The 55,984-nt window shown below is 64.9% G+C and carries 53 protein-coding genes (2 of these 53 cut by a window edge); 22 read left to right on the forward strand and 31 right to left on the reverse strand.

The genetic code is table 11. The features are described from left to right. The 8 genes from ABMC89_RS09980 to ABMC89_RS10015 form a co-directional block, all read right to left on the reverse strand. Window positions 1-720: the 5' portion of a TRAP transporter substrate-binding protein gene (locus ABMC89_RS09980; RefSeq protein WP_349567716.1), read on the reverse strand. It extends 312 nt beyond the left edge of the window; 720 of the gene's 1,032 nt are visible here — the first part of the coding sequence; its start codon is at window positions 718-720; its stop codon lies off the left edge, out of view. Between the two features lie 34 nt (window positions 721-754). Further along, a complete protein-coding gene (locus ABMC89_RS09985; RefSeq protein ID WP_349567718.1) occupies window positions 755-1,576 on the reverse strand; it encodes a putative hydro-lyase in 822 nt (273 codons plus the stop codon). Between the two features lie 95 nt (window positions 1,577-1,671). Further along, a complete protein-coding gene (locus ABMC89_RS09990) occupies window positions 1,672-2,550 on the reverse strand; it encodes a LysR family transcriptional regulator (protein ID WP_349567720.1) in 879 nt (292 codons plus the stop codon). Further along, a complete protein-coding gene (locus tag ABMC89_RS09995; RefSeq protein ID WP_349567722.1) occupies window positions 2,540-3,814 on the reverse strand; it encodes a glycerate kinase type-2 family protein in 1,275 nt (424 codons plus the stop codon). Before ABMC89_RS09995 ends, ABMC89_RS09990 begins: the two co-directional genes overlap by 11 nt. Beyond that, window positions 3,811-5,304, reverse strand: a complete 1,494-nt coding sequence (locus ABMC89_RS10000; RefSeq protein WP_349567724.1) for a malonate--CoA ligase — start codon at window positions 5,302-5,304, stop codon at window positions 3,811-3,813. The genes ABMC89_RS09995 and ABMC89_RS10000 overlap by 4 nt, the downstream gene beginning before the upstream one ends. A 43-nt stretch (window positions 5,305-5,347) precedes the next feature. After that, window positions 5,348-8,662: an error-prone DNA polymerase gene (locus ABMC89_RS10005; RefSeq protein ID WP_349567726.1), complete on the reverse strand. Its 3,315-nt coding sequence runs from the start codon at window positions 8,660-8,662 to the stop codon at window positions 5,348-5,350. Window positions 8,663-8,953: 291 nt separating this feature from the next. After that, window positions 8,954-10,495, reverse strand: coding sequence for a Y-family DNA polymerase (locus ABMC89_RS10010; RefSeq protein ID WP_349567728.1), 1,542 nt, complete (start codon window positions 10,493-10,495; stop codon window positions 8,954-8,956). A 12-nt stretch (window positions 10,496-10,507) separates the two neighbouring features. Next, on the reverse strand, window positions 10,508-11,332 hold the full coding sequence (locus ABMC89_RS10015; protein ID WP_349567730.1) for a hypothetical protein: 825 nt from the start codon (window positions 11,330-11,332) through the stop codon (window positions 10,508-10,510). A gap of 164 nt (window positions 11,333-11,496) precedes the next feature. Between ABMC89_RS10015 and ABMC89_RS10020 the strand changes: the two genes are divergently transcribed. Then, a complete protein-coding gene (locus tag ABMC89_RS10020; protein ID WP_349567732.1) occupies window positions 11,497-13,683 on the forward strand; it encodes a DEAD/DEAH box helicase in 2,187 nt (728 codons plus the stop codon). Between the two features lie 109 nt (window positions 13,684-13,792). Here the strand turns inward: ABMC89_RS10020 and ABMC89_RS10025 are convergent, their stop codons facing one another. From ABMC89_RS10025 to ABMC89_RS10035, 3 genes are all read right to left on the reverse strand, one after another. Further along, on the reverse strand, window positions 13,793-15,058 hold the full coding sequence (locus ABMC89_RS10025) for an ABC transporter permease (protein WP_349568590.1): 1,266 nt from the start codon (window positions 15,056-15,058) through the stop codon (window positions 13,793-13,795). 5 nt (window positions 15,059-15,063) lie between these two features. Further along, window positions 15,064-15,870, reverse strand: coding sequence for a taurine ABC transporter ATP-binding protein (locus ABMC89_RS10030; protein WP_349567734.1), 807 nt, complete (start codon window positions 15,868-15,870; stop codon window positions 15,064-15,066). Between the two features lie 110 nt (window positions 15,871-15,980). Next, entirely contained in the window at window positions 15,981-16,982 is a 1,002-nt protein-coding gene (locus ABMC89_RS10035) for a taurine ABC transporter substrate-binding protein (protein ID WP_439655646.1), read from the reverse strand. 573 nt (window positions 16,983-17,555) lie between these two features. Here ABMC89_RS10035 and ABMC89_RS10040 point away from each other — a divergent pair. The 9 genes from ABMC89_RS10040 to ABMC89_RS10080 all read left to right on the forward strand — a co-directional run bounded on the left by ABMC89_RS10040 (window position 17,556) and on the right by ABMC89_RS10080 (window position 29,038). Continuing rightward, window positions 17,556-18,950 carry an aminotransferase family protein gene (locus ABMC89_RS10040; RefSeq protein ID WP_349567735.1) on the forward strand — a complete coding sequence of 465 codons (1,395 nt, stop codon included), beginning with the start codon at window positions 17,556-17,558 and terminating at the stop codon, window positions 18,948-18,950. Between the two features lie 260 nt (window positions 18,951-19,210). Next, complete coding sequence (locus ABMC89_RS10045) at window positions 19,211-19,474, forward strand: YMGG-like glycine zipper-containing protein (protein ID WP_349567736.1); 264 nt, start codon at window positions 19,211-19,213, stop codon at window positions 19,472-19,474. 153 nt (window positions 19,475-19,627) lie between these two features. Beyond that, on the forward strand, window positions 19,628-21,115 hold the full coding sequence (gene pdxR, locus ABMC89_RS10050) for a MocR-like pyridoxine biosynthesis transcription factor PdxR (protein ID WP_349567737.1): 1,488 nt from the start codon (window positions 19,628-19,630) through the stop codon (window positions 21,113-21,115). Window positions 21,116-21,197: 82 nt separating this feature from the next. Further along, window positions 21,198-22,976 carry a sulfoacetaldehyde acetyltransferase gene (xsc, locus tag ABMC89_RS10055; protein WP_349567738.1) on the forward strand — a complete coding sequence of 593 codons (1,779 nt, stop codon included), beginning with the start codon at window positions 21,198-21,200 and terminating at the stop codon, window positions 22,974-22,976. After that, window positions 22,973-24,040: an acetate/propionate family kinase gene (locus tag ABMC89_RS10060; protein WP_349567739.1), complete on the forward strand. Its 1,068-nt coding sequence runs from the start codon at window positions 22,973-22,975 to the stop codon at window positions 24,038-24,040. The genes xsc and ABMC89_RS10060 overlap by 4 nt, the downstream gene beginning before the upstream one ends. Beyond that, window positions 24,030-26,855, forward strand: coding sequence for a molybdopterin oxidoreductase family protein (locus ABMC89_RS10065; RefSeq protein WP_349567741.1), 2,826 nt, complete (start codon window positions 24,030-24,032; stop codon window positions 26,853-26,855). Before ABMC89_RS10060 ends, ABMC89_RS10065 begins: the two co-directional genes overlap by 11 nt. Before the next feature lie 85 nt (window positions 26,856-26,940). Continuing rightward, a complete protein-coding gene (locus ABMC89_RS10070; protein WP_349567743.1) occupies window positions 26,941-27,699 on the forward strand; it encodes a 4Fe-4S dicluster domain-containing protein in 759 nt (252 codons plus the stop codon). After that, a complete protein-coding gene (locus tag ABMC89_RS10075) occupies window positions 27,699-28,571 on the forward strand; it encodes a dimethyl sulfoxide reductase anchor subunit family protein (RefSeq protein ID WP_349567745.1) in 873 nt (290 codons plus the stop codon). Before ABMC89_RS10070 ends, ABMC89_RS10075 begins: the two co-directional genes overlap by 1 nt. Then, window positions 28,568-29,038, forward strand: a complete 471-nt coding sequence (locus ABMC89_RS10080) for a GNAT family N-acetyltransferase (RefSeq protein WP_349567747.1) — start codon at window positions 28,568-28,570, stop codon at window positions 29,036-29,038. Before ABMC89_RS10075 ends, ABMC89_RS10080 begins: the two co-directional genes overlap by 4 nt. A 96-nt stretch (window positions 29,039-29,134) precedes the next feature. On the opposite strand, the gene dapA is transcribed toward ABMC89_RS10080, so the two are convergent. Next, entirely contained in the window at window positions 29,135-30,007 is an 873-nt protein-coding gene (gene dapA / locus ABMC89_RS10085; protein ID WP_349567749.1) for a 4-hydroxy-tetrahydrodipicolinate synthase, read from the reverse strand. Window positions 30,008-30,159: 152 nt separating this feature from the next. Between dapA and ABMC89_RS10090 the strand changes: the two genes are divergently transcribed. Beyond that, window positions 30,160-32,136 carry a lytic transglycosylase domain-containing protein gene (locus tag ABMC89_RS10090; protein ID WP_349567751.1) on the forward strand — a complete coding sequence of 659 codons (1,977 nt, stop codon included), beginning with the start codon at window positions 30,160-30,162 and terminating at the stop codon, window positions 32,134-32,136. Here ABMC89_RS10090 and ABMC89_RS10095 read toward each other — a convergent pair. Together ABMC89_RS10095 and mnmC2 are read right to left on the reverse strand one after the other, a co-directional pair. Continuing rightward, window positions 32,101-32,970 carry a DMT family transporter gene (locus ABMC89_RS10095; protein ID WP_349567753.1) on the reverse strand — a complete coding sequence of 290 codons (870 nt, stop codon included), beginning with the start codon at window positions 32,968-32,970 and terminating at the stop codon, window positions 32,101-32,103. The genes ABMC89_RS10090 and ABMC89_RS10095 overlap by 36 nt on opposite strands. Beyond that, complete coding sequence (gene mnmC2 / locus ABMC89_RS10100; RefSeq protein ID WP_349567755.1) at window positions 32,967-33,629, reverse strand: tRNA (5-methylaminomethyl-2-thiouridine)(34)-methyltransferase MnmC2; 663 nt, start codon at window positions 33,627-33,629, stop codon at window positions 32,967-32,969. Before mnmC2 ends, ABMC89_RS10095 begins: the two co-directional genes overlap by 4 nt. A 59-nt stretch (window positions 33,630-33,688) precedes the next feature. Here mnmC2 and ABMC89_RS10105 point away from each other — a divergent pair, with 59 nt between their 5' ends. Beyond that, a complete protein-coding gene (locus ABMC89_RS10105) occupies window positions 33,689-34,717 on the forward strand; it encodes an NAD(P)/FAD-dependent oxidoreductase (protein WP_349567757.1) in 1,029 nt (342 codons plus the stop codon). Then, window positions 34,714-35,112, forward strand: coding sequence for a VOC family protein (locus tag ABMC89_RS10110; protein WP_349567759.1), 399 nt, complete (start codon window positions 34,714-34,716; stop codon window positions 35,110-35,112). The genes ABMC89_RS10105 and ABMC89_RS10110 overlap by 4 nt, the downstream gene beginning before the upstream one ends. On the opposite strand, the gene ABMC89_RS10115 is transcribed toward ABMC89_RS10110, so the two are convergent. The 3 genes from ABMC89_RS10115 to ABMC89_RS10125 all read right to left on the reverse strand — a co-directional run bounded on the left by ABMC89_RS10115 (window position 35,109) and on the right by ABMC89_RS10125 (window position 37,480). Next, complete coding sequence (locus tag ABMC89_RS10115; RefSeq protein ID WP_349567761.1) at window positions 35,109-35,648, reverse strand: NADPH-dependent FMN reductase; 540 nt, start codon at window positions 35,646-35,648, stop codon at window positions 35,109-35,111. The two genes, ABMC89_RS10110 and ABMC89_RS10115, sit on opposite strands and share 4 nt — an antisense overlap. Window positions 35,649-35,799: 151 nt before the next feature. Then, window positions 35,800-36,474, reverse strand: a complete 675-nt coding sequence (locus ABMC89_RS10120) for a YiaD family glycine zipper/OmpA-like lipoprotein (protein WP_349567763.1) — start codon at window positions 36,472-36,474, stop codon at window positions 35,800-35,802. Between the two features lie 133 nt (window positions 36,475-36,607). Continuing rightward, window positions 36,608-37,480 (reverse strand): methylated-DNA--[protein]-cysteine S-methyltransferase, encoded by an 873-nt coding sequence (locus ABMC89_RS10125; protein ID WP_349567765.1) that lies wholly within the window; start codon window positions 37,478-37,480, stop codon window positions 36,608-36,610. A 61-nt stretch (window positions 37,481-37,541) separates the two neighbouring features. Between ABMC89_RS10125 and nth the strand changes: the two genes are divergently transcribed. From nth to ABMC89_RS10140, 3 genes are read left to right on the forward strand one after another with little or no spacing between them, the layout of a single operon-like run. After that, the gene (nth, locus tag ABMC89_RS10130) at window positions 37,542-38,195 is read left to right on the forward strand and encodes an endonuclease III (protein ID WP_349567767.1); all 654 of its coding nucleotides are present in this window, start codon (window positions 37,542-37,544) and stop codon (window positions 38,193-38,195) included. Continuing rightward, window positions 38,192-39,181, forward strand: coding sequence for an adenosine kinase (locus ABMC89_RS10135; RefSeq protein WP_349567769.1), 990 nt, complete (start codon window positions 38,192-38,194; stop codon window positions 39,179-39,181). Before nth ends, ABMC89_RS10135 begins: the two co-directional genes overlap by 4 nt. Next, entirely contained in the window at window positions 39,181-39,774 is a 594-nt protein-coding gene (locus ABMC89_RS10140) for a GNAT family N-acetyltransferase (RefSeq protein ID WP_349567771.1), read from the forward strand. The genes ABMC89_RS10135 and ABMC89_RS10140 overlap by 1 nt, the downstream gene beginning before the upstream one ends. On the opposite strand, the gene ABMC89_RS10145 is transcribed toward ABMC89_RS10140, so the two are convergent. Genes ABMC89_RS10145 through ABMC89_RS10155 form a run of 3 tightly spaced genes read right to left on the reverse strand, consistent with a single transcriptional unit; the run spans window position 39,767 to window position 41,186 of the window. Next, entirely contained in the window at window positions 39,767-40,255 is a 489-nt protein-coding gene (locus ABMC89_RS10145) for a hypothetical protein (RefSeq protein ID WP_349567773.1), read from the reverse strand. The genes ABMC89_RS10140 and ABMC89_RS10145 overlap by 8 nt on opposite strands. Further along, a complete protein-coding gene (locus ABMC89_RS10150; protein ID WP_349567776.1) occupies window positions 40,252-40,734 on the reverse strand; it encodes an RNA pyrophosphohydrolase in 483 nt (160 codons plus the stop codon). Before ABMC89_RS10150 ends, ABMC89_RS10145 begins: the two co-directional genes overlap by 4 nt. Beyond that, entirely contained in the window at window positions 40,731-41,186 is a 456-nt protein-coding gene (locus ABMC89_RS10155) for a GNAT family N-acetyltransferase (protein ID WP_349567778.1), read from the reverse strand. The genes ABMC89_RS10150 and ABMC89_RS10155 overlap by 4 nt, the downstream gene beginning before the upstream one ends. A 122-nt stretch (window positions 41,187-41,308) precedes the next feature. Here ABMC89_RS10155 and ABMC89_RS10160 point away from each other — a divergent pair, with 122 nt between their 5' ends. The 3 genes from ABMC89_RS10160 to ABMC89_RS10170 all read left to right on the forward strand — a co-directional run bounded on the left by ABMC89_RS10160 (window position 41,309) and on the right by ABMC89_RS10170 (window position 45,458). Continuing rightward, window positions 41,309-43,336 (forward strand): FAD-dependent oxidoreductase, encoded by a 2,028-nt coding sequence (locus tag ABMC89_RS10160; protein WP_349567780.1) that lies wholly within the window; start codon window positions 41,309-41,311, stop codon window positions 43,334-43,336. A 133-nt stretch (window positions 43,337-43,469) separates the two neighbouring features. Next, the gene (locus tag ABMC89_RS10165; protein ID WP_349567782.1) at window positions 43,470-44,411 is read left to right on the forward strand and encodes a zinc transporter ZntB; all 942 of its coding nucleotides are present in this window, start codon (window positions 43,470-43,472) and stop codon (window positions 44,409-44,411) included. Window positions 44,412-44,549: 138 nt separating this feature from the next. Continuing rightward, complete coding sequence (locus ABMC89_RS10170; protein ID WP_349567784.1) at window positions 44,550-45,458, forward strand: LysR family transcriptional regulator; 909 nt, start codon at window positions 44,550-44,552, stop codon at window positions 45,456-45,458. Window positions 45,459-45,548: 90 nt separating this feature from the next. Here ABMC89_RS10170 and ABMC89_RS10175 read toward each other — a convergent pair whose 3' ends face one another. Genes ABMC89_RS10175 through ABMC89_RS10190 form a run of 4 tightly spaced genes read right to left on the reverse strand, consistent with a single transcriptional unit; the run spans window position 45,549 to window position 48,500 of the window. Beyond that, window positions 45,549-46,487, reverse strand: a complete 939-nt coding sequence (locus ABMC89_RS10175) for an OmpA family protein (RefSeq protein WP_349567786.1) — start codon at window positions 46,485-46,487, stop codon at window positions 45,549-45,551. Next, entirely contained in the window at window positions 46,484-47,053 is a 570-nt protein-coding gene (locus ABMC89_RS10180; RefSeq protein WP_349567788.1) for a peroxidase-related enzyme, read from the reverse strand. Before ABMC89_RS10180 ends, ABMC89_RS10175 begins: the two co-directional genes overlap by 4 nt. Before the next feature lie 11 nt (window positions 47,054-47,064). After that, window positions 47,065-47,784, reverse strand: a complete 720-nt coding sequence (locus tag ABMC89_RS10185) for a GNAT family N-acetyltransferase (RefSeq protein WP_349567790.1) — start codon at window positions 47,782-47,784, stop codon at window positions 47,065-47,067. Then, window positions 47,781-48,500, reverse strand: coding sequence for a competence/damage-inducible protein A (locus ABMC89_RS10190; protein WP_349567792.1), 720 nt, complete (start codon window positions 48,498-48,500; stop codon window positions 47,781-47,783). The genes ABMC89_RS10185 and ABMC89_RS10190 overlap by 4 nt, the downstream gene beginning before the upstream one ends. A 46-nt stretch (window positions 48,501-48,546) precedes the next feature. Between ABMC89_RS10190 and sfsA the strand changes: the two genes are divergently transcribed. Together sfsA and map are read left to right on the forward strand one after the other, a co-directional pair. Next, a complete protein-coding gene (gene sfsA / locus ABMC89_RS10195) occupies window positions 48,547-49,260 on the forward strand; it encodes a DNA/RNA nuclease SfsA (RefSeq protein WP_349567794.1) in 714 nt (237 codons plus the stop codon). Between the two features lie 29 nt (window positions 49,261-49,289). Beyond that, window positions 49,290-50,102: a type I methionyl aminopeptidase gene (map, locus tag ABMC89_RS10200; protein ID WP_349567796.1), complete on the forward strand. Its 813-nt coding sequence runs from the start codon at window positions 49,290-49,292 to the stop codon at window positions 50,100-50,102. 24 nt (window positions 50,103-50,126) lie between these two features. Here the strand turns inward: map and ABMC89_RS10205 are convergent, their stop codons facing one another. From ABMC89_RS10205 to ABMC89_RS10215, 3 genes are read right to left on the reverse strand one after another with little or no spacing between them, the layout of a single operon-like run. Beyond that, complete coding sequence (locus ABMC89_RS10205) at window positions 50,127-50,327, reverse strand: hypothetical protein (protein ID WP_349567798.1); 201 nt, start codon at window positions 50,325-50,327, stop codon at window positions 50,127-50,129. A 60-nt stretch (window positions 50,328-50,387) separates the two neighbouring features. Then, entirely contained in the window at window positions 50,388-50,939 is a 552-nt protein-coding gene (gene rsmD / locus ABMC89_RS10210) for a 16S rRNA (guanine(966)-N(2))-methyltransferase RsmD (protein ID WP_349567800.1), read from the reverse strand. After that, on the reverse strand, window positions 50,936-52,141 hold the full coding sequence (locus ABMC89_RS10215; protein WP_349567802.1) for an NAD(P)/FAD-dependent oxidoreductase: 1,206 nt from the start codon (window positions 52,139-52,141) through the stop codon (window positions 50,936-50,938). The genes rsmD and ABMC89_RS10215 overlap by 4 nt, the downstream gene beginning before the upstream one ends. Window positions 52,142-52,229: 88 nt before the next feature. Here ABMC89_RS10215 and ABMC89_RS10220 point away from each other — a divergent pair, with 88 nt between their 5' ends. Further along, on the forward strand, window positions 52,230-52,718 hold the full coding sequence (locus ABMC89_RS10220; RefSeq protein ID WP_349567804.1) for a peroxiredoxin: 489 nt from the start codon (window positions 52,230-52,232) through the stop codon (window positions 52,716-52,718). A 41-nt stretch (window positions 52,719-52,759) separates the two neighbouring features. Here the strand turns inward: ABMC89_RS10220 and ABMC89_RS10225 are convergent, their stop codons facing one another. The 4 genes in view from ABMC89_RS10225 to ABMC89_RS10240 are tightly spaced (at most 50 nt apart) and all read right to left on the reverse strand, a layout consistent with a single transcriptional unit that may run on beyond the window. Next, the gene (locus tag ABMC89_RS10225) at window positions 52,760-53,698 is read right to left on the reverse strand and encodes a mechanosensitive ion channel family protein (RefSeq protein WP_349567806.1); all 939 of its coding nucleotides are present in this window, start codon (window positions 53,696-53,698) and stop codon (window positions 52,760-52,762) included. A 9-nt stretch (window positions 53,699-53,707) separates the two neighbouring features. Then, window positions 53,708-54,004, reverse strand: a complete 297-nt coding sequence (locus ABMC89_RS10230) for a 4a-hydroxytetrahydrobiopterin dehydratase (protein WP_349567808.1) — start codon at window positions 54,002-54,004, stop codon at window positions 53,708-53,710. Then, window positions 54,001-55,188, reverse strand: a complete 1,188-nt coding sequence (locus tag ABMC89_RS10235) for a GNAT family N-acetyltransferase (protein ID WP_349567810.1) — start codon at window positions 55,186-55,188, stop codon at window positions 54,001-54,003. Before ABMC89_RS10235 ends, ABMC89_RS10230 begins: the two co-directional genes overlap by 4 nt. A gap of 50 nt (window positions 55,189-55,238) precedes the next feature. Then, window positions 55,239-55,984: the 3' portion of a glycerophosphodiester phosphodiesterase family protein gene (locus tag ABMC89_RS10240; RefSeq protein ID WP_349567812.1), read on the reverse strand. 25 nt of this gene lie beyond the right edge of the window; only the last 746 of its 771 coding nucleotides appear in the window; the start codon falls outside the window, past its right edge; its stop codon occupies window positions 55,239-55,241.

Consider the following 55,984-nt stretch of genomic DNA (forward strand, 5'->3'; position numbering starts at 1 on the left):
CTTGTCGAGGTTCATCGCTGTCACGACGCTGTCCCAGCCGCCCAGAGGGATCGGCATCAGGTGCGTGGACACTTCCCACCAGCCTGCGGAATAGCCCGAACCGGCACCGGTCACAGCGCAGTCGACAACGCCGTTCTGCAACGCGCCCGGCACTTCGGCGAAGCTGACGTTGACGCCCTCGGCGCCCAGCGCTTCGAGCAGTTTCGCGGTCATCCGGCCCGATGCGCGGACCTTGAGACCTTCGAGATCGGCAAGCGTCTCGACCTCGTGATTGCAGAAGACGACCTGCGGCGGATAGGGCGCGATCGCCAGAACGTGGCTGTTGAAACGGTCATGGTAGATGTCGGTGACCATGGGCCGTGCGGCATCGACCATCGCGCGCGCCTCGTCTGCGGTCAGCGCCAGCAGCGGCACGTCCAGCCCTTCGAGTTCGGGCGCATCGGCCACGGCGTAGTCGGCCACGGTCATCGCCACGTCATAGACCCCCTGCCCCAGCAGCGGATAGATATCGCCGAGACCAAGGCTCATCTGGTTGTGGGTCGTCAGTTCGACCTCGATCTTGCCATCCGACGCGGCTGGCAGGGTTTCGGACCAGAAAGGGGCTTCGTACTGGTTATGCAGCGGCAGGCTGGACCAAGAGCCTACGACCGAAAGCGTTTCCGCGCTGATCGGTGTGGCAAGGGCCGTCGTGGCGGCAAGCAGAGAAAGTGTCTTTTTCATTTGGTGTCTCCTTGTTGGATCTTTTTTTGGTGAATTAGGGTCTGTAGATCGTCGTCTCGGCGTCTTCGGCCACGTCGGCGATCAGCATATGTCCGGGGGAATGGGTAATGACCAAGGGCAGTTTCGCCTGCAACAGCACGTTCTGCGGGGTCACGCCGCAGGCCCAGTAGACCGGGCGCTCGCCCTCCCGGATCTCTACGGGCTCGCCCCATTCCGGGGAGTCGATGTCGGATATCCCGATGTCCGCCGGATCGCCCTGCCCGATGGGCGCACCGTGGGCCTGCGGGTACTGCGCGCTGATCCGGTAGGCATCGGCGACCCGCCCTTCGGCGATGGGACGCATGGTGATGACCATCTTGCCGCCGAAGGGGCCGGCGGGCATCAGATCGATATTGGATTTGTACATCGGCACGTTGCGCCCCGCTTCGAGGTGGCGGACGGGGATGCCGTTTCGCACCAGTGCGTTCTCGAAGGTGAAGGAACACCCCAGCGCCACGGTCACCAAATCGTCCGACCAGATGTCGGCGATATCCGTCACCTCATCCGTCATTTCGCCCTCGCGGAAGACGCGGTAGCGCGGCACGTCATGGCGGATGTCGATATCCTCTCCCAATGTGGGAAGCATCGGATCGCCGGTGTCGGACACGCCGACGACAGGACAGGGTTTCGGGTTCCGCTGGCAGAAGCGCAGGAAATCCAGCGCATAGCGTTCGGGCAGGATTGCAAGGTTGCACTGCAACTTGCCCGGTGCCAGCCCGGCGGTATGGCCCGCATAATGACCCGCGCGGATCGCCCTGCGCACGTCGGGCGCGGACAACCCCTTGAGGTCGGCGTAGGGAACGGTCTGGACGGTCATGGCAGCACCTCTCGCAACGTAGCTCAAGCATCACACGGCCATGCAATCCAATCAAATGATCATTTCTGATCAACACTGATAAAATTCAGTAATGCCTATCTGCTGTGCTCGGCGTCCCATGCCTGCGCCACCCGCTGCGCGATGCCCGCGCTGTTCTGAACCAGAAAACTGCGCGGTTCAGACAGGTAGGAGGCGGTAAAGGCCAGCGCTTCGGGGACGAAACCGGGGTCGAACTCGATCAACTCTCCGGCCTTCAGCATCGGCTCGGCGAGGGCGCGCGGGTACGGGCCGACAGCGATGCCCGCCGCGATGACCTTGAGGCTGGCCGAGAGGGAGGCAGAAGTATAGACCCGCACGCCCGGCCCCAGCCTGCGCGCGAGTTCCGACATCAGTTCCTGATAGGGCCGTGTCATGCTGGAGTAGGAGATCACCGGAATCGCGGTCAGATCGGTCTGCGGGTTCTGGGCCGAGCGGTACCAGTGCAGTGCAAACGGCGGCAGCGCCACATTCTCGACCGAGAATTCGGACACCGGCCCCATCAGGAACGCGAGATCCAGCCGCCGCTCCAGCAGGGCCGACCGCAGGTTGAGCGAAATATCCACCGTCAGGTCCACGTTCACCCGTGGATAGATTTCCGCAAAGGCCTTGAGGAAATCGGGCAGCCACGACTGGGCCACCGTCTCGGAGGCGCCCACGCGGAACAGGCCCTCGGTTTCCCTCGGATTGGCGACGCGCTGCTTTATCTCTTCCTCGACGAAGAGCATCTGTTCGGCATAGCCCAGGAGCAGCGTTCCGTGTTTGGTAAGCACCAGCGGCCCCGGTCCGCGTTCGATCAGCGGCACGCGCAATTCGTCCTCCAGCGTGGCGATGCGCGAGGAAACCGCGGGCTGTGACAGGTTCAGACGTTCTGCCGCGCGGCGAAAGCCGCCCAGACGGGCGACCAGAAAGAACGTGCGCAGCTGGTCAAATGTCATCTGGCGCGCCAATGAGAATCGCGCGGAAATCGTTCACATTTGTGCCGGTCGGCCCCGGCACGAACAGCGCGTCCGCCGCATGGAACGCGCCCCATGCATCGTTGTCGGCAAGCATGCGCGCGGGGTCATGCCCCGCGGCACGGATCGCCGCCGCCGTGCCCCCGTGGGCGAAGGCCCCGGCGTTGTCCTGCGATCCGTCTATGCCGTCGGTGTCGGCGGCCATCGCGTAGATGCCCCGCTGCCCTTCGATTCCCAACGCGAACGACAGAAGGAAGGCGGTGTTGCGCCCGCCGCGTCCGTCACGGTTGCGCAGCGTCACCGTCGTCTCGCCCCCCGACAGAATCACCACCGGCGCTGTGAACGGGCGGTTGTGCCGGACGACTTCGCGGGCGATGGCGGCGTGCATTTGGCCGATGACGTCGGCCTCGCCCTCGATCGCGTCGGACAGGATGACGGCGGGCACGCCCATCTGTGCGGCGCGCGCGGCCGCCGCCTCAAGCGACAGGCGCGCGGAGGCAATGATGCGGACCTCGTTGCGGGCAAAAACCGGATCGTCGGGCCGTGGCGCACGCGCGGCATCCGCGCCGAGATGCGCGACCAGCGCGGGCGGCAGAGCGATGCCGCGCGTTTCGATCAGGGCGCGGGCGCCTTCCAGCGTTACGGCATCGGGCACGGTGGGGCCGGAGGCCACCTGCGCGGGATCGTCGCCGGGCACATCGGACACGATCAGGCTGACCACCCGCGCCGGATGCGCCGCCGCCGCCAGGCGCCCGCCCTTTATCATGCTCGCGTGTTTGCGGATCGCGTTCATCACGCCGATGGGCGCCCCCGAAGCCAGCAGCGCGTCGTTCAGCGCGCGTTCATCCGCCAGCGTCAGACCCTCGGGTGGGGCCGGCAAAAGGGCCGAGCCGCCTCCGCAGACCAGCGCCACGACCAGATCGTCGGGGCCGAGGCCCGCAACGGCGTCGAAAAGCGCCTCTGTCGCTGCCAGACCGGCGGCATCGGGGACGGGATGCGCGGCTTCCATCACGCGGATGTGCCGTGTCGGGCAGGCGTAGCCGTAGCGCGTGACAACAACCCCTTCCACCGGCGCGCCCCACAGATCCTCGAACGCGGCGGCCAGTTGCGCCGCGCCCTTGCCCGCGCCCACGACCACGGTGCGCCCAGCCGGTCTGGGCGGCAGGTGCGGGCGCAGGGCGGTGCGTGCATCCGCCGCTGCCACGGCGGCCTCGAACAGCGTGGTCAGGAACGCGCGCTCGGTCATCCGCCGAACACCTCGCGCAGCGCGTTCTTCTGCACCTTGCCCATGGTGTTGCGGGGCAGTTCGGTGACGATCTCGTAGTGGCGGGGCTGTTTGAAGCGGGCGAGCGCACCGGCCACGGCGGCCTGCACGGCCTCAAGATCGATGCGGTCCCCCGGAGCCTGAACCAGCACGGCCAGAGGCACCTCGCCCAGATCCGCGTGGGGCACACCGATCACCGCGCTTTCCAGCACGCCGGGCTGTTCGTCGAGCACCAGTTCGATTTCCTTGGGGTAGACGTTGTAGCCGCCCGAGATGATCAGATCCTTGCCGCGCCCGACGATGGTGACATAGCCGTCCGCGTCCTGCACGCCGAGATCGCCGGTGATGAAGAACCCGTCGGGGCGGATTTCCTCGGCGGTTTTCTCGGGCATGTTCCAGTAGCCGTAAAAGACGTTCGGGCCGCGCACCTCGATCGTGCCGGTTTCGCCTTGGGGCAGTTCGGTGCCCTGCGCATCGCAGACCCTGAGTTCGACATCGGGCAGCGGCAGGCCCACGGTGCCGGCGCGGCGGTCGCCGTCGTATGGGTTGGAGGTGCTCATGTTGGTTTCGGTCATCCCGTAGCGTTCAAGGATGCGGTGGCCCGTGCGCCCCTCGAACTGGCGATGGGTTTCGGCCAGCAGCGGGGCCGAGCCGGAAATGAAGAGCCGCATGTTGGCGGTCAGATCCCGGTCGAAGCGGTCATCGTCCAGAAGACGGGTGTAGAAGGTCGGCACGCCCATCATCGCGGTGGCGCGCGGCATCCAGTCGATCAGCGCATCGATGTCGAGCTTGGGCAGGAAGACCATCGCGCCGCCCGCGATCAGCATCACGTTGCTGGCCACGAACAGCCCGTGGGTGTGAAAGATCGGCAGCGCGTGCAACAGCACATCGTCGGCGGTGAAGCGCCAGAGATCGGTCAGCGTCTGGGCGTTCGAAATCAGGTTGCCCTGGCTCAGCATCGCGCCCTTGGACCGTCCGGTCGTACCGGACGTATAAAGGAAAGCCGCGAGATCATCTGCCCCGCGTTCGACGGTTTCGTAGCTGTCGGATTGATCGTCCGCGATATCGCTGAGGCTGCCACCGGCCCCCGACAGCGTCGCGAAAGCGGCACCGGCTTTCGACGCGACATCCGCCAGATCGGGCCGCGCGGGATCGCCGACCAGAAGGGCGGCGCCGCTGTCCTCGACGAAATAGCTGAGTTCGGCCGCCGTGTAGGCAGTATTGAGCGGCAGAAAGATCGCACCCGATTGCGCACAGGCGGCGTAGAGCGCCAGCATGTCGGGGCATTTTTCGACCTGTACCGCCACCCGGTCGCCCGTCGCCACGCCGAATGCCGCAAGGGCGTGCGCCAGCTGCGCCGCCCGGCGCAGAAAGGCCGCGTGGGTGATTACCTCGCCATCCGGCAGGTGAAGGAACGGCGTCTGCCGGCCCGCGTGCGGGGCAAACAGCGTGTCGTATAGCGGGTTGGTCATGGCGGGACTCCTGAAATTTCCCGCATCTTAGACCAGCCTTTCGTCAGTGAAAATCGCGAGATTTCGGGATAACGCGCACATCGCGCGGATGCTTGCGCCCGCCGCCCACATGATTGGGCAGGGGATGTGTGGGATGGTCGCCGCGCGCGGCGGGTCCCGGCACCCGGTCTGCCGCCAGCGTGTCGAGCCGGTCGGTGCGGTCCTCAAGCCGGTCCGCGACGATGTGGATCACCCGCCCGTCCGTCTGCACCCGTCCGTGCACGACCAGCAGGCGCGCCTGCATGATGGTGGCGCGGCAGGTTTCGAACATCTTCGGCCAGATCACCAGATTGGCGACCCCGGCCTCGTCCTCGAGCGTGATGAAACACACGCCCTTGGCGCTGCCGGGTTTCTGCCGCACCAGCACCAGCCCCGCCAGCGACACCCGCGCCCCGTGCGCAAGATGGATCAGATCGTGCGTGCAGACATAGCCCTGCTTGCGCAGGCTGGGGCGGAAAAACCGCATCGGGTGCGCCTTCAGCGACAACCGCAGCGTCTGGTAATCCGCGACCACATGTTCGGCCTGCGCCATGGCGGGCAGCGTCACCGCGGGCTCCGCCCCCTCGCCCGCCGCTTCGGCGTGCTCGAAAAGCGCCAGCGCGGGCGCATCGCGCAGCCCCTGCGCCTGCCACAGCGCCTGCCGCCGGTCGATCCCGACTGAGCGGAAGGCGTCCGCCGCCGCCAGCTTGCCGATGGTGCCGCGATCGAGCCGCGCGCGCGCCTTGAGGTCGGCCACATCCGCAAAGGGCGCATCGCGCGCCGCCATGATCCGCAGCCCCGCGTCCTGCCGCATCCCGTCGATCTGGCGAAACCCCAGCCGCAGGGCAAAACCGTCCGCGCAGGGTTCGAGCGTGCAATCCCAGTCGGAGTAGTTCACATCGACGCCGCGCACCTCGACCTCGTGCTCGCGTGCGTCGCGCACGATCTGGGCAGGTGCGTAGAACCCCATCGGCTGGCTGTTGAGCAGGCCACAGGCGAAAGCCGCCGGATAGTGGCACTTCATCCAGCTCGAGACATAGACCAGCTTGGCAAAGCTGGCCGCGTGGCTTTCGGGAAAGCCGTATTCACCGAAGCCCTTGATCTGGTTGAAGCACCGCTCGGCGAACTCCTGTGCGTAGCCACGGTCGACCATCCGGCCCACCATCTTTTGCTGGAGCAGCTCGATGGTCCCGCGCGAGCGGAAGGTGGCCATCGCCTTGCGCAGTTCGTTCGCCTCCTTGGGGGAAAACCGTGCTGCGTCGATGGCGATCTTCATCGCCTGTTCCTGAAAGATCGGCACGCCCAGCGTGCGCCCGAGGATCTTCAGCAGCTCATCCTGCGGATGGTCGGGGCCGGGCGCGGGATAGCTGACGCCTTCGATCCCCTGCCGGCGGCGCAGGTAGGGATGGACCATATCGCCCTGGATCGGACCGGGGCGCACGATGGCGACCTCGATCACCAGATCGTAGAACCGGCGCGGGCGCAGCTTCGGCAGCATCGCCATCTGCGCGCGGCTTTCCACCTGGAACACACCCAGACTGTCGCCCGCGCAGAGCATGTCGTAGGTTTCGGTATCGTCGGCGGGGATGCTGGCAAGGTCGTGGTCGATGCCGTAATGGCCCCGCAGAAGGTCGAAGACCTTGGCGATGCAGGTCAGCATTCCCAGCGCGAGGATGTCCACCTTGAAGATGTCCAGCGCGTCGATGTCGTCCTTGTCCCACTCGATGAAACTGCGGTCGGGCATGGCGCCGTTGCCGATGGGCACGATCTCGGTCAGGGGGCGTTCGGTCAGAATGAAACCGCCGACATGCTGGCTGAGGTGGCGCGGCATGCCGGTCATCTGGCGGGCGATGGCAATCACCCGCCGCAGGTAGGGATCGGTCAGGTCCATGCCCGCGTCGCGCACGCGGTCGTCGCCCATCTGTCCTTCGAAGCTGCCCCAGACCGTGCTGGCGAGCTTGCTTGTCACATCCTCGCTCAGCCCCATGGCCTTTCCCACCTCGCGGATCGCGGAGCGCGGGCGGTAGTGGATCACCGTGGCGCACAGGCCCGCCCGGGCGCGGCCGTATTTGGCATACATGTACTGGATGACTTCCTCACGACGCTCGTGTTCGAAATCCACGTCGATATCGGGCGGCTCGTCGCGCTCTTCGCTGAGGAACCGTTCGAACAGAACGTCGTGTTCGGCCGGATCGACAGAGGTTATCCCGAGGCAGAAACACACCACCGAGTTCGCCGCCGATCCCCGTCCCTGGCACAGGATCGGCGGTTCGGCCTCTTCGCGGGCGAAGCGGACGATATCGTGGATGGTCAGGAAGTAGCGTGCGATTTTCTTCGTCCGGATCAGCGCGAATTCCTTTTCGATGATCGCACGGATGCGGTCGGCCACGCCCTCGGGATAGCGCCGCGCCGCGCCCTGCCACGTCAGGCGTTCGAGTTCTTCCATGGCCGTGCGGCCCTCGGGCACGATTTCGTGGGGGTATTCGTATTTCAGATCGTCGAGGCTGAAGGTCACCTCGTCGGCAAGCGCGCGGGTGGCGCGGATGGCGTGGGGCCAGGCCGCGAACAGGCGGCACATCTCGTCGGGGGATTTCAGGTAGCGTTCGGCGTTGGCCTCCAGCAGAAAGCCCGCCGCGTCGATGGTGGTGCCGTGCCGGATGCAGGTCATCACGTCCTGCAGGGGCCGGCGCGACGGATCGTGGTAGAGCACGTCGTTGGTGGCCAGCAGACCCAGCCCGTGATGCTGCGCCAGCGCGTCGAGCCGGTTGATGCGCGCCACATCATCCCCGCGGTAGAGATAGGCCGCCGCGATGTGGCGCAGTCCCGGCAACGCGCGCACCAGCCGTGGCAGCCCCGCCGCGAACACGTCCAGATTTTCGGACGGCAGGACGATCAGGGCGATACCCTCTCCATGCTGCGCGAGCATGTCCAGGGTCAGATGGGTCTCGCCCTTTTGCTGCCAGCCGCCGTCCGCGTCGGCCATCTTGCCCCGCGACAGCAGGGTGGACAGCCGCGCATAGGCGGCGCGGTCGCGCGGATAGGCAAGAAACCGGGTGCCGCACAGCAACTCCAGCCGCGCACCGATCAAGGTGCGCAGGCGGGCGGTCTTCGCCTCGGTATGGATACGCACGACGCCCGACAGCGTGTTGTGGTCGGCGACACCGATGCAATCGTAGCCCAGCAGGTTGGCGGTCGCGGTCAGATCGACAGCGTCGGAAGCCGCGCGCAGGAACGAAAAGCAGGTGGCGAGACCCAGTTCGACGTACTCGGCCGGGGCATTCCAGTGGAACGGGTCATCGCCGTCGATGGTGCGGCGCTTGTGTCCTTCTTGTTGTGGCATCAGGTGGCAGCCCTATGCGGTTGGTGGAACATGTAAGACCGGAGGCTCCTCCCTTGCGGCGCCCTGCGGCCCCCGCCCGAGACGGTCCTCGCACCGGTCTGCAGCACCGGCGGCGGGTCAGAGGGAACGGCCGTGCCGCCTGCGGGACCGGGCGGCGGGAAGGCCGTAGCCGAAGCGCGATGCCGCCCCGCCCCGGCGCTGCCGTCCAGGCGGTCTGGCGCTGATCCGTCGGCAGCGCGGGACGCCCTGCGGGAGGGCGGGTGGGGTGTCGGCGCAGCCGCACGTCACCCGTCATCCGAAAACACCCTGCAGGAACCAGCGGGGAGCGCCGCCGCGGCGATCCTCCAGTATCCCCTCGCGAAACATCCAGAAGCGCCGCCCGTCCTGCACCTCGACCCGGTAGTAGTCGCGCAGCCGCGTTCCCGCGCGGTCGCGCCACCATTCCGGCGCGATCCGCTCGGGCCCCTCGAACCGCGCCACCAGATGCACCACCCGTCGCCAGCGGAACCGCGCGGGCGGCCCGTCAGGCACGGCATAGAGCACGACGATCTCCTCGGGCGGATCGAATATCCGCAAAGGGCGCGCGCGCGCGATATCCGGCGGCGGCGCGGCCTGCGTGGCCAACGCGGGCACGCGGTGCTCCACCCGCTCGGGCTTGTGGCTCGCTACCCACGCCGACCAGCTGACCTTCGCCGGCCCCAGCCTTGCCGTCAGCCGGTCCAGCAGCGCCGCCACATCCGCGCCTGCGTCCCGCGCACCGTCCAGCCGGTCCTGATGCAGCGACAGCGGCTCGCTGCGCAGCGCCTCCAGTGTCACCAGATCGAACCCGAACCCCGGGTCGATCCCGTCGAGTTTACCCGCCACCAGCCGCACCAGATGCGCCGCGTCGCGGCTGGGACCGGCTGTCGCCACGTTGCGGGACCGCCATTCGCCATCGACGCGGTAGATCGTCAACCGCAACAGCCGCGCACCGCGCTCCGCACGCGCCAGTTGCGCGCACAGATCCTCCGCCAGCCCCTGAAGCCACGGCTCGGGGTCGATCACCGGCTCAGCCATGCGCACGCGCGCCATGAATACCTGCGCCTCCGCCGGCGCATCCAGCGGATCGGCGGTGCGGCCCGTGGCACGGTCGAGCAGGATCAGCGGGTTCGCATCCGCCGCCATCCCCGCAAAACGCCGCATCAGGCCGACACGCGGCACCGCCGCCAGCGCCGCGACGGTCTTCAACCCCAAGCGGTCGAGCAACCGCACCGTCTGCGCATCCAGCCGCAGCGCCGCCACCGGCAAGGGCCCGAGAGCGTCCTCCACATCTTCCGCACCGCAGGTCGCGCCCTGCGGGCCGAAGCGCGCCAGCATCTGCGCCGCGCCACGCGTGGGCGCCATCGCCAGCCGCGCGCGCAGCCCCTGCATGGCAAACCGCGCGCCCATGTCGCGCAGCATCTGCGCCTCGCCCCCGAAAAGATGCGTGGCCCCGGTCACGTCCAGCACGATCCCGTCCTCTTCGGCCACGGTCCACGGACACCAGCGCCGCGCCCAGAACGCCAGCCGCCCCAGCATCTCGCGATCTCCCGACGGGTCGGCGGGTTCCACATGCAGGTCGGGATGGATCGCCTGCACATCCACCACCCGCGCGCCCGTGACGATCCCGCGCCCGCGCGCGGCTGCGCTGGCCGCATGGACGACCGGCCCGTGCGGGCCCTCCCGCGACAGAACGACGGGCACGGCATCATCGGGCAGGGTCCGCTGCGCCGAAGTGATGCGCCGCCAGCGATCCATCGCCAGATCCGGAAAGAACGCGGATACGATACGCGCCGCGCGCGCGGCGACCGTCATGGCGCCCCCCGGTCACCCGGCGGCCCCCGCCGCCAGATGCGCGGGACCGGCATCGCCGCCCCCTGCGCCGCGGGGCAGAAACCGCAGGCGGTCCGCCGCTTCGCGCGCCGCCGGATCATGGGCGGCAATCCATGTGCCCGGAGCACGCCCGCGCGCGCGAAACAGCTCTGCCTCCCACAGCGGCGCACCGGGCGCGCGGGGGTCGTGGGGATGCGGCATCGAGGGAACCGACCCGATGCGCCAGCGCTCGCGCGCCGCCGAAAGCCCTTCGGCCACGCCCGAGCGGATCATCCACACCGGCACACCGGAGGCTTCGGAGCGCAGCGCAAGCCGCTTTGTGGCGGTGAAATCCAGAACCGGCGGCGCGCCATGCACCTCGCCGACCACGGCGCAAAGCCCTGCGCAGGCCGCCCCCTCCTCCATCGCCCAGAGCACGTCGCGCGGATGGCTGACCTCTACCCGCAGAAGGGTCACCCCCTTCAGCGCCGCCCCGTAAAGCCGCCCGTTCTCCTGCCGCGACTTGCGGTCCGACACCCACAGCACCGGCGCCTTGCTGCGCGGCAGACAGGCCAGTACAAAGCCAGTCACGGCCGCGTCGAAAGGCTGCGCCGAAAGCGCGTCTTTCAGCACCGCCTGCCCCGCGGCGGGACCGGGCACATCCTGCACCGCGCGCTTGTGTTTGAGCGCGACAATCCGCCCCTGTTCGAGAGCGGCCATATCCCCCGATGCCGGGCGTGCAAAAGCATCCCCCGCTGCCGGGCGCACCAAAGGCCCGTCCAGCACGAAACGCCCGGAAAAGTCGCCCGCCAAGGGGCCGAAAGAAGAATCGCCAGTCATACATCCCTCCTTTTTGTTCTTCTTTTGTTCTATATGTAAATCCCGTTTCTGACGAGTCCCTTTTGCCTGTGACGCTGGGGAGCCATGCAAAATCACTCGTGTACAAATGCCCCCAAAGCCGTTAGGGGCAGGCCAAACCATATCCCCCCTTTCAGGAATATCCCTTGATTCAAACGATTGCAGATGCGCTCGCCGCACAAGGCTATGATGCGCTCACCCCCGTTCAGGAGGCCGTCACAGACCCCTCCCTCGAAGACCGCGACCTTCTGGTCTCTGCCCAGACCGGGTCCGGCAAAACAGTCGCCTTCGGCATGGCGATCGCGCCCACGCTGCTGGGCGATGCGCCCAAATTCGGCCCTGCCGGCGCGCCGCTGGCGCTGGTCATCGCGCCCACCCGCGAACTGGCCATGCAGGTCGCGCGCGAATTCGGCTGGCTCTACGGCCCCGCCGGTGCCGTGGTCACCACCTGCGTCGGCGGCATGGACACCCGCACCGAGCGCCGCGCGCTGGACCGCGGCGCGCATGTGGTCGTCGCCACCCCGGGCCGCCTGTGCGACCACATCAAGCGCGGCAACATCGACCTTGGCGATATCCGCGCCGTGGTGCTGGACGAAGCGGACGAGATGCTGGACCTCGGGTTTTCCGAAGACCTCGAGTTCATCCTGACCGAAACGCCGCAAACCCGCCGGACGCTGATGTTTTCGGCCACCGTGCCACAAGGCATCGCCAAGCTGGCCGAAAAATACCAGGACAATGCCGAGCGCGTTTCGGTCGTGTCACAGGACAAGCAGCACGCCGATATCGAATACCGCGCGCTGACCGTTCATCCGCGCGACACGGAAAACGCGATCCTCAACATCCTGCGCTTCTACGAGGCCAAGAACGCCATCGTCTTTTGCAACACTCGTGCCGCCGTGGCGCGTCTGACCACACGGCTGACCAACCGCAACTTTTCGGTCGTCGCCCTATCGGGTGAACTGACGCAATCGGAACGGACCAACGCGCTGCAAGCGCTGCGGGACGGACGGGCGCGGGTCTGCGTCGCGACGGATGTCGCCGCGCGCGGCATCGACCTGCCCAACCTCGAACTGGTGATCCACGCCGATCTGCCGACGGGGTCGGACACGTTGCTGCACCGTTCGGGCCGGACGGGCCGCGCGGGCCGCAAAGGGGTCTCGGCGCTGATCGTGCCTCCCAAGGCCACCGGCAAGGCAAAACGTCTGCTGAAATGGGCCAAGCTAGACGTTGAATGGGCCGCACCGCCTTCGGCTGCCGAAGTGAACAAGGCGGATGAGGAACGTCTGCTGGGCGATCCTGCGTGGGACGCGCCGGTGCCCGAAGACGCCGCCGAGATCGTCGCCACGCTAGCCGAGCGCTATTCGGCCGAGCAACTGGCCACCGCTTTCGTTTCGCTGTTCCGCGCCCGCGGATCGGCCCCCGAAGAGCTGTCCGATCCCGGCCAGCGCCCGGAGCGCGAGGAACGCGACCACCGTGCGTTCGGACCATCGGTCTGGTTCAAGGTTTCTGTCGGGCGCGAGGACGGCGCGGGTCCGCGTACCCTTTTGCCGATGCTGTGCCGTGTCGGTGATCTGGGACGCGACGATCTGGGCGCGATCCGCGCGATGCCGCGCCATTCCTACGTCGAGGTCGCAGAAAGCGCTGTGTCGCGCCTTCAGGAGGCGCTCGGCCCCGACATGCAGGCCGAGGAAGGCGTGGTTCTGACCAAGCTCGACAGCAAGCCCGATTTCGGCCCGCAGGGCGGACGCCCGGACCGTGGTCCGAAAGGGCCGCGCCCCGATCGCGGGCCCAAGCCGGACCGCGCACCACGCCCGCAGGAGGCGAAAGCCTTTGACCCCGATGCAGCGGCGGCCCCGCCCGCCAAACCCCGCGCCCCGCGCGACGATGCACCGGCTGCGACCCAGATCCGCAAACCTGCTCCGGCCAAGGGCAAGCGGGACGCAACGCGCCCGCCCAAATCCCACAAGACCGACCGCACCCCGATGAAGCCCGGCGCCAAGCCGAAAGGCAAAGCGCCCTACGGCGAGGCGCGCACCGACGCGGCCACCCAGAGAACCGGCGACGGCAAGCCAAAGCCCGCGTGGAAGAAGGACCGCCCCGAGGGCGGAAAACCCGCCGAGGCGCGGCGCAAGCCAGAGGGCGGCAAACCGGCGAAATCGGGGGCAAAGCCCGTCTGGAAAAAATCCGGCCCCGACACCCCCAAGGCCGAGGGCAAGCCCAAGTTCAACCGCGCGGCGGATACCTCGAAACGCTTTGTGCCCCCCGGCAAATCCGGCAAGCCCGGCAAGCCTGCCGCACGTGGCGGCAACGCCCCGCCAAAGCGCAAGGACTGAGCGTTTCGGGCGTCAGGTCGACGCGGGCAACCGCAACGCGAGAGACAAAAGGAAAAAGGCCGGAGCATCCGCTCCGGCCTTTTTTCGGTTCCGCCGTGGTCGGGCGCGATCAGGCTTTGCCTTTCCAGGGCACCAGAAACCGCTCCATCCCGCGCATCAGCATGTCGATGCCGAAGCCGATCACGCCGATCAGGATGATCCCAAGGATCACGATATCGGTATTCTGGAATTTCGAGGCGACCATGATCATCATCCCCGCCCCCTTTTCCGCCGCGACCAGTTCCGCCGCAACCACGGTGCCCCAGCACACCCCCATCGCCACCCGCGCCCCGGTGAAGATTTCAGGCAGCGAGTTCGGGATGATCACGTAGCGCATGATCTGCCATTTCGACGCGCCCAGCGAATAGGCCGCGTGCACCTTCGAGATGCTGACCCCCGACACGCCGGACCGCGCGGCGATGGCCATGATCCAGAGCGCGGCGAGAAACAGCAGGATGATCTTTCCGGTCTCGCCGATGCCTGCCCAGATGATCACCAGCGGGATCAGCGCCAGCGGCGGCACGGGCCGCATGAATTCCACGATCGGATCGAACCAGCCGCGGAACCAGTTGCTCAGCCCCATGGCATAGCCCAGCGGGATACCGACGATCGCGCCACAGACAAAGCCCGCGATCACGCGAAACAGCGACCACCCCAGATGGCCCAGCAGTGACGTGCCGCGAAACCCTTCGTCCAGAACCGTCGCCGTGCGTTCCAGCACCGCTTCGGGCGATGGCAGGTAGAGGGGCTCCATCTGCCAGCCATTGTAGGGTTCGAAATTGGGCGTGCCCTTGTCGGAGATCGTGACCGATCCGCCGTCGACCTGAACGGTCGAGCCCGGCCGCACGCTTTGTCCGTTGATCGCGACCACCTTGGCGCCGTCGCTTTTCTTGAAGTCGTCGTTGCTGTCGAAGCTGACCAGACGGTTACGGTACTGCGCCACCGTGATGCTGTCGTTCTTGGCGAACCCGTCGCCGGGGGGCACTTCGACCGGATCGGGGTTTTCCTCGCGGTCGTGAACGATGACGGTAACCTCCGCCGTGTCGCGCTGGCCATTGGCCTCGACCGTGTATTCGAAAGAGGTCTGCCCCGCGAAGGGCCCCGGCGCGTGCAGGAATCCCGGCAAGAGCGACGAGCCGGTGAACATCCCCCACAACAGGAACAATGTCAGGATCGACAGGATCCCGGCGGCCCGGTTCGGACGCACCGCGCTTTCGTCGCCGAAGGTCACCGTCTTCAGCGAGGTATAGTCGCGCACGCCGACGCCCCCCAAAAGCCGGGTCAGGATCAGGTATCCGCCGACGAAAATGCCGCCGTAGATGGCGAGGATGATCAGGCCGGTCATGCGCTTTCCTCCTGACGGCCCATGATCTCTTCTTCCATGTCCCAGATCATCGACAGGATTTCCTCCCGCTTCGGCGCGAATTCGGGGTGTTTCTTGATCTCGCGCAGGTCGGCATTCACGCCCGCCTCCGCGAACGGCAGGCGGTATTCCTTGTGAATGCGGCCCGGCCGCGGGGCCATCACGATCAGCCGCTCGCCCAGCAGCAGGGCCTCTTCGACCGAGTGGGTGATCAGGATGATCGTCTTACCGGTCTCTTTCCACAGCTTCAGAACGAGGCTCTGCATCTTTTCGCGGGTCAGCGCGTCCAGCGCGCCCAGCGGTTCGTCCATCAGGATCACGTCGGGATCGTTGGCCAGACAGCGGGCAAGGGCCACGCGCTGCTGCATCCCGCCCGACAGCTCATAGACCGCCTTTTCCTTGAAGTCCTGAAGCCCCACCACGTTCAGCAACCGGTTCACGATCTCGGCCTTGTCGTTCTTGGGCATCCCCTTCATCGAGGGGCCGAAGCCCACGTTCTCGCGGACGCTCATCCATTCGAACAACGCCCCTTGCTGAAACACCATGCCGCGTTCGGCGTCGGGGCCTTTGATCTCGTGACCGTTCAGGGTCATCGTGCCTTCGGTCGGGGCCAGAAATCCCGCCACGATGTTCAGCAGCGTGGTCTTGCCGCAGCCGGAAGGGCCAAGCACGCTGAGCAATTCGCCCGCCTTGAGATCAAGGGAAACATCCTTGAGCGCCTGCACCGAGCCGCCATCCGGCAGGTCGAAGCGCATCGACAGATTCTGAATGGAAAGTCCTGACATGACCCTGCTTTCTGGCTGCATCCGAAGCGGCCTCTGGACCCTTGGCCGGGTCGCTTTTGTCTTGGGGGAAAGGGCCCGGCGCGGGGCCGGACCCTTCCGCGATCGTCAGATCACTCGGCAGCCGCCTGCAGCGGGCCGGTGTTGACGGTGCCCGCGTAGCTGTCGAGCTTGCTGTCGATGGAGCCGGCATCCACGAAGACCTGCGCAACACCGCCCATGAACTCGGCGCTGCCACCACCCAGCCATTTCTGGCTCAGCTGTTCCTCGACCGAGGGGAAGACGAATGTGGCCATGGTTTCTTTCGTGGCCTCTTCGTCCATACCGGCGTCCTTGGCGATGACCGGCAGCATTTCGTCCATGTGCTCGCCCGAGTTCCACATCTCGTTCGCCTCGGCGGTCACCCGCAGGAAGGCTGCAACGTCTTCACCGTTCTCGGCGACGTAGGACGCCGGCGCGGAGGTCACGTCGAAGACGAGAATGCCCAGCTCTTCCTTCTCGGCGCCGGTCAGAAGAACGTTGCCGTTCTCTTTCATGCGCCGCAGTGCGCCACCCCAGCCGCAGGCCATGTCCACGGCGCCCTGGCTGAGCGCTGCGGCGCCTTCTGCCGGTGCCATATCAACGACCGACAGGCTGGCCAGATCGACGCCGAAATGGTCCATCTGCTTGAGAAAGCCGTAATGCGCGGCGGTGCCCAGCGGCACGGCGACCTTCTTGCCCGCCAGTTCGTCCGCGCTGTTCTTGTCGATCTCCAGCGCCGAGGCGACGACGCAGTTGTCATTCTCGGAATAGCTGACGGCGACATCGATCGCCTGAAGGTCCTGCCCGCCCGAGGTCGCCACCACGAAAGGCGGCACACCCTGGCTGACGGCGATCTGGACGTCGCCCGACGCCATCGCGGCGGACATCGCCACGCCACTGTCGAAGCTGACCCAGTTGATCTTCTTGCCCATGGCTTCTTCGTATTTGCCTTCCGCCTTGGCGTACTGGAACGGCATCGGCCATTCGAGGAAATAGGCAACGGTGATTTCTTCGTGCGCATCGGCGAAGGCTGCTGTGGCTGTCAGGGACATCACGGCCCCGGCGACGAACGCGCTTACGGTTTTCTTCATCATTGTTGTTGGTCTCCCAGTTGGTTTATTGCCCCGCCACCCAGTGTGGGGCGGGGAGTGTGATCGCGTGACCGCAACCGCCGACAGTATCCTAAGGCAGGTGCAGTGTGATGCAACAGAGTTGCCGGTACGTCAGTTTTGCTGCACCCATTTTCGGCAACGCAGGCGCCGCCATCTGTCCGTGAAAGACCATTCGCATCCCATTCCGACACTCAACGCGCGCCGAGCGCACCTGAAACGCCCGAATTTACAGCAGAGCCCGAAATTGCGGCAAACGGCTTCACCCGCAGCAGTGTCGGCGGATGGTGCCGAATTCAAACTGCCAGTTCTTACCCGAGCATGAGTCCAGATACCGCGCTTACGTTCAGCGATCAGGGGCAATGCACCGCCCGTGCCGGCTGAAATCACCGCCCCGACGCAGAGCGCAGCCCCGCGCACCATGCACCCCGCGGGGGCTGGCCCTATTCTTAGCCGCTGACTGGCCCTACTTTTCATCACTGTTTGCTTGTCTGCTATGGTATCGGTCAAAAAAGACCCCTACGAATTCCCACACTGACGCAGTCGAAAGGTCATTCCATGGACGGAACATTCAACGAAAATGACATCTCGCGCATCGTCGAGGCCGACCGCGCGCATATCTGGCACCACCTGAGCCAGCACAAACCCTATGAAACAACCGATCCGCGCATCATCGTGGAAGGTCGCGGCATCCATGTCTGGGACCAGCACGGCAAGAAACACATCGACGCGGTCGCGGGTGGTGTCTGGACCGTCAACGTGGGCTACGGGCGCGAATCGATTGCGAATGCGGTGCGCGACCAGCTGGTGAAGATGAACTTCTTCGGGGGAACCGCAGGGTCCATCCCCGGTTCGATCTTCTCGGAAATGCTGATCGACAAGATGCCGGGGATGAGCCGGGTCTACTACGCCTCTTCCGGGTCGGAAGCGAACGAGAAGGGCTACAAGATGGTCCGCCAGATCGCCCACAAGCGCTATGGCGGCAAGAAGTACAAGATCCTCTACCGTGACCGCGACTACCACGGCGGCACCATCGGCACGATGGCAGCGGGCGGGCAGGACGAGCGCAACGCGCAATACGGCCCCTTCCCCGACGGTTTCGTGCGCGTGCCGCACTGCCTTGAATACCGCAAACACGAACAGGACGGCGCGCCCGACGAAAACTACGGCGTCTGGGCCGCCAACCAGATCGAGGAAGTGATCCTGCGCGAAGGCCCCGACACGGTCGGCGGTCTGTGCCTTGAGCCCGTCACGGCGGGCGGCGGTGTCATCACACCCCCAGACGGCTATTGGGAGCGGGTGCAGGAGATCTGCAAGAAATACGATATCCTTCTGCACATCGACGAAGTCGTCTGCGGTCTGGGCCGCACCGGCACATGGTTCGGCTACCAGAACTACGGCATCCAGCCCGATATCGTGACCATGGCCAAGGGTGTCGCCTCCGGCTACGCCGCGATTTCGTGCTGCGTGACCACCGAAGCGGTCTTCGAGATGTTCAAGGACGATGCAAGCGATCCGCTCAATTACTTCCGCGATATTTCGACCTTCGGGGGATGCACCGCCGGACCGGCGGCCGCGATCGAGAACATGAAGATCATCGAACGCGAGGGGCTGCTGCAAAACACGCTCGATATGGGCGACTACATGCTGGGCCGTCTGGAAGATCTGAAAGGCAAGCACAGCGTCATCGGTGACGCGCGCGGCAAGGGCCTGTTCCTCGGTCTGGAACTGGTCGAGGACCGCGAGACCAAATCGCCGATGCCCGAAAAGCTGGTTGGCGCGGTCGTCGCGGATTGCATGAAGCAAGGTGTCATCATCGGCGCGACCAACCGGTCCCTGCCGGGCAAGAACAACAGCCTGTGTTTCTCGCCCGCGCTGATTGCCACCAAGGACAACATCGACGAGATCGTGGATGCCGTCGACGGCGCACTGGGGCGCGTTTTCGCCGTCTGAGAACAGGCCTTCTGAGAGTTCCTGGCCCTGCGCACCGCGCGGGGCCTTTTCGTTTATAGAGACGCGCACAGGCGGTGTTCCGCCGAAGCGGGCAAAGCCCCTTGGGATGCCTGCGGGGATTGCTATGCAGGGTCGTCTTGCCCGAACAGGACTGTCTACGGCGCGCCCAACGGGATCTTTGCGCGATTTTTTTCGATATCGCGTGAACCTTCAGGGTCCGCCAAACGTTAATAAATGAAACTCAATTCGGGAGACTACTCATGAAAAAGTTCCTTATCGCGATTCCAATGATTGCGGGCCTTGCAGCCTGTGAAGCTGGCAATCCAAACCAGGGCGCACTGACCGGTGCCGCACTGGGCGCAGCCGCAGGTGCGGCCGTATCCGGCGACGACGACAAGGTTGTCGGCGCGCTGATCGGCGGCGCAGCAGGCGCGGCGGCTGGCAACTACATCGGTCGCACACAGAGCGGCCAGTGCGTCTACCAGAACTCCGCAGGCCAGCGTTACACGGCTGCTTGCCCATAAACCGACGCTCTCACGCTGTCGGAAAAGGCCCCCTCTCCGGGGGCCTTTTTGCGTTTGGTAGCCCGCGGTGAACGCTGCCGGCGGCTGCAGTGGCCTATTCACAGGGAATTAGGTCCAGATTGCATCGCGAGTAAGTCCACAGTACTGATAGCTATGGCGCTACCTGTCGAAACCTTTTTCCTGCGGCCCGATGCACAGGGCACCCTGCAATCGCAGATTCAGCAGATGATCGCCCAAGGTATCCTGTCGGGGCGCTTCCAGCCGGGGGAAAAACTGCCCTCGACGCGAAAGCTGGCGAACCATCTTGGCGTCAGCCGCATCACCGTGACGATTGCCTATACCGAACTGCTGGCGAACGATTACCTGACCTCGCGCGGGCGATCGGGGTATTTCGTTTCGCAGAACGCGCCCACGCCCCCCGACTTTTCGCCGACGCCCGACACGCAGGACGCTGTCGACTGGACCCGCGCCATCGGCCAGCGGTTCAGCGGCGGCGTGACCCCGACAAAACCGCAGGACTGGTCGCAGTACCGCTATCCCTTCGTCTACGGTCAGGCGGACCAGTCGCTGTTCGATCACGCGAACTGGCGGCTGTGTGCGCTTCAGGCGTTGGGGCAGCGGGATTTCAACTCCATGACATCGGATTACTACGATCAGGACGATCCCACGCTGATCGAGTTCATTGCGCGCCACACGCTGCCGCGGCGGGGCATTACCGCGCGGCCCGAGCAGATCCTGATCACATTGGGAGCGCAGAACGCCCTGTGGCTGACCGCGCAGGTGCTGCTGACCCAGCGCCGCCATGCCGCGCTGGAAGATCCCTGTTACCACGCGTTGCGCGATATCCTCATCCAGTCACGCTGCCATGTGATCCCCGTGCGGGTCGACCGCGACGGCATCCCGCCCGAAGCGATACCGCCCGATACGGATGTCATCTTTACGACGCCCAGCCACCAGTGCCCGACCAACGCGACCATGCCGACGGACCGCCGCCGCGCCCTGCTGGAGCGCGCGAGGCAACTGGATGCGCTGATCGTCGAGGACGATTACGAATTCGAGACATCCTTTCTGCGCCCCCCATCTCCGGCGCTGAAATCGCTCGATACGGACGGGCGGGTGATCTACGTCGGCAGCTTTTCCAAATCGCTGTTTCCGGGACTGCGGCTGGGCTATCTGGTCGGGTCCGAGCCTTTCATCCGCGAGGTCCGCGCCCTACGGGCCAGCGTGTTGCGCCACCCGCCCGGCCATATCCAGCGCACCGCCTCGTATTTCCTGTCGCTGGGGCATTACGATGCGCTGGTCCGCCGGATGGGCACCGCCTTGCACGAACGCCGCGAACGGATGGAGGACGGCATCCTTGCCTACAACTTGCATATCGCGGGACAGGGTGCCCATGGCGGGTCGTCCTTCTGGATGCGCGCACCCGACAGCATCGACACCGAAGTGCTGGCCGCGCGCCTGCGTCCGCGCGGCGTTCTGATCGAACCGGGCCGGTCGTTTTTCGGCGGGGACCGGCAACCGCGCAATTTCTACCGGCTTGGATATTCCTCGATTCCCGCAGCGCGCATCCTGCCCGGTCTGGAAGAACTGGCCCGCGGGATCGCGGAGATGCGCGGCGCTGGCCATAACGCGGCTGGATAACTGGCCCTAACGCCCGAAATGACAAGCGCTTACACTCGGTCAAACGCCCGATTCCCCGCCCTTTTTTCCAAGGAAGCCCGACATGAAGATGACCACCGAAGAAGCCTTCGTCAAAACGCTGCAACGCCATGGCATCCAACATGCTTTCGGGATCATCGGGTCGGCCATGATGCCCATTTCCGACATTTTCCCGAAGGCCGGGATCACCTTCTGGGATTGCGCCCACGAGGGCTCTGGCGGCTTCATGGCGGACGGCTATACCCGCGCCACCGGCAAGATGTCGATGATGATCGCGCAGAACGGTCCGGGCATCACCAATTTCGTGACGGCGGTGAAAACCGCCTACTGGAACCACACGCCGCTGCTGCTGGTCACGCCGCAGGCGGCGAACAAGACGATCGGTCAGGGCGGTTTCCAGGAGATGGAGCAGATGAACCTCTTTGCCGATTGCGTCGCCTATCAGGAAGAGGTCCGCGACCCGTCCCGCATCGCCGAGACGCTGAACCGCGTGATCATTCAGGCCAAGCGCGCCTCTGCCCCCGCACAGATCAACGTGCCGCGCGATTTCTGGACGCAGGTGATCGACATCGAGATCCCCGAAATCGTCGAGTTCGAACGCCCCTCGGGCGGCGAGAAGGCGCTGGACGCCGCCGCCAAGATGCTGTCGGAGGCAAAGTTTCCCGTCATCCTGAACGGTGCAGGCGTGGTACTGGCCAAGGGCGGGATCGAAGCGTCGAAGACGCTGGCAGAGCGGCTCGATGCGCCGGTCTGCGTGGGCTACCAGCACAACGATGCCTTCCCCGGCAGCCATCCGCTTTTCGCAGGTCCGCTGGGCTATAACGGGTCGAAGGCGGGGATGGAGCTGATCTCGAAGGCGGATGTGGTTCTGTGCCTCGGCACGCGCCTGAACCCGTTCTCGACCCTGCCGGGCTACGGCATCGATTACTGGCCGAAAGACGCCAAGATCATTCAGGTCGACATCAACCCAGACCGGATCGGCCTGACCAAGAAAGTGACCGTGGGCATCGTCGGCGATGCGGCAAAAGTCGCCCGTTCCCTGACCGAGAAACTGTCGGACAGCGCGGGCGACATCGACCGCGAGGAGCGCAAGGCGATGATCGCGCAGACGAAATCGGCATGGGCGCAGGAACTGACCTCGATGAACGAGGAACAGGACGATCCCGGCACCACCTGGAACGAACGCGCCCGTGCGGCCAAACCCGACTGGATGAGCCCGCGCATGGCGTGGCGCGCGATCCAGTCGGCGCTGCCGACCGAGGCGATCATTTCGTCGGACATCGGCAACAACTGCGCCATCGGCAACGCCTATCCCTCCTTTGACAAGGGCCGCAAATATCTGGCACCGGGCCTGTTTGGCCCCTGCGGCTACGGCCTGCCCGCCATCGTCGGCGCCAAGATCGGCTGCCCAGACGTGCCGGTCGTGGGCTTTGCCGGTGACGGCGCCTTTGGCATTGCGGTGAACGAATTGACAGCCATCGGCCGCGGCGAGTGGCCCGCGATCACGCAGATCGTTTTCCGCAACTACCAGTGGGGCGCGGAGAAGCGGAACTCGACCCTGTGGTTCGACGACAATTTCGTCGGCACCGAGCTGGACGAGGAAGTGTCCTACGCCGGGATCGCCCAAGCATGTGGCCTGCAGGGCGTCGTGGCCCGCACGCAGGAAGAGCTGACCGAGGCGCTGAACAAGGCGATCGAGGACCAGATGAAACACGGCAAGACCACCCTGATCGAAGCGATGATCAATCAGGAACTCGGAGAGCCGTTCCGCCGCGATGCCATGAAAAAACCGGTGCCAGTGGCGGGTATCGATCCGGCAGACATGCGCGAACAGACAGTATGAGGCCAGGCGGCGCGCCGATCCTCGTTCTGAACGCGGGTTCCTCGTCGATCAAGGCAGTCGCCTTTGACGGGGATCTGCGCGCCGTGGCCCGTACCGAGGCCGCCGGTATCGGCACCGGCGGCTTTCGCGACCACGCGACCGCGCTGACCGAAGTCATGTCGCGCATGACCGCCGAGGGGCTGCCCCTTGCGGGTCTGAGGGCGGTCGCCCACCGTGTCGTGCACGGCGGAACGCGGCTGACGCAGGCGGTGCGGATCACCCCCGCCGTCCGCGCGGAAATTGCCGCCTGTATCCCCCTCGCGCCGCTTCACAACCCCCACCACCTTGCCGCGATCGACTGGGTCGCGCAGGCCGCGCCCGATCTGCCGCAATGCGCCAGTTTCGACACCGCCTTCCATGCCACCGCCCCCGAGGTCGCGCGCCGCTATGCGCTGCCGCAGGACGCGGCGACAGCCGGACTGATGCGCTACGGCTTTCACGGCAACAGCTATGCCGCAATGGTCGATACCTTGCGCCACTCGGAGGGGGGGATGCCGCGCAGGCTGCTCGCGCTGCATCTGGGCAACGGCGCATCGGCCTGCGCTATTCTGGAGGGGCAGTCCGTCGCGACGACCATGGGGTATTCGCCACTGGCGGGGCTGACGATGGGCACCCGCAGCGGCGACATGGATCCCGGCGCGGTGCTGGAACTGGCCCGCCGGTTGGGGGTGGACGCGGCGGAAACCCTGCTGAACCAGCGCAGCGGCCTTCTGGGTCTTTCGGGCCTGACCAGCGACATGCGCACACTCGAAGCCAGCGACACCCCGCAGGCGCGTTTCGCGATTGCGCATTTCTGCTACTGGGCCGCGCGCCACGCCGCTGGCCTGATCCCCGCGATGGGCGGCATCGACGCCATAGCCTTCACCGGCGGAATAGGTGAGAATGCGCAACAGATACGCGACGATATCCGCAGCTATCTCCACTGGGTCGGCGATGTGCCCGTCCATGTGATCCCCGCCGCGGAAGAAGCCTTTATCGCCCGCCAGACCGACACCTTGATGAAAGAGACCCCGGATGAGCCATAAGCAACCCGACCTGGATCTCAGCCCCGACGTCTCGGACGAGGTGCGCAAGACGACCTGCTACATGTGCGCCTGCCGCTGCGGCATCAACGTACATATGAAAAAAGGCAAGGTCGCCTATATCGAGGGCAACCGCGATCATCCCGTCAATCAGGGCGTACTCTGCGCCAAGGGCAGCGCGGGCATCATGCAGCACAACGCGCCCTCGCGCCTGCGCGCGCCGATGAAACGGGTGGGGGATCGCGGCGAGGGCAAGTTCGAGGAAATCAGCTGGGACGAGGCCTATGACATCGCGGCGGGCTGGCTGAAACCCATCCGCGAAAACGATCCGTCGAAGCTCGCGTTCTTTACCGGCCGCGACCAGTCACAAAGCTTTACCTCGCTCTGGGCGCAGAGCTTTGGCACCCCGAATTACGCCGCCCACGGCGGCTTTTGTTCCGTGAACATGGCGGCAGCGGGCATCTACACCATGGGCGGCGCATTCTGGGAGTTCGGCCAGCCCGATTGGGACCATACCAAGCTTTTCATGCTGTTCGGCGTGGCCGAGGACCACGACAGCAACCCCATCAAGATGGGGATCGGAAAGATCAAGGCGCGCGGCGCGCGGGTGATCGGGGTGAACCCGATCCGCACCGGCTATAACGCCGTCGCCGACGATTGGGTCGGGATCACGCCCGGCACGGACGGGCTGTTCATCCTGTCGATGATCCATTGCCTGATGAAAGCCGGGAAGATCGATTTCCACTACCTCGCGCAGTATACGGACGCAGCAGTGTTGCTGAACGGCGATGAAAAATCGCCCGACTACGGGCTGAAGCTGCGCGACGAACAGGGCAAGGATCTGGTCATTGACCGCACCACCGGCAAACCTGCGCCCTTCGACCGCAAGGGCGTGCGCCCCGATCTGACCGCCACCCACCGCGCGCAGGGGGTCACTCACCGCCCGGTGTTCCACCGGATGCTCGAGATGTATCTCGACCCGCGTTACGCGCCCGAAGCGGTCGCCGAGACCGTCGGCATCTCCGCCGCGCGAATCCGCAGGCTGGCCGCGGAACTTGCCCGCGTGGCATTCGACGAGGCGTTCGAGCTGGATCAGGAATGGACCGATTTCCGCGGCGAGACCCACCAGAAGATGACAGGCCGGCCCGTGAGCTTTCATGCGATGCGCGGCATCTCGGCCCATGCCAACGGCTTCCAGACTTGCCGCGCCCTGCACACGCTGCAAATCCTGCTCGGCACGGTCGAGGTGCCCGGCGGCTTCCGGTTCAAACCGCCCTACCCCAAGCCCGCGACCGCCCACCCGCGCCCGCATACCGGCATGACCCCGGGGGCGCCGCTGAACGGGCCGCATCTGGGGTTCGTTCACGGGCCCGAAGATCTGGCTCTGAAAGAGGACGGCAGCCCCGCCCGCATCGACAAGGCATTCACCTGGGAAAACCCGATGTCGGTGCACGGCCTGATGCACATGGTCATCTCCAACGCACACGCGGGCGATCCCTACAAGATCGACACGCTTTTCATGTATATGGCGAACATGTCGTGGAATTCATCGATGAACACCACGGGCGTTCAGGAGATGCTGACCGACCGCGACGAGAGCGGCGAATACGTCATTCCGCACATCATCTACTCCGATGCCTACAGCTCGGAAATGGTGGCCTACGCCGATCTCATCCTGCCGGACACCACCTATCTGGAACGACACGACTGCATCTCCCTGCTCGACCGGCCGATCTGCGAGGCCGATGCCGTGGCCGACGCGATCCGCTGGCCGGTGGTCGAACCGGATCGCAACGTCAAGGGGTTCCAGTCCGCCCTGTGCGATCTGGGGGCCAGACTGGGCCTGCCTGCATTCGTCAACGCGGACGGCAGCCAGAAATACGCCGACTACGCCGATTACATCATTCACCACGAACGCCGTCCCGGCATCGGCCCGCTTGCCGGGTGGCGCACGGGGGAGGCGGGGCTGCAGGCCGGGCGCGGCGGCGTCAACGAAAGCCAGATCGAGAATTACATCGCCAACGGCGGATTTTTCGCAGAACACATTCCGGATGCCGCGAAATACTACAAACCGTGGAACATGGCCTATCAGGGCTGGGCCGTTAAGATGGGTCTCTTCGACGCGCCGCAGCCCTATCTCTTCACGCTCTATTCCGAACCCCTTCGGCGCTTCCAGCGCGCCGCCGAAGGCCACGGCGACCGCCAGCCCCCCGACCATCTGCGGGCGCGGATCATCGAGAAGATGTCGCCGCTGCCGATCTGGTACGAGACCGACCAGCACGGCAACGACGGCTACACGATCAGCGCGCTCACCCAACGCCCGATGGCGATGTACCACTCCTGGGGCAGCCAGAACGCGTGGCTGCGCCAGTTGCACGGGCGCAACCCGATGTATCTGCCAACGAAACTGATGCGCGCCAACGATCTCGCCGATGGCGACTGGGCCGAGATTACCTCGCCCCACGGCAGCATCACCGTGCCGGTCATGGAAATGGCCGCCCTGAACGAAAACACGATCTGGACATGGAACGCCATCGGCAAGCGCAAGGGCGCATGGGCGCTGGACAAGGACGCGCCGGAGGCGACCAGGGGCTTCCTGCTCAACCATCTGATCCACGAGCTGCTGCCGCCCAGGGGCGACGGGTTGCGCTGGGCCAATTCCGATCCGATCACCGGTCAGGCCGCGTGGTTTGACCTCAAGGTCGCTCTGCGCAAGGTTGCGGCCCCCGCTGACGGCCAGAGCAGGCCCGCGATGCCGCCGCTGGCGTCGCCCGTGGGCACCGGCCCCGACAAACTCGCATGGAAGGTCGGCGAATGAACCAAACCCGTCCCGCCTCCAATTTGCCGAAAAACTCCGGGGTCCGGGGCAGCGCCCCGGTCCGACGCCCGCAAGGAGCACCCGCATGACCGAACTGCCCGCCACCACCGCCAAAAAGCTCGGCCTTGTGATCGACCTCGATACCTGCGTGGGCTGTCACGCCTGCGTGATCTCCTGCAAGGGCTGGAACACGGAAAACTACGGCGCGCCACTGTCGGATCAGGACCCTTACGGCGCGGACCCGTCGGGGACATTCCTGAACCGTGTGCACAGCTACGAGGTGACGCCGGCGCAGGGCACGGCGCAACTGGTTCACTTTCCCAAATCCTGCCTGCATTGCGAAGATGCGCCCTGCGTCACCGTCTGCCCCACCGGTGCCAGCTACAAACGCGCCGAGGACGGCATCGTGCTGGTCAACGAGAGCGACTGCATCGGCTGCGGCCTGTGCGCCTGGGCCTGCCCCTACGGCGCGCGCGAAATGGATGTCGCCGAAGGCGTGATGAAGAAATGCACGCTTTGCGTCGATCGCATCTACAACGAAAACCTCCCCGAAGTGGACCGCACACCGGCCTGTGTGCGCACCTGTCCCGCCGGTGCGCGCCATTTCGGCGATCTCGGTGATCCCAACAGCGCCGTCAGCCAGCTCGTGGCCGAGCGCGGCGGTGTCGACCTGATGCCCGAACAGGGCACCAAGCCGGTCAACAAATACCTGCCGCCCCGCCCGAAGGACACGCTGTCGCAGACGGCGGAGGAGATCGACATCCTCGCGCCCTTCCTCGAGCCCGTGGCGCAGGACACAAAGGGCTTTCTGGGCTGGCTCGACAAGACGCTGGAGAAACTCTGATGCATCCCGCGCCTTCCGTCATCATCTTCTCCACCTTCTCGGGGCTCGGCTTCGGTCTGCTGGTGTTCCTCGGTCTTGGGATGCCCGGCGCCACCGGCTGGACCGCTTTCGCGTTTTTCACGATCGCCTATCTTCTCGCGGTGGGCGGGCTTGTTTCCTCCACCTTCCATCTCGGCCATCCGGAACGCGCGCTGAAGGCCTTCACACAGTGGCGGACAAGCTGGCTCAGCCGCGAGGCATGGTGCGCCGTCGTGGCGCTGCTGGTGATGGCAGTCTACGGGGCGGGGCTGGTCTTTTTCGGCCAACGCTGGACGATCGTCGGGCTGATCGGGGCGGCGGCATCACTTGCGACTGTCTTCACGACCTCGATGATCTACGGGCAACTGCGCACCGTGCCGCGCTGGCACACCCCGCTGACGCCCGCGAATTTCCTGTCCCTGTGCCTTGCCGGCGGGGCGCTTCTGTCGGGGCAGGTTGTCTGGGCGGTGCTGCTGCTGGTTCTGGCGGCTGCGGTACAGGCGTTCACGTGGATCCGCGGCGACGGCGCTTTGGCCGCAAGCGGCACCGATATGGACAGTGCGACGCGGCTGGGCCAGATGGGCCGCGTGCGCGCCTTCGAGCCTCCGCATACGGGCACCAATTACCTGCTGCGCGAATTCGTCTTTGTCATTGGCCGCAAGCACAGCCGCAAGCTCAGGCTCATCGCGCTTGTCCTGATGGCCGGCGCGCCCATCGTTCTGCTGATGCTGCCTTTCAACCATTTCATGGCGCTTCTGGCCGTCGTCGCGCATATCGCGGGCGTGCTCTGCGCGCGCTGGCTGTTCTTTGCGGAAGCCGAACATGTGGTTGGGCTCTACTACGGTAAAAGATGATCCTTCCCGACATCATCCTGCGGCCCGCAGATCCTGCGGATGCAGCGGCGCTGACGCGGCTTGTCTACCGGTCCAAGCGGTCCAACGGCTACGACGACGCCTTCATGGCGGCCTGCGCCGAGGAATTGCGCATCCGCCCGGGCGATGTCCTGACAATGCGCTTCTGGCTGACGGAACGCGCGGGCGTGCCGCTGGGCTGCGCGGCGCTGCGCAGACGCGACAAGGTGACCGGCACAGTGCACGCATTCTTCATCGATCCGGATCACAAACGGATGGGGCTTGGCAGGATGCTCTGGCGCCGCCTGCACCGCGAGGCGCTGGGCATGGGGCTGGCGCGGCTCACGCTCGATGCCGATCCGGCGGCGGTGCCATTCTACATGTCGCTGGGATTCAACTGGATCGCCGATGTCCCTTCGGGCTCTGTGCCCGGACGCCACCTGCCGCGCCTTGCGCGCAACCTGCCCTGAGCTGTCGCGCGAAAGGCTCTCTTCCGGCCCCGTAGCCCGCCCGAAACCCGCGCGGGAGGAGGCTGCCCCCCACCCGCAGGTTCCCGCGATAAGGCGCTAGATCAGCCCCGCGTGGCGCAGACCTGCGTCCACCAGCGCGCGGGTGCTGTCGCTGAGACCGGTCAGGGGCAGACGCACCTCTTCCGAACACAGCCCCAGACGCGACATCGCGTATTTCACACCGACAAGACCCGGCTCGGCAAAGATCGCCTTGTGCAGCGGCATCAGCAGGTCCTGAATGTTCAGCGCCGTTGCGTAGTCGCCCTTGGCGCAGGCTGCCTGCATCTCTGCCAGCAGCTTCGGTGCGACATTCGCCGTCACCGAGATGCAGCCGACCCCGCCCTGCGCGTTGAAGCCGTGGGCTGTCGCATCCTCGCCCGACAGCTGGATGAAATCGCGCCCGCAGGTCAGGCGTGTGTCACAGACGCGCGCCAGATCGCCTGTCGCGTCCTTGACGCCGACGATCCGCTCCAGCTTGGCCAGTTCGCCCATTGTTTCGGGCGTCATGTCGATCACCGACCGGCCCGGAATGTTGTAGATGATGATCGGCAGCGAGCAGCTGTCGTGGACAGCGGTGAAATGCGCGATCAGGCCGCGCTGGGTCGGCTTGTTGTAATAGGGCGTGACGACAAGGATGCCGTCAGCGCCGACCTTCTCCGCGTGCTGGGCAAAGCGGATGGCTTCAAGCGTGTTGTTGCTGCCCGCGCCCGCGATCACGGGAACGCGTCCGGCTGCCGCTTTGACGACTTCTTCGACCACGCGTTCGTGTTCTTCGTGGGTCAGGGTCGGCGATTCGCCGGTAGTGCCTACCGGGACGAACCCGTTGGTTCCCTCGCCGATGTGCCATTCGATGAGTTTTTTCAGCGTTTCGATATCCAGCTCGCCGCCTTGAAACGGCGTGACGAGGGCAGGCATGGAACCTGTGAACATGTGCACGCTCCTTTGTTGTGCTGGAGACCGAAAGGGCCACCGTGAAAAGACTGGGGACAAGACATCAAGACCCCGTGAAAAGAAACGCCCCCCGTTTGAACCCTTCGGGCGATGCGCTATGGTCTATCGCTCTACCTTTAGCGAGATAGGAAATGCAAGCCATGACGCGTCTGCTGACGGCCCTTCTGTTGATCTGTGCACTGGGTTCACCGGCCGTATCGGAGCAACGCCCCCGCCCTCTGGGCTGGGCCATGGATGCCCTGCGCACCGGTGATTTCGACGCCGCACTGCGCATCGCGGAACGCGACGGTGCCGCCGCGCGCGACGTCATCTTGTGGCACAAGCTGCGCGCCGCCGCTGGCAGTTATGCCGAAGTCATCGATTTCCTGTCGCGCCGCCCCGACTGGCCCAGCGAGGATTACCTGCGCCGCCGGTCCGAGCCCGTGGTGATCGCCGAAGGCGACGCCGCCATCCTGTCGTTTTTCGAGACCTACGAAGCGCAGACACCCCGCGGCGTGCTGGCCCATGCAGCCGCCCTGACACGCGCCGACAAACTGGGCCTTGCGCAGGCCAACGTGGTTCTGGCATGGCGCACCTTGCCGATGGACGCGGGCGAGCAGGAAGCGTTCTTGCAAAGCTACGGCACGTTGCTGCAGCCCCACCATGACGCCCGCCTCGATGCGATGATCTGGCAGCGCGAATACGACGAGGCGCGGCAGATGTACGATCTGGTCAGCGATGATGCCCGCATGGCCGCAGAAGTGCGTATCGCGCTCAACCGGCGGCTCGGCAATGCAGCCAGCCTGTTCGAGGACCTGCCAGAAGCGATCCAGAACACCGGCGGCCTGAACCACGCACGTTTCGAATGGCGCATCCGCGAAGGCCGCGTCGAAGATGCCAAGGACCTGATGCTCGCCGCTTCGACCAGCGCCGAGGCGCTCGGCAATCCGGCGGCATGGGGCAACCGCAGACGCGCACTGGCGCGCGGCGAAATGCGGTCGGGCGATCCTGAGCGCGCCTACGCGATGGCCTCGCGTCATTTTCTGACGGAAGGGTCGGACTACGCCGATTTGGAATGGCTGTCGGGCTATATCGCGCTGCGGTTCCTGAAAGATCCCCGCCGCGCGCTGGCCCATTTCCAGAACCACGATTCCGTTGTTGAATCCCCCATCAGCCAGGGCCGCGCGGGATACTGGCAGGGCCGCGCGCTCGAAGTCGCGGGCGACACGGAGGGCGCGATGGCGGCCTACCGCGCCGGTGCGGATTTCCAGACCTCTTTCTACGGCCTGCTGGCCGCCGAACGCGCGGGCGTGCCTTTCCCCGACAAACTCAAAGGCCTGCCGCCGGAGCAGGACTGGCGCAGCAGCCCTCTGGCACGCGCGCCGCTGTTCGAGGCGGGGTTGCTGTTGCAGGCCTCCGGCGAGCTGGACCTTGCAGAACGCTTCTGGACCCACCTGGCGGGACAGTTGATGGAGGACGACCTGCATCTTCTGGGACAGGCCGCGATTGACGCCGGGCAGCCGCATATCGCGGTGATGATCGGCAAGCGGGCGGCCCAGCGCGGGCTGGAGATCGCAGCACCCTATTACGCGCTGCATCCGCTCAAGGATGCGGACCTGCCCATGGCCCCCGAGATGAGCCTTGCCATCGCCCGCCGCGAGAGCGAATTCGATCCCGACGTGCAATCCTCCGTCGGCGCGCGCGGCCTGATGCAACTGATGCCCGCGACCGCGCGGGAAGTGGCGCAAGGGCTCGGGATCCTGCCCCAGCACACCACCGACCGCCTGACCGCCGATCCGGTCTATAACGCGCGGCTGGGGTCGCAATACCTCAGCGAACTGGCAGGGCGGTTCAACGGCAACGTGGTGATGATGTCGGCGGGGTATAACGCGGGGCCCAGCCGCCCGATCAGATGGATGGAAGACTACGGCGATCCCCGCGACGGGGATATCGATATCGTCGACTGGATCGAGATGATCCCGTTTCGCGAGACGCAGAACTACGTCATGCGGGTGACCGAGAGCCTGCCCATCTACCGGGCACGGCTGGGGCGCGAGGCGCTGCCGATCCCCTTCTACGAAGAGCTCATCGGCTCAACCCTGAACGCGTTCGCGCCAGAAGGTGAATAGCCCAGCGGCCACGATAATTGTCGCGCCGATGGCGACGTTCGTGCTGACCGTTTCGCCAAAGATCGAGATGCCGATCAGGCTGGCAAAGACCAGTTGCAGGTAGGCAAAGGGCTGCACCGCGCTGGCCTCTGCGACCTCGTAGCAGCGGATCAGCAGCCAGTGGCCCGTGACGCCGGTGAAACACAGGCAGATCATCCAGCCCCAGTCAGGGCGGGTCATCGGCTCCCAGAAGGCAGCGCCGATCGCGGTCATCGCGACGGCCCCCACCACACCTGTCCAGAAGAAGCTGGTCGCGGTCTTGTCGCGGCGCCCCGCGTAGCGTGTCAGCAGGCCGTAAACCGCGAACATCGCCGCCGCCAGCAGCGGGATCAGGGCCGCCGGGTCGAACACCGCCGCACCGGGGCGCAGGATGATCAGCACCCCGACAAAACCCACCCCGATTGCCGCCCAGCGCCGCCACCCGACACGTTCGCCCAGCACCGGCCCCGACAGCGCGGCGATCAGCAACGGATAGCAGGTAAAGACCGCGTGGCTTTCGACCAGACCCAGCACCGTGAACGCGGCGACCATCACGCAAATCTCGGTCGACAGCAGAAGGCCGCGGGTGATCTGCAGAACCGGCTGCGAGGTTTTCGCCGCCGCACGGATACCGCCCGCACGGCGTTTCGCGATCGCAATCACGAAAGCCGCGAAGAACCAGTAGCGGATCATCACGATCATCAGCACGTTGTATTCCGCCGCCAGATGGCGCGATATGCCGTCCTGCACCGCGAAGATGAAGGTCGTGACGATCATCAGCAGGATACCGAGAGGCACATTGTTGCTTTGGGTCATGTCATCCGCGCCTTCGTCATATGTCGCTTGCGGCCAAATCCGGGCACCCGCTCCACGGCAAATCCTGCCTCCTCCAGCCCGCGCCGGACGAAACCGGCGGCGGTGTAGGTAGCAGCCGTGCCACCCGCCGCCGTGTGGCGCGCCACCTGCGCCATGAGTTCAGCAGACCACAGTTCGGGGTTCTTGGCGGGGGAGAACCCGTCGAGAAACCACGCGTCCGCCCTGCCCTCCCACCAGGGCAGGGTGCCGCGCGCATCGCCATGGATGACCTCGAGCACGAAATCCGCGCCCTCGACACGGCGGGGAAATGTTTCGAGATCGCACAGTACGGACACCGGCAGGGTCTCCCAGACCGACAGCGCCTGCCGCAGGTCCGGCATGGACATCGCGAAGGCCTCGAAGCTGGTGAAGCGCAGCCTGCCCGCGCAGCCTGCGTTGCGGAAAGCTTGCAGCGCCACGAGGAAATTCAGGCCGGTCCCGAACCCCAGTTCGGCGATGTGAAACCCGTCGCGGAACCGCGCGGGCAGGCCGTTGCCCTCCAGAAAGACGTGCCGCGTCTCTGCCGCGCCGTTGTCGAGGCTGAAATACGGGTCATCGAATCGGGTCGAAACCGGCACACCGCCCTCGCGCCACTCAAGTTCTGCGGTCTGGTCCTGCACGGCCCTGCCCTATATCACCGAAGTCAGGCGCAATCTGCGCCCAAACCGAAGGGGTGGCAATGACCGATCTGACGATTCGAGGCGCGGGAATCTTCGGCCTGTCGATCGCCTGGGCCGCGGTGCAGCGCGGCGCGCGGGTGCGCGTGATCGATCCCTTTGGGCCGGGCGCCGGGTCGAGCGGCGGCATCGTCGGTGCCCTCGCCCCGCATGTGCCGGAAAACTGGAACCCCAAGAAGGCGTTCCAGCTCGACAGTTTGCTGATGGCCGAACGGTTCTGGGCCGAGGTGGCAGAGGCTGGCGGCACCGATCCCGGTTACACGCGCAGCGGCAGGTTGCAGCCCATCGCCGATGACGCGGCACTGGCGCTGGCGCGCAGCCGCGAAGGGACTGCCCGCACGCTCTGGCAGGGCCATGCGATCTGGGAGGTGACAGACCGCCCCGCAGACGGCTGGGCCCCCGATAGCGCCACGGGCAAGCTGGTTCGCGATACGCTCAGCGCGCATCTGCACCCGCGCCGCGCCTGCGACGCGCTTGTGGCCGCGCTGACCGCACGCGGCGCCGATATCGTCCGCGATGGCCCCGACGAGGGGCCCGTTGTCTGGGCGACCGGCATCGCGGGGCTTGAGGCGCTTAACGCCGGACATCCCCGCCTTGTCGGCGCGGGCGTGAAAGGGCAGGCCGCTCTTCTGGAGTATGACGCGGCAGGCAAGCCGCAGCTTTTCGCCGATACCATCCACATTATCCCGCATCTCGACGGGACGGTGGCAATCGGCTCCACCTCGGAACGCGAGTATGACGATCTGTCGACCGACGCGCAGCTGGACGCGGTGATCGCCCGCGCCCGCGCTGCCGTGCCCGCGCTGTCCAGCGCTCCCGTCGTGGCCCGCTGGGCTGGCATCCGCCCGCGCGCGCGCAGCCGTGCGCCGATGCTGGGCCCCTGGCCGGGGCGGCCGGGGCATTTCATCGCCAACGGGGGGTTCAAGATCGGCTTTGGCATGGCGCCCAAGGTCGCGCAGGTCATGGCCGACCTCGTTCTGGACGGGCGCGACACGATCCCCGAGGGGTTTCGCGTGGAGGACAACCTGTGAAACCCGCCCTCGATTCGCTCGACCATCTGGTTCTGACCGTGGCGGATATCGACACCACATGCGCCTTCTACCGCGATGTGCTGGGCATGACCGCGCAGGTGTTCACCGTGGCCGATGGCACGACCCGCCACGCGCTGCGCTTTGGCGCGATGAAGATCAACCTGCACCTGCACGGCGCCGAGTTTGAGCCCAAGGCGGCACAGGTCCAGCCCGGATCGGCGGATCTGTGTTTCCTGTCCTCGGCCCCCCTGTCCGACTGGCTGTCGCATCTGCGCGAAACAGGGATCACCGTCGAAGAAGGCCCGGTGCCCCGCACGGGGGCCACCGGGCCGCTGGTGTCGATCTATTTGCGCGATCCCGACGGAAACCTGATCGAGATCGCCAATCGGGTCTAGCCGTCGACGCGGGCCTTCAGCGCTTCCATCAGCTCGGTCAGCTCCTTGACGTAGATTTCGCCCTTGAGATGACCGTTGTCGTCGAACTGGTCGCTGCAGTTGGCCAGATGGATCTCGGGTCCCTGCAGGATTTTGGGGCGGAAGGGCACCATAAAGCTGCGCAGGATTAGCTGCGCGCGTTCGCCGCCAGCACGCCCCGCTGCCGCCGACATCACCGCCAGCGGCTTGCCGCCCCACGGCTTGATGTCCGACCGGCTGATCCAGTCGAGCGCATTTTTCAGCGCGCCGGAGGGGCCCTTGTTGTACTCTGTCGTGGAAATCAGCACGGCATCGGCATCCGCCAGTTGCTGTGCCACCGCATCCACCGCCGCAGGGACGCCGTGGGCGGCTTCGTCGTCTTCGTTGAACAGCGGGAAATTGATATCCGCGAGCGTCAATTCCGCGTCCCCGTACAGGCGCGCGGCCTCGCGCAAAAGCTTGGTGTTGAAGCTTTCGGCGCGTAGCGAACCGGAAATGCCGATTAGTTTATGGGTCATGGTGCGTTCCTCGTTCAATCCGTTTGACCCAATGGTGTTCCGGCGAACGGGAATCTCAAGCAACGGCACCGAACAACCTTTGTGCATCCACGCATTAAAAAACCCCCGGTGCAGTCGCACCGGGGGTTCTGTCTGTCGGGTCTGGCTGCGATCAGGCCGGGTTTGGCAGGATCACGATTTCCACGCGGCGGTTCTGGCGCTTGCCTTCGGGCGTCAGATTGGACGCGACCGGCTGGCTTTCGCCGCGACCGAAGGTCTGGATCCGGCTGCCGGGAACGCCGTTCGATGTCAGCACGGCGGCAACCGCGCGGGCGCGGCTTTCGGACAGCTGCTGGTTATACGCCGCCTCTCCGTCGCTGTCGGTGTGACCGATGATCTGCAACGTCGAGTTCTTGTAGACCTGCACGTTCTGCGCGAGCGCTGCGAGATCGCCCTGAATACCGGGGCTGACGGCCGCGCTGTCGGTGTTGAACGTGATGTCCTGTGGCAAGGTCACGATCAGACGGTCGCCGGTGTTGGTGATGACCACGCGCGCGTCCATCTGGCGGCGCAGTTCGGCCTCTTGCCGGTCGAGGGAGTACCCAACGCCCGCGCCCAATGCGCCGCCGATGATCGCGCCCTGAAGCGCGCCCTGATCGCGGTTGCCGTCGCCTTTGCTGAGCGCGCCGATCACGGCACCGGAGGCCGCGCCGATCAGCGCGCCGTTCTTGGCTTTCTGGTTCGGATCGCCCGGCTGCGCCAGAATAGACCCGTTCGGATCGGTACAGCCCGCAAGGGCAACGATGCCCGCCATTGAAGCGGCCAGGGTGGATTTCGTAAACGTCATAGTCTTACTGCCTTACTGTTGCGGCCTCGTTCGGGCGAAGCGTCTTGGGATACCCCTTAACATAAGCCTTCCGGCGGCAGGACAAAACGTCACTCTGCGCGAAATCGGCGACATCCCGCCCATGACCATGCAATCAGCGGCTGTCGGCGCGCGCACCTTCGTAGGCGAGCATGGCGCGTTTCATCGGCAGACCCCAGTGATAGCCGCCCAGCCCGCCGGTAGAGCGCAGAACCCGGTGGCAGGGGATGAGATAGCCGATCGGATTGCGCCCCACCGCGGTGCCTACCGCACGCACCGCTTTCGGGGCGCCGATGGCCTCGGCGATTGTGCCGTAGGTCGTGACCTGCCCCTCCGGCAGACGCAGCAGCGCCTCCCACACCTTGATCTGGAACGGCGCGCCGATCAGGTAGAGTGGCACCTTTTCCAGCGAGCTGTCCAACCCGAAGGCGCTGCGAACCCAAGGGCGCAGACGCGCGGGATCTTCGGTAAACCGCGCCGCAGGCCAACGGCCCCGCAGATCCTCCATCGCGGCAGGCTTGCCCACTTCCGCAGCCAGCGACAGACCGCAGATGCCCCTGTCGGTCCCCATGACCAGCGCTGGGCCGAACGGGCTGTCAAACCAGCCCCAGAAAATCTCGAGCGTGGCACCGCCCTTGGCGTAGTCACCGGGGCTCATCGCCTCCCACCGCAAAAACAGGTCATGCAGGCGGCCAGTGCCCGACAGGCCCAGCGAGGTCGCGGCATCCAGTGTGGTGAACCTGTCGCGCAGAAGTGCCTTTGCGTGGCCCAGCATCAGGTATTGCTGGAACCGCTTGGGCGAAACCCCCGCCCATGCGCTGAAAACGCGCTGGAAGTGCGCGGCGCTCATCCCCATGTCGTCGGCCAGCCTGTCCAGCGTCACCGGCTCTGGCGCGGCGTCGATCAATTCGATCGCGCGGCGGATCACACCGTAGTGATAGGCCATCTCGGAGGTGCCGGGGCTGTGAGGGGGGCTGATATCGTTCATGGCGCCAGAATATGCCACGCCCGCCTTGCACGCGACCCGAAACCTGCGCATACCAACGCCCATGGAAAAGCCGTCCAAACAGCTCGATTATCACACCATCCGCGCCATTATGGAGCGGTTTCGCACGGCTGAACCCGAACCAAAGGGCGAGCTGGAGCATGTGAATGTCTACACGCTGGTCGTTGCGGTCGCGCTGTCCGCGCAGGCAACGGACGCGGGGGTGAACAAGGCGACGCGCAGCTTGTTCAAGATCGCCGATACACCCCAGAAAATGCTCGACCTCGGTCTCGAAGGGCTTACCGAGCATATCAAGACCATCGGGCTGTTCCGCCAGAAGGCGAAGAACGTCATCAAGCTGAGCCAGATCCTCGTCGATGACTACGGCGGGGAAGTGCCCAGTTCGCGCGCGGCCCTGCAATCGCTGCCGGGCGTGGGGCGCAAGACCGCGAATGTGGTGCTGAACATGTGGTGGCATCACCCGTCGCAGGCTGTCGATACGCATATTTTCCGCGTCGGCAACCGCACCGGCATCGCTCCGGGCAAGACCGTGGAAACTGTCGAACGCGCGATCGAGGATCACATCCCGGCTGAGTACCAGCTGCACGCGCATCACTGGTTGATTTTGCACGGACGCTATCATTGCAAGGCGCGCAAACCGCTGTGCCGGACCTGCCTGATCAACGATCTCTGCCAATTCAAGGAAAAGACCGAATGAAGACTTACGACATCGTCGGCATCGGCAACGCCGTGGTCGATGTGATTACCCATGCCGATAACGCCTTTCTCGATAACATGGGGATCGAGAAGGGGATCATGCAGCTGATCGAACAGGACCGCGCCGAAATCCTGTACGGTGCCATGGGCGAGCGTATCGAAACCCCCGGCGGCGCGGCTGCCAACACCATCGCCGGTGCCGGTGCGCTGGGGATGCAGGCCGCGTTCATCGGGCGCGTGCGCGACGACGGGCTGGGCCGGTTCTATGCCAGCGCGATGACCGACCACGGGATCGACTTCGTCAATCCGCCGGTGGCGGACGGCGATGCGCCGACCTCGCGCAGCATGATCTTCGTCACGCCCGACGGCGAGCGGTCGATGAACACCTATCTGGGCATCTCGACCGGGCTGAGTTCGGCGGATGTGCCGCAGAACGTGACCGGCAATGCCAAGATCATGTTCCTCGAAGGATATCTGTTCGACCGCGACGAGGGCAAGACCGCCTTCCGTCAGGCCGCGCGCAGCGCGAAAGCGGGCGGCGGCAAGGCCGGTATCGCCATATCCGATCCTTTTTGCGTCGAGCGCCACCGCTCGGATTTCCTGCATATGATCGAAAACGACCTCGACTTTGTCATCGGCAACGAGGCCGAGATCAAATCCCTGTTCGAGACCGAAGACCTCGAAGAGGCGCTGTCGCGCACCACCGAGATCTGCAAAACCGTGGTCTGTACCCGCTCGGGCGACGGGGTGACGGCCATCGAAGGGTTCAAACGTGTCGACGTGCCCGTGACCCGGGTTGTCCCCGTGGACGCCACAGGCGCGGGCGACCAGTTCGCGGCGGGGTTCCTCTTTGGCATGGCACAGGGGCGCGATCTGGAAGTCTGCGCGCGTATGGGCAACCTCTGCGCCGCCGAGGTCATTTCGCACGTGGGCCCGCGCCCGGAACGCGACATGCTCGCAGAGTTCCGTACCGCCGGCCTGATCTGATGCTGACAGACGGCTTTCACGACGTTGCCGAAGGGCACGTCGCGGTGATCGTAACGCATCTGGAGATGCACGCGCTGCCGGACCTGCCCGATGCCACACTGCCCGATGACATTGCCTTTCGACGTATCGAGCGGCCCACACCGGAATGGTACAGGGATGTCTTCTTTCGCGTGGGATCGCAGGACTGGCTCTGGAACGAGCGGTTGCGCATGTCGGACAAGGCCCTGCGCGACGTGATCCAGGACGCGAATGTGCAGGTCTTCACCCTCGAAAAGGATGGGCAGGCCGAGGCGCTGCTGGAGCTCGACTTTCGCAAACCGCCGGAATGCGAGCTGGCCTATTTCGGCCTGACCCCGGCGCTGATCGGGAAGGGAGCGGGCCGCTACCTGATGAACAAGGCGCTCAGCCTCGCCTGGGCGCGGCCGATCTCGCGGCTGACTGTGCATACCTGCACGGCGGACAGCCCGCAGGCGCTGGATTTCTACCAGCGCAGCGGCTTTACGGCTTTCAGGCGGCAGGTTGAAATCGCACCCGATCCACGGCTCGACGGGACATTGCCCCGGGACGCCGCGCGCTGGTTTCCGGCTATCTGACCGGCACGCAGGACTTGCCTGCGGCGCAGTCCTTGACCGCGCGGATCATGCGCGGCTTGGGCGATCCGAAGAGATAGCCGCCGCATGGGTTCGTCGCGATCACGTCCGGCCCGTCCTCGCGCAATTCGACGAAGGCCAGCACATCGACCCCTTCGGGCGCCGAGGCGCACCACGGGCCGATACATTCGACCCGCAGCGTGACCGCGCGTTCGAACGGCAGGCGGAATTCACCGCCCGACAGCGACTTGCCCAGAAAATCGGCAGAGATTTCCGTCACCGGCGGCGTGTTCTGCTGGTTGTCCCAATCGACCTTCGGCATCGCCCTGCGGTCGAAATCAAGCCGTCCGCGCACGATGATGAACCGCGCGTCCGAAGCGTCGGCTTCCAGATAGGCCGCCTCGACCGAATGGGGCAGGCAGGATAGGGCCTGCGCCGCTGCGGGCGACAGGATCACAAGAGCGGCTGCAAGGGCACGGATCATAGATGCTTCCTGAAACGGGCAACGACACGTTCGTAGACGTCGCGTTTGAAAGGGACGATACCGGCCAGCATGTCGTCTGCGTCGATCCAGCGCCATGCCGCAAATTCGGGATGCTCGGTCTGGATGTCGATCCGGTCGTCCGTACCCATGAAACGCAGCAGGAACCATTTCTGTTCCTGCCCGCGATAGCGGCCTTTCCAGATGTTGGGCACCAGTTCGTGCGGCAGATCGTAAGGCAGCCAGTCTTCGGTCTCTGCCTCTACCTTTACCAGATCGCGGGTGATCCCTGTCTCTTCCTCCAGTTCGCGCAGGGCAGCGGCGCGCGCGTCCTCACCGGGATCGACACCGCCTTGCGGCATCTGCCACGCGTCCTGATCCCGGTCGATCCGCTGGCCAACGAAAATGCCGCCGTCGCGGTTGACGATCATCACGCCCACACAGGGCCGGTAGGGCAGTTTTGCAATCTCTTCTGGTGTCATTTCAGAACCTTCTCCATCTCGGCGCGCCGCAGCCTCTGCGTGCCGCGGGCCACGGTTTCGTGCCGGATAACATGAAACCCCTGCGCCTCAAACGCAGGCTGCGCGGCGAGGCTGGCAAAGGTACGCAGGCGCGTCCCCTCCGCGAAATCTTCGAGCTTCGCGTAAAGCGCCGAAAACACGCCTTGTCCCTGCACCCGCGGGGCGACAAAGGCAAGATCGATCAGATCACGCTCAAGCGAGATAAAGCCAGCGATCCGGTCGTCCATATCCGCCACCAGCACCCGTTGCCCCTCCAGACGCGCGGACCATGCGGGCCCCGCGTTGGGTGCCGGCAGCCACGCGGTACGCTCGGCCCGGGTATAATGCGGATTGCCGATGTGTATCGCATCATACATCACCTGCCCGAGCGCGTCATCATGCGCAGCATCGCCCGGCCGCCAGTAGATCCGCATACCACCCCATGAAGTTGCATCAGATGTCCGCGTGCAGCGTGACGCGGCGTTTGGAGTGACACAAGCGGCTTGTTAGGGTGATCTGGAACGAAATGCGCGAACGCCAGAAAGGGTTTTTCCAGATGTCCGACTATCCCCACATGCTTGCCCCGCTCGACCTCGGCTTTACCACGCTGAAAAACCGCGTCCTCATGGGGTCGATGCATACCGGTCTGGAAGAAACGAGGGACTGGAAACGCGTCGGAGAATTCTATGCCGCGCGGGCGCGGGGCGGTGTCGGGCTGATGGTGACAGGCGGGATCGGGCCCAACCCCGAAGGGTCGGTCGCCCATGGCGCGGCGATGATGACCACGGATGAGGATGTCGCAAACCACCGCATCGTCACCGATGCCGTACATGCCGACGGTGGCAAGATCGCCATGCAGATCCTGCACGCGGGCCGCTACGCCTTTTCGCCCGACTGCGTGGCACCCTCGGCCATCAAATCGCCGATTTCGATGTTCGCGCCGAAGGAGCTGGACGAAGAAGGCATCGAAAAGCAGATTGCCGATATCGCCGCCTGCGCAGCCCGCGCGAAAGACGCCGGATACGACGGTGTCGAAGTGATGGGATCGGAGGGCTATTTCCTCAACCAGTTCCTCGTCACCCACACGAACAAGCGTACCGACCGCTGGGGCGGCTCCTACGAGAACCGGATGCGCCTGCCGATCGAGGTCGTTGCCCGCGTCCGCGAGGCCGTCGGCCCCGATTTCATCGTGATCTACCGGCTGTCGATGATCGATCTGGTGCCCAACGGATCGACCTACGAAGAAGTCGTGCAACTGGCGCAGGAAATCGAAAAGGCTGGCGCGACGATCATCAACACCGGCATCGGCTGGCACGAGGCGCGCATTCCGACCATCGCCACCTCCGTGCCGCGCGCGGCCTTTGCGTGGGTTACCAAAAAGCTGATGGGCAAGGTGGGGATCCCCCTTATCACCTCGAACCGCATCAACACGCCGGAGGTCGCGGAGGAGGTGCTGGCAGAAGGCTGCGCCGATATGGTGTCGCTGGCCCGCCCGATGCTGGCCGACCCCGATTTCGTCAAGAAAGCCGCCGCAGGCAAAAGCAGCCACATCGCGCCCTGTATCGCGTGCAACCAGGCCTGTCTGGATCACACCTTCGGTGGCAAGATTTCCAGCTGCCTCGTGAACCCGCGCGCCTGCTACGAGACGGAACTGATCGTCGCGCCCGCCGATACGCCCAAATCCATCGCCGTGGTGGGCGCGGGCCCTGCGGGCCTGTCTGCGGCCATCACAGCCGCCGAACGCGGCCACAAGGTGACCGTGTTCGACCGCGCGTCCGAGATCGGCGGGCAGCTCAACCTTGCCAAGCAGGTCGCAGGCAAGGAAGAATTCTGGGGGTTCGTGGACTGGTATCGCACCATGGTCGCGCACTTTGGCATCGAGGTGAAACTCAACACCGAGGTTTCGGCCAATGATCTTGGCGGTTTTGACGAGGTCATCATCGCCACCGGCGTCGTGCCGCGCGATCCGCAGATCCCCGGGCAGGATCGTGACACTGTCGTCAGCTATATCGACGTGCTCAACGGGTCCGTCACGCCGGGCGATCGTGTCGCCGTGATCGGCGCAGGCGGCATCGGCTTTGACGTGTCCGAACACCTTGTTCACGATGGCAACAGCACCACGCTCGACCTGCCGGAATGGATGCGCGAATGGGGTGTGGCGGACATCGAAGACCATCGCGCCGGTCTGGCCCCCGAAGGCCCGCAGCCCCACGCCCCCGCGCGGCAGGTCACCATGATGCAGCGCAAGCCCAGCAAGCCCGGCAAGGGTCTGGGCAAGACAACCGGCTGGATCCACCGCGCGTCGCTGACCATGAAGAATGTTACCATGATCGCCGGTGTGAACTACGAGAAGATCGACGGCGAAGGTGTGCATATCACCTTTGGCGAGGCGCGCGAAAAGCCGCAGGTCATTGCCGCCGACACGGTCGTGCTTTGCGCGGGCCAGCTGTCGGACCGGTCGCTTGCCGACGCGCTGGAGGCCAAGGGGATCACCTGCCACGTCATCGGTGGTGCGGATGTGGCCGCCGAACTTGACGCCAAGCGCGCCATCGATCAGGGAACCCGGCTCGCCGCAGCGCTCTGACGCGCGGCGGGGATCCTCTGGCCTCGCCTATTCGGGAGGTCCCTGCGTAGGGAGCCGGATGCCGCGTCCTACGGCTTGCGGCGGGCGTTGCGGGGGTGGTTAATACGCAAACAGCACCAGCGAGGACAGACCGATGCCCATCTGCGTATTCGATATCGCCGCCGACGGCACGACAACCGTCCCCTCGGACGACGCGCCCTGCGGGGCGCAGGGATACCGCTGGTGGCATTTCGACCTCTCCGACCCCGAGCTTGAGCCATGGGTGCGCCGCCATCTGCACGCGATCCCGGCGGGATCGCTGGTGCAGGGCCAGACACGACCACGTTGCGACCGGTTCGAAAACGGGCTGATTCTGAACCTGCGGGGCATCAACCTGAATGAAGGGATGCACGCGGACGAGATGATCTCGATCCGCATGTGGGTGGCGGACAACCTGCTGGTGACCGTCCGGCGCAACAAGGTGTTCGCCATCAACGACATCCGCGAGGCGGCGGAGGCGCACCGCGCGCCGCCCACCCCCGGCGCGTTCCTGACCCTTCTTGTTGAAAAACTGACAGAGCGGGTACACGAACACGTGGAAGGCATCGACCGGCTCGCCGAGTTTTTCGAGCATGATCTCGAGGACAAGGATACCCCGATGCCGCGCGAGCTGCCGGAAATCCGCCGCGCGGTGATCCGACTGCGCCGGTATCTGGATCCGCAGCGTGTCGCGCTGGCGAGGCTGGCGGCGATCGAGATGCCGCTGATCCCCAGCCACACGGCGCTGGAACTGCGCGAACTGGCCAACCGTGCCATCATCGCGGTGGAAGAGCTGGACGAATTGCAAGGCAGGCTGATCTCGGTTCAGGACGAACACGACGCGAATATCGCGCAGCGGCAAGCGCGGCACGGATACGTTCTGTCGGTCGCCGCAGCGGTGTTTCTGCCGCTGGGATTTCTGACCGGACTTTTCGGTGTCAACGTCGCGGGAATGCCCGGTGTGGAAGATCCGCAGGCCTTTGCCATCCTGTGTCTGGCCATGCTGGCATTGGGTGTCGTGATGATCGCAATCCTCAAATTCGTGCGATGGTTGTAGCGGAAACACAGCGTTCTCGCGTTTCCGCACGCAAAACGATCCGGCAATTACCTCGCAACTGTCTCACCCCTGCCTCCTTCCTGCCCGAATTGACCGCGATACCTCCCTTCAACAGAAGTTACGTGAAGGGGACGGTACATGGACCGCCTGACAGAAATGGAAGCTTTCGCCACAGTCGTGGATCAGGGCGGCTTCACCGATGCCGCGAAGAAGATGGGGATTTCCAAATCCGCCGTGTCCAAACACGTCTCTTCGCTGGAGGCGCGACTGGGTGCGCGGCTGCTGAACCGGACCACGCGCCGCGTCAGCCCGACCGAAATCGGCCTGGCCTATTACGACCGCGCCCGCCGCGTTCTGAACGACGCAGGCGAGGCCGATGCGCTGGTCACATCCATGCAATCCGCGCCCTCGGGCCTGCTGCGTATCTCTGTTGCGACGGATTTCGGCGTGAACCACCTGTCACCCGTCCTGTCAGAATTCCTGTCGGATTTCCCGGATATCACCGTGAACATGGTGCTCAACAACCGCTACGTCGAACTGATTTCCGAAGGCTTCGACATGGCCGTGCGCATCGGAGAGCTTGAGGACAGTACCCTGCGCGCGCGCAAGCTGACCGAAACAACCAAGCGCATGATCGCCTCGCCTGCCTATTTCGCCAAATATGGCCGCCCCGAAAAGATCGACGATCTGAACGAACACAAGCTGCTGCACTACTCCAACCAATCCTCCGGCAACGTCTGGAAGCTGACCGCCCCCTCGGGCGAGAAGCGTCAGGTGCGCACGGCGGGCTGGCTGTCGGTGAATGACGGTCAATCGCTTCTCAATGCCGCGATCTCTGGGCTCGGCATCGCCTATCTGCCCAGCTTTCTCTATGCCGATGCCATGTCGCAGGGCCTGATCGAGGACGCGATCCCCGACCTGCCACTGGAAACCCAAGGCATCTACGCGGTCTACCCGCCCGGCCGCTTCACGCAGCCCAAGGTCCGCGCCTTCATCGATTTTCTGGTCCACGCCTTTGCCGAAAAAGGCCCAAGCGACTGGACATAACCCACACCATCTCCCCTCGGTGAACCTTGCCCCGGCCAATCCCATAAGGGTTGCCCGGGGTATTTTTCTTGCGGCAAGGATGGGGCGCGCTCAGCCGCCCAGCGCGACCGCTTCGACGCGCCTGTTCGCCTCGCGGCCCTCGGCCGTGTCGTTGCTGCTGATCGGCGACAGATATCCCATGCCTTCGGCATCCAGACGCGCGGGATCGATTCCATAGGCCGAGATCAGGCGCGCGCGCACCGCGCGGGCCCGCTCGCGCGAGAGGGCGATGTTCGTCTCCAACGCGCCGACAGAATCGGTATGGCCCACAAGCGCCAGCCGCAGGTCGGGCGCGTCGCGAAGAATGCGGGCAAGCTCCCGCAGGGACGCGAAAGGCCCCTCCCCCAGCGAGGAGGTACCGGTGTCGAATTCCAGATCGCGAAGGACCGCGTGCCCCTGCCCGCGCAGAACCTGCTCCAAGGCGTCGGGCTCCGGCACCGGCTGTCCGGTGGCGATCGGAGCCTCGGCGGGGTCATTCGCGTTCTCGCCCGCGGTGATGATCTGCACGAAAGCCGCTGCATCGCGGCGGCTTGCGATCACGTTGACCGCAGCCTCCGGCTTGTCCGGCGGACCTTTCAGCCCTGTAATCACGTGATAATCGCGCAGCCCCACGGACATGGCGGGTGCCGGCAACACATCGACCGCGAACCGGAAATCGAACCCCCCGCAGGTCTGCGCGGGGCAGTCGAGAACGATACGGTATCCCGCATCCTCAAGTTGCTGGCGAAGCGGCACGACGAGTTGCAGCGGCGTCAGGGCAACCCCGTCGATCCGCCACGCCGTCCGCGATACCGCTCCTTCGACAGTCGCGCGCGGGACCTCGCTTCCGTCCCACGGGGCAACCGGCGCGGCGTAGCGGTCCAGCTCAGAAGATCGCTGCACCGTCACGCGCGCACTCGCGGGCAGTGTCAGGTCAACCGCCGCGGCACCACTTGCCGTCAGCGCAAGCGACAGCGCTGCGGCGGGAAACGCCGCGCGGATCTGCGTCATCGTGACTGGGCGTGGTAGGCGTCGTTGGGGCGCATGTCCGACGCGGCGGCAACGCGGTTGGTCATATTGAAGAACCCGGCAACGCTGGCGATGTCCCAGATATCGCGATCGTCGAACCCCGCATCGCGCAGCGCCTGCCGGTCGTCTTCGAGGATACGCTCGGGTGCTTCGGTCAGCTTGACCGCGAAATCCAGCATGGCGCGTGTCTTGGGGTCCAGATCGGCAACGCGGTAATTCATCACCATCAACTCGCCCAGCTTGGGATCACCCGACAGTTCGCGCACCGCCGCCCCGTGGGCCGTCAGGCAATAGAAACAGCGGTTTACCGAGGACACGACAACCGCGATCATCTCGCGCTCCAGCTTGCTGAGCTTGCTGTCACCGAGCATCAGGTCGTTATACATCGCCGTGAACGTATTCAGCTTGTCGATATCGAAGGCATAGGCCCGCAACACATTGGGGACCATTCCCAGCTTTTCGGTGCAGATGTCGAAATACTTCTGCGTCGCAGGCGGCAGCGGGTCGACCATCGGCAGGTCAAGGGCGGTGGGCGCATCGTCGGCCATCGAAATCTCCTCTATTCAGGTGATTGACGGTAATGGTATCGCCCTGCCTCCGCAAACCCCAGCTTGCGATAAAGCGCGTTTGCCGCGCCGTTTTCCGCCACGCAGAGCACGGCGATATGGCTGGCCCCCTCGCCGCGCGCCCAGAAGGCGGCGGCGCGCATGATCCATTCCGCGACCCCCTGCCTGCGCTGGTGTTTCAGCACCTCGACCGCATGTACCATGGCGACACCCTCGTGAACGGCGACAAAGGCGACGCCGCCGGGTTTCTCGTTCCACCGGGCGAGGATGCCCGTCCGGGTTTTCGCGCGGTCCATGACGGCGATCCGCGCAGGCCCCACACCGCCTGCGGCCCATATTTCGCGCATGATCGCCAGCGGCTCCCAAATGGTGAAACAGGTGACGCGGGGCATGGCAACATCGGTCAACAGATCAATGGGCGCGCTATAGACCACGACTTCGTCGATGGCGGCATAGCCACGGTCGGCGAGCGCGGCATCCAATGCCGCATCCTGCGCGCGCAGCATGAACAGCGGGCGCTGACCCATCATCCGCATGGCATCCTCGGCGCGGGTGATGTCGCTGTCGGTCGCCTGCGCACGCGCCGAGGCGGCAGATACGCGTTTGCCACCACCGGCCCCGTCGCGCAGCGTCCACGGCCCCTCCTCCCAGCTGCGCGCGGGGGGCCAGGTGCCCTCGATCGCCTCGAAGAGCTGCGGCAGGGACGGGCTCACGCGAAAGCCTCCGCCAACTGGTCCAGCGCGTCATCCAGAAGTTTGCTGTCGTGCCCGCGCAGTACGATCTGTGCGCCAAAACGGCCTTCGCGCTGGAAGGGGTAGCTGCCGATCGACAGAGCGGGATAGGCTTTGGCCAGATCACCCAGCGGGCCTGCGATGTCGCCCTCGCCGCGAAAGACGGTGTAGCTTTTGCTGATGAGGGGCGTTCCGCCGGTCAGGGTCGGCAGGACGCTTGCCACCATGGCCTGAAACACGGACGGCACACCGGCCATCACATGCACGTTCTTGATGGTGAAACCGGGCGCGGCGGAGACCGGATTGTCGATCAGCGTGGCGTCCTGCGGAATGCGCGCCATGCGCAGCCGCGCGGCGTTCAGCTCGATCCCCGACTTGTCGTAATGCGCCTGAAGCAGCGCGCGGGCGTCATCGCGCACATCAATGCTCTGGCCGAAGGCCTGCGCCATGCAGTCGGCGGTGATGTCATCGTGGGTGGGCCCGATCCCGCCCGACGTGAACACCGTGTCATAGCGGTCCGACAGCGCGCGCACGGCTTCGATGATCGTTGCAGCCTCGTCTCCGACAATACGGACTTCGGCGAGTGTCACGCCGATCTCGCTCAACTGGCCCGCCAGATGGTGCATGTTCGCATCCCGCGTCCGCCCCGAAAGAATTTCATCCCCGATCACCAGCATCGCTGCCGTTGGGTTCGCCATGTTGCCACTCCTTGAGCCTGTTTGCAGATCGGTATAGCCCCATGCCATGCGCTTTCAAACCGAACTTGTCCCCGCGCGGCTGATCCGCCGATACAAACGCTTCCTTGCCGATTGCAGGCTGGAAGACGGGCAAGAGGTGACGGCCCATTGCGCCAACCCCGGGTCGATGATGGGGCTGGCGGAACCGGAAACGAAAGTCTGGCTGGAGCCGAACGACGATCCGAAGAAAAAGCTGAAGTACGGCTGGCGTCTGGTGGATCACGAGAATGGCCATTTTACCGGTGTGGACACGTCACTGCCCAACCGCGTCCTGCGCGCGGCGCTGCAAGACCGGCGTATCGAGGCCCTTGCCGCCTATACGACCGTACGACCGGAGGTGAAATACGGGCAGAATTCGCGCATCGATTTCCTGTTGCAGGCGAACGGCTTTCCAGACGCCTATGTCGAGGTGAAATCGGTCACCCTTTGCCGCACCCCCGGTTTGGCGGAGTTTCCCGACTCGGTCACGGCCCGCGGTGCCAAACACATGGCCGATCTCGCACAGGTCACCCGCGAGGGGCACCGCGCGGTGCTACTGTATCTTGTGCAGCGGACCGACTGCACCCATGTGGATATCGCGCGCGATATAGATCCGGCCTATGCCACAGCCCATGCCGAAGCAACCGCCGCCGGGGTCGAGACACTGTGCATCGGAACGCAGATTTCTCCCGCAAAAGTAGAAATTTACGCTCCTCTGGCCCTTGGCCGTCCTGCGCGCTAAATAGCGGCTGAAGAGAGATGGAGAGATCGGTGACAGAGCCACACAACGGTCGCACGACAAAAGACGGTATACGCGTGCACGAGCGCGGCGATTTCGCAGGAATGCATGCGGCGGGCAAGCTGGCCGCGACCATTCTCGACGAAATCGCCGAGCATATCTTTGTCGGGCAGACCACCGGCGAGATCGACCGGTTGATCGAAGAACGTGTCGAGGCCGCAGGCGCAAAATCAGCGACCATCGGCTACAAGGGGTACAAACACGCCTCGTGTATTTCGGTGAACCACGTGGTCTGTCACGGCATCCCCGGCGACAAGAAGCTCAAGGACGGGGATATCCTGAACATCGATGTCACCGTGATCGTGGATGGCTGGTTCGGCGATACGTCGCGGATGTATGTCGCAGGCAAGCTGCCGCGCAAGGCCGAAAGGCTGATCAACGTGACCCATGATGCGCTGATGCTGGGCATCGAAGCGGTGAAGCCCGGCAACACTTTCGGCGATATCGGCCACGCGATCCAGACCTTCGTCGAAGGCCACCGCATGTCGGTTGTGACGGATTTCTGCGGTCACGGTCTGGGCCGCGTGTTTCACGCCCCGCCGAATGTCCTGCACTACGGGCGCGCGGGAACCGGTCCGGTGCTCGAGGCCGGCATGTTTTTCACCATCGAGCCTATGGTCAACCTCGGTCGCGCAGAAACCAAGACGCTGGCCGATGACTGGACGGCGGTGACGCGCGACAAATCCCTGTCGGCGCAGTTCGAACATTCCATCGGCGTGACCGAGGATGGATGCGAGATCTTCACGTTGTCGCCTGCTGGAAAATTCCACCCGACTTACGGCTGATCGGCAATCTGGCCGCCGCGCGCTTCAGGCGTCGGGGTCGTCACAGTCGCGCATCATCTGTTTCATCAACAGGCCAAGGACCGTGTGACCTGCCAGCGGGGTGACGCAATCCGTGATCAGCCCGGGCGCGCCGAAGGGCTGTGGCTTGGGCAACGGCACGCTGTCTGCTGCTTTGCCGCGCCCTGTCAGCACGCGCGGCGTATCGGAGGCTGTCCAGTCTGTCATGGGCGGGATCATACCCCAAATGCCCGCAATCCCCAAACCGGCAGAACCGTCAGCGGCGCTTCAGTCCGCGGTCAGGAACGTCACGTGGGTATCGCCAAAGCGGCGCGCATCGGTGCGGGTAAACCCGTCGGGTGCATCCATGGCGGCGCTTTCCTCCCAGACGACAAGCGCACCGGGCAACAGCCAGCCGCCCGCACGCACGGCCTCCAGCGCGCGCTGTCCCATGCCCTTGCCGTAAGGTGGATCCAGAAACACCAGATCGAACCGCCCCCCGGGCCAGGCCACCAGACTGGTGGCATCATTGCGCATGAGCCGTGCGCGATCCTCGACCCGCAACCGAGCGATATTCTCGCGAACCAGCCGCTGGCCCACGCGCCCGTTCTCGACAAAGAGCGCCTCCTGCGCGCCGCGTGAAAGCGCCTCGAGTCCCAGCGCGCCGGTGCCTGCGAACAGATCCAGCACCCGCGCCCCCGAGATCGCATCGCGCGAGACAAGCATCGAGAACAGGCTTTCGCGGACGCGATCGGAGGTGGGCCGCAAATGCGCACCCGCATCGCCCTTTCCCAGCGGTGTCAGCGGCACACCGCGGTGGGTTCCGGCGATGATCCTCATTGTTTGAGCAGTGCCTTCAGGTCGGCCTGCGGATCGGCCACCATGTCGGGCGCCGGGGATTTGCCGCTTTCGATCAGGCGCTTGCCGATCATGTAGCCGCGCGGATCATTGGCCGCATCAACGGCCAGCAGTTCCGTGCCACGGTAGTACCAGAACGAGGTTCCGGTCGCCCCCGCGCGCGTGACAACGCGGTCATATCCCGCGTTCAGCCCCGCGATCTGAAGCTTTACGTCATATTGATCAGACCAGAACCACGGCGTCGCGACATAGTCCTTCTCCGCGCCCAGAAGGTTTTCGGCCACCACTTCGGCCTGGTCGATGGCGTTCGGCACGCTTTCCAGCCGGATCCGCCCGCCACGATAGGGAAAGGAGGTACAATCCCCCGCCGCCCAGACGTGCGGGACCGACGTGCGCCCCTGCGCGTCAACCGCGATGCCGTTGTCGATGTCGATGCCCGCGCCCACGGCAAGCTGCGTCGCGGGGGCCACCCCAACGCCCACGATCACGAAATCCACGTCGAGTGTCGTGCCGTCCGCCAGGACAGCGCCGGTCACCTTGCCCTCGCCCGTCAGCCGCGCCAGCCCCACGCCCTCGCGCAGGTCGACCCCATGCGCGCGGTGCAGGCTACGGAAGAAATCGGATGTTTCGGGCGATGCCACGCGCTGGAGGATCCGGTCCGCCGTTTCCACCAGCGTCACGCGCAGGCCCATCTTGGACGCGACGCTCGCGGCCTCAAGCCCGATATAGCCGCCGCCGACGATCAGCACCCGCGCCCCTTCGGCAAAACGGGGGGCCTGTGCGTCCACATCCGCCAGCGTTCGCACGACATACACGCCTTCGAGGTCACCACCGATCGACGGGGGCAGCCGGTGCGGCACCGATCCAGTCGCCAGCACGAGATCGTCGTAGTCCAGCGCCTCGCCACCGATCGTCACGCGCTGCGCGGCGGTATCTATGGCCTCCACAGTCTGCCCAAGCCGCAGATCGATCGCGTGCTCGGCGTAGAAACTCGCCGGCCGCAGATAGAGCCGTTCGCGCGCCATATCCCCCATCAGGTACGACTTGGACAAAGGCGGCCGCTGATAGGGCGGCTCAGGCTCGGCGCCGATCAGGGTAAGTCTGCCGTCGAAACCGAGATTGCGTAATTTTGCGACGCATGACGCTCCGGCCTGACCTGCCCCTATGACAATGATGTGGCGCATGGTCATTCTCCTCTTTAGGCTGGCCGCGTTGCCGCCCCGACCCTATATCCGCGGCAGACAGAAACGCAATCAGACGGAAGGTCCAACTATGGCGATTTCACAAGGCGATATGCTGCCCGATGCAACACTGGTGGCGATGGGCGAAGACGGCCCTTCCCCCGTTTCCCTCAAAGAAAAGACCGCCGGTCGCAAGGTAGTGATCTTTGCCGTACCCGGAGCGTTCACACCAACCTGCCATTCGGCCCATGTGCCCAGCTTTATCCGCACGAAAGACCAGTTCGACGCCAAGGGCGTGGACGAGATCATCTGCCTTGCCTGCAACGATCCCTTCGTGATGCAGGCATGGGGCGAAGCGACCGGCGCGAAAGCTGCCGGCATCACGATGCTGTCGGATCCGTCCTCGGAATTCACCAAGAGCATCGGCATGGACTTCGACGCGCCGCCTGTGGGCTTCAACTCGCGGTCCAAGCGGTACGCGATGTTGGTCGAAGACGGAAAAGTGACACTGTTCCAGCCCGAAGTAGGCACCGGCGTCTGTGATCTGTCGGGCGGCGAAGCGCTGCTTGATAATATGTAAGGAAAATCCCCGTGGCGCGTGGCGCCACGGGGGCCATCCTGTCAGCCGCGCCCGGCGGTTTCGTCGGTATCGCGGCGGGCATCGCCCTTCGAGGCGCCGCCATTCATCCGCGACGCTTTTTCATCGTCGCCATCGTCGCTTTTCTCGAACACGACAGTGCGCGTGGGGAACGGAATGTTAACGCCGCCTGCGTCCAGCGCTTCCTTGACCGCGCGGGTCATATCCGCCTTGAAGACGAAATAGTCGCCGGCATCGCACCAGACACGCACCAGAAAATCGACCGAGCTGCCGCCAAGGTTGGTCACCTGCACGAAAGGGGCGGGATCGGATTTCGCGCGGCTGTCGGCCATGATCGTGTCGCGAATGATGTCTTCCGCGTTCTGAAGGTTGGCACCGTAGCCCACGCCGAAGGTCCATTCCGCGCGCCGTGTTTCGTTCACCGAATAGTTCGTGATCGTGTTGCCCCAGACTTCCGAGTTCGGGATGATCACCTGAAGGTTCGACAGGTCGGCCAGTTCGGTGAAGTTCAGGTTCACGTTCTTGACCGTCCCCATCTTCCCGTTCACCTCGACGAAATCGCCGGTCTTGATCGGCCGGAAGAAGATCAGCATGACCCCTGCGGCCACGTTCGACAGCGTTCCCTGCAAGGCAAGACCGATGGCCAGACCGGCGGCACCCAGTAGCGCCACCACCGATGTCGTCTGAACCCCGAAGGTGTTAAGAACGAAAAGGCCCGTGAAGGCCAGAACGGTATACCGCGCGATCGAGGCAAGAAACTCGAACAGCATGTCGTCGAGACGTTTGTGCTTCTTGCTGAGATTGATGATCCTGTTCTGGACCCACCGCGAGATGATCCAGCCCAGGAGCAGGATCGCAATGGCCGCCAGCACGGAGCCTACGATCGAGCTCAGGAATTCGAGCGTGAAAACATCTCCGACAGTTTTTCCCTGCCAGATTTCGAAGTTCAGGATTTCATTCATCGTGCCGTCCTACTCGTACAATCCGTCCATTTTGCGGGCCAGTTTCGCGTCCAGCGTGCTCAACCCGTCGACATCATGCGTCGTTAGCGTAACGGTTACCCGATTGTAAACATTTTCCCATTCCGGATGGTGATCCCATTTGTCGGCCCAGATCGCCGCGCGGGCCATCCACCCGAACGCATCGGCAAAATCGTCGAACTTGTATTCCTTGCGGATCGCATCGCGACCCTCGGTCAGGCTCCAGCCGTTTTCCAGAAGCGGGTCCAGCAGAGGTCCGCGTGTTTCGGCGCTCAATTTCTCGGTCATTCCTGTTCCTCAATCTCGGTTTTCCTGAAGGGACCGTATTCGGTCAGCACTTCAATTTCCTCGTCGACCGCGCGACGCTCGGCCAAAAGATACTCTCCGACAGCGCGGGCAAAGCCCGGATCGCGCATCCAGTGCAGCGACCACGTCGGCGTGGGCAGATAGCCGCGCGCGAGCTTGTGTTCGCCCTGCGCGCCTGCCTCGACCGTGGCCAGCCCCATCTCGATCGCAATGTCGATGGCGCGATAGTAGCACAGTTCGAAGTGCAGACACGAATGGTGCTCCACACAGCCCCAGTATCGTCCGAACAACGCGTCGCGACCGATAAAGTTCAATGCACCGGCGATCCAGCGGCCATCCCTTTCGGCCAGCACCAGTGCGATGTCGTCGCGCAGCGTCTCGTGCGCGATGTCGAAAAACGCGCGGGTCAGATAGGGCGTTCCCCATTTGCGCGCACCGGTGTCCTGATAGAACTGCCAGAAGGCGTCCCAATGATCGCGGGTGATCGCGTCGCCCGTGAAGGTATGGATCGTGCCGCCGAAGTCCTGCGCGGTGCGGCGCTCCTTGCGCAGGGTCTTGCGTTTGCGCGAGTTCAGGCTGCTGAGAAAGTCGTCGAAGGTCGCGTAGCCGTCGTTTCGCCAGTGGTATTGCTGGCTTTTGCGCACCATCAGGCCCAGATCCTCGGCGCGGGCGGCCTCGTCCCCGGTGCAGAAGGTCACGTTGACCGAACTGAGGCGATTGTTCTCCGTCAACTGCACCGCGCCCTGCACAAGCGCCGCGAAACCGGTGTCTTCGAACCCCGGCCGTGTCAGGAACCGCCGGCCCGTGGCCGGTGTATGGGGCACCGCGATCTGCAATTTCGGGTAGTACCGCCCGCCCGCACGTTCATAGGCATGGGCCCACGAGTGGTCGAAAATGTATTCGCCCTGGCTGTGGGATTTGGCATAGAGCGGGGCAACCGCGATCACCTGATCGTCGATGCGCGCGACAAGGTATTGCGGCTGCCAGCCGGTGCCGGGCCCGACGCTGCCGCTGTCTTCTAGCGCGCGCAGGAACCGGTAGGTCGTGAAGGGATCGACGGCACGTCCGCCCTCTGCCGCTTCCGGACAGGCGCAGGCATCCCACGTCTGCGCGTCGATTTCATCGAGCGATGAAAGTACCGTGATTTCAACCGCGCGTTCGGTCATGTGCTGCCCTCTGATACCTGCTGTGCTAGGTGGGCCTCGGACGTCCGAGTTCAAGCGCGGATTGGCGCTGCGTAGCCCTCAAAGGTGATTGTATCAGCCACCTTGCGCGCCTGCGCCTCTTCCGCGGGGCTGCGGACCGTCCAGCAGGCAATGACCGCGCCCGCCTCTTTCAGCGCCGCGACCCGGGGCCGGTCGAGATCGGACAGCTCATGGCTGATGAAACCCGCGCCGACAGTGTCGTAATCGGGTATCTCGCGCAGGCGGTCGCAAACCGTAACGGGCAAGGGCCACTCGGACGGGACGTAGGCCGAGGTGGTCAGCCCCCTTGGAACGGTCGGGCACAGGCGCTGCATCTCGGCGACGGAATGGGGATTGAACGACATCACCGCCACATCGCCCGCGTAGCCCTCCAGCGCCTCAGCGACTGCGGCCTCCAGTGGTCCGACCTTGGGGCCCATCGCGCCGTCCTGATCCTTCAGTTCGATCAGCAGCGGCACGCGGCCTGCTATGGTTGCCAGCACCTCGGGCAGATCGGGGATGCCTTCCTGCCCGCCGCGCAGCGCAATGGCCTTCAGCTCTGCCGCGCTCAGCAGCTGCACTGCGCCCTGCGCATCGGTCAGCCGTTCGAGATGATAGTCGTGAAAGACCATCGCAGCGCCATCGGCGCTGAGCTGCACGTCGATCTCGATGCCATATCCTGCATCGACTGCCGCCAGAATGGCCGCACGGGAGTTTTCCGGGCGGCCATCGTGGATATCATGCAGCGCGCGATGCGCCAAAGGAACTTGGGTGAAAC

Source organism: Sulfitobacter sp. HNIBRBA3233, assembly GCF_040149665.1.
Taxonomy (GTDB): Bacteria; Pseudomonadota; Alphaproteobacteria; order Rhodobacterales; family Rhodobacteraceae; genus Sulfitobacter; species Sulfitobacter marinivivus.

What these genes read in the sequence shown, in the direction of transcription:
- ABMC89_RS09985 (WP_349567718.1), bottom strand. Translation starts at nt 1,576, where the DNA reads ATGACCGTCCAGACCGTTCCCTACGCCGACCTCAAGGGGTTGTCCGCG.
- ABMC89_RS09990 (WP_349567720.1), bottom strand. Translation starts at nt 2,550, where the DNA reads ATGACATTTGACCAGCTGCGCACGTTCTTTCTGGTCGCCCGTCTGGGC.
- ABMC89_RS09995 (WP_349567722.1), bottom strand. Translation starts at nt 3,814, where the DNA reads ATGACCGAGCGCGCGTTCCTGACCACGCTGTTCGAGGCCGCCGTGGCA.
- ABMC89_RS10000 (WP_349567724.1), bottom strand. Translation starts at nt 5,304, where the DNA reads ATGACCAACCCGCTATACGACACGCTGTTTGCCCCGCACGCGGGCCGG.
- ABMC89_RS10005 (WP_349567726.1), bottom strand. Translation starts at nt 8,662, where the DNA reads ATGCCACAACAAGAAGGACACAAGCGCCGCACCATCGACGGCGATGAC.
- ABMC89_RS10010 (WP_349567728.1), bottom strand. Translation starts at nt 10,495, where the DNA reads ATGACGGTCGCCGCGCGCGCGGCGCGTATCGTATCCGCGTTCTTTCCG.
- ABMC89_RS10015 (WP_349567730.1), bottom strand. Translation starts at nt 11,332, where the DNA reads ATGACTGGCGATTCTTCTTTCGGCCCCTTGGCGGGCGACTTTTCCGGG.
- ABMC89_RS10030 (WP_349567734.1), bottom strand. Translation starts at nt 15,870, where the DNA reads ATGTCAGGACTTTCCATTCAGAATCTGTCGATGCGCTTCGACCTGCCG.
- ABMC89_RS10035 (WP_439655646.1), bottom strand. Translation starts at nt 16,982, where the DNA reads ATGATGAAGAAAACCGTAAGCGCGTTCGTCGCCGGGGCCGTGATGTCC.
- ABMC89_RS10040 (WP_349567735.1), top strand. Translation starts at nt 17,556, where the DNA reads ATGGACGGAACATTCAACGAAAATGACATCTCGCGCATCGTCGAGGCC.
- ABMC89_RS10045 (WP_349567736.1), top strand. Translation starts at nt 19,211, where the DNA reads ATGAAAAAGTTCCTTATCGCGATTCCAATGATTGCGGGCCTTGCAGCC.
- pdxR (WP_349567737.1), top strand. Translation starts at nt 19,628, where the DNA reads ATGGCGCTACCTGTCGAAACCTTTTTCCTGCGGCCCGATGCACAGGGC.
- xsc (WP_349567738.1), top strand. Translation starts at nt 21,198, where the DNA reads ATGAAGATGACCACCGAAGAAGCCTTCGTCAAAACGCTGCAACGCCAT.
- ABMC89_RS10060 (WP_349567739.1), top strand. Translation starts at nt 22,973, where the DNA reads ATGAGGCCAGGCGGCGCGCCGATCCTCGTTCTGAACGCGGGTTCCTCG.
- ABMC89_RS10065 (WP_349567741.1), top strand. Translation starts at nt 24,030, where the DNA reads ATGAGCCATAAGCAACCCGACCTGGATCTCAGCCCCGACGTCTCGGAC.
- ABMC89_RS10070 (WP_349567743.1), top strand. Translation starts at nt 26,941, where the DNA reads ATGACCGAACTGCCCGCCACCACCGCCAAAAAGCTCGGCCTTGTGATC.
- ABMC89_RS10075 (WP_349567745.1), top strand. Translation starts at nt 27,699, where the DNA reads ATGCATCCCGCGCCTTCCGTCATCATCTTCTCCACCTTCTCGGGGCTC.
- ABMC89_RS10080 (WP_349567747.1), top strand. Translation starts at nt 28,568, where the DNA reads ATGATCCTTCCCGACATCATCCTGCGGCCCGCAGATCCTGCGGATGCA.
- dapA (WP_349567749.1), bottom strand. Translation starts at nt 30,007, where the DNA reads ATGTTCACAGGTTCCATGCCTGCCCTCGTCACGCCGTTTCAAGGCGGC.
- ABMC89_RS10090 (WP_349567751.1), top strand. Translation starts at nt 30,160, where the DNA reads ATGCAAGCCATGACGCGTCTGCTGACGGCCCTTCTGTTGATCTGTGCA.
- ABMC89_RS10095 (WP_349567753.1), bottom strand. Translation starts at nt 32,970, where the DNA reads ATGACCCAAAGCAACAATGTGCCTCTCGGTATCCTGCTGATGATCGTC.
- ABMC89_RS10105 (WP_349567757.1), top strand. Translation starts at nt 33,689, where the DNA reads ATGACCGATCTGACGATTCGAGGCGCGGGAATCTTCGGCCTGTCGATC.
- ABMC89_RS10115 (WP_349567761.1), bottom strand. Translation starts at nt 35,648, where the DNA reads ATGACCCATAAACTAATCGGCATTTCCGGTTCGCTACGCGCCGAAAGC.
- ABMC89_RS10120 (WP_349567763.1), bottom strand. Translation starts at nt 36,474, where the DNA reads ATGACGTTTACGAAATCCACCCTGGCCGCTTCAATGGCGGGCATCGTT.
- ABMC89_RS10125 (WP_349567765.1), bottom strand. Translation starts at nt 37,480, where the DNA reads ATGAACGATATCAGCCCCCCTCACAGCCCCGGCACCTCCGAGATGGCC.
- nth (WP_349567767.1), top strand. Translation starts at nt 37,542, where the DNA reads ATGGAAAAGCCGTCCAAACAGCTCGATTATCACACCATCCGCGCCATT.
- ABMC89_RS10135 (WP_349567769.1), top strand. Translation starts at nt 38,192, where the DNA reads ATGAAGACTTACGACATCGTCGGCATCGGCAACGCCGTGGTCGATGTG.
- ABMC89_RS10140 (WP_349567771.1), top strand. Translation starts at nt 39,181, where the DNA reads ATGCTGACAGACGGCTTTCACGACGTTGCCGAAGGGCACGTCGCGGTG.
- ABMC89_RS10145 (WP_349567773.1), bottom strand. Translation starts at nt 40,255, where the DNA reads ATGATCCGTGCCCTTGCAGCCGCTCTTGTGATCCTGTCGCCCGCAGCG.
- ABMC89_RS10150 (WP_349567776.1), bottom strand. Translation starts at nt 40,734, where the DNA reads ATGACACCAGAAGAGATTGCAAAACTGCCCTACCGGCCCTGTGTGGGC.
- ABMC89_RS10155 (WP_349567778.1), bottom strand. Translation starts at nt 41,186, where the DNA reads ATGCGGATCTACTGGCGGCCGGGCGATGCTGCGCATGATGACGCGCTC.
- ABMC89_RS10160 (WP_349567780.1), top strand. Translation starts at nt 41,309, where the DNA reads ATGTCCGACTATCCCCACATGCTTGCCCCGCTCGACCTCGGCTTTACC.
- ABMC89_RS10165 (WP_349567782.1), top strand. Translation starts at nt 43,470, where the DNA reads ATGCCCATCTGCGTATTCGATATCGCCGCCGACGGCACGACAACCGTC.
- ABMC89_RS10170 (WP_349567784.1), top strand. Translation starts at nt 44,550, where the DNA reads ATGGACCGCCTGACAGAAATGGAAGCTTTCGCCACAGTCGTGGATCAG.
- ABMC89_RS10175 (WP_349567786.1), bottom strand. Translation starts at nt 46,487, where the DNA reads ATGACGCAGATCCGCGCGGCGTTTCCCGCCGCAGCGCTGTCGCTTGCG.
- ABMC89_RS10180 (WP_349567788.1), bottom strand. Translation starts at nt 47,053, where the DNA reads ATGGCCGACGATGCGCCCACCGCCCTTGACCTGCCGATGGTCGACCCG.
- ABMC89_RS10190 (WP_349567792.1), bottom strand. Translation starts at nt 48,500, where the DNA reads ATGGCGAACCCAACGGCAGCGATGCTGGTGATCGGGGATGAAATTCTT.
- sfsA (WP_349567794.1), top strand. Translation starts at nt 48,547, where the DNA reads ATGCGCTTTCAAACCGAACTTGTCCCCGCGCGGCTGATCCGCCGATAC.
- ABMC89_RS10205 (WP_349567798.1), bottom strand. Translation starts at nt 50,327, where the DNA reads ATGACAGACTGGACAGCCTCCGATACGCCGCGCGTGCTGACAGGGCGC.
- rsmD (WP_349567800.1), bottom strand. Translation starts at nt 50,939, where the DNA reads ATGAGGATCATCGCCGGAACCCACCGCGGTGTGCCGCTGACACCGCTG.
- ABMC89_RS10215 (WP_349567802.1), bottom strand. Translation starts at nt 52,141, where the DNA reads ATGCGCCACATCATTGTCATAGGGGCAGGTCAGGCCGGAGCGTCATGC.
- ABMC89_RS10220 (WP_349567804.1), top strand. Translation starts at nt 52,230, where the DNA reads ATGGCGATTTCACAAGGCGATATGCTGCCCGATGCAACACTGGTGGCG.
- ABMC89_RS10225 (WP_349567806.1), bottom strand. Translation starts at nt 53,698, where the DNA reads ATGAATGAAATCCTGAACTTCGAAATCTGGCAGGGAAAAACTGTCGGA.
- ABMC89_RS10230 (WP_349567808.1), bottom strand. Translation starts at nt 54,004, where the DNA reads ATGACCGAGAAATTGAGCGCCGAAACACGCGGACCTCTGCTGGACCCG.
- ABMC89_RS10235 (WP_349567810.1), bottom strand. Translation starts at nt 55,188, where the DNA reads ATGACCGAACGCGCGGTTGAAATCACGGTACTTTCATCGCTCGATGAA.